Raw genomic sequence first — 57,412 nt, 5'->3', positions numbered from 1 at the left:
CGCCGGAACGGCTGGAGGCCGCGCTGCGCAGCGCCCCCCGGCTGGATGCGCTTCTCGCCGCGCCCGCTGCTGTGCAAGGCGGCAGCGAGGAATCCATCGTCGAATTACCGCTGGCCGATGGCGAGACGCGGCTGCTGCGCGTCTCGGCCAGCCGGGTGCCCGGAAGCCTGGCAGCGGAGGGCTCGGCACGGGGCGAAGGCACGGGGCGCACGCTGCTGTCGATCGAGGATCTGACGGAGCAGACGCGCCTGGCCGGGCGGCTGGAACTGGCCAAGGCCGTGGCCGAGCGGGCGGATCGCGAGAAGTCCCGCTTCCTGGCCGCCGCCAGCCACGACCTGCGCCAGCCGCTGCAGAGCATGAGCATGCTGCATGGGCTGCTGGCGGCGAAGGCGACCGATGCCGGCATGCTGCGCCTGATCGGCCGGCTGGACGAGACCATCGACGCCATGTCGGGCATCCTGGATGCGCTGCTCGACATCAACCGCATGGAAGTCGGCCGCGTGCATGCGGAAATCGCGCCGGTGCCGATCGGCGCGCTGCTTGCAAGCCTCGAGCGTGAATTCGGCGACAGTGCCCGTGCCGCGGGCCTCGCCTGGCGCATGGTGCCGAGCGATGCGGTGGTGCTCAGCGATGCGCGGCTGCTGCGCCAGGTGCTGCGGAACCTGCTGTCCAATGCGCTGAAATATACCCGACAGGGCCGCATCCTGCTGGGCTGCCGCCGCGCCGGCGGCCGCCTTCGGGTGGAGGTCTGGGACACCGGCATCGGCATCCCGCAGGCGCAGATGCAGGCGGTCTTCGAGGAATTCCACCAGATCGGCAAGACGGCGCGGGCGCGCAGCCAGGGGCTCGGCCTGGGCCTGGCCATCGCGCGGCGACTGGCCAAGCTGCTGGGCCACCCGATCGGCGTGCGGTCGCGGGAGAATGTGGGGTCCTGCTTCCATCTCGACCTGCCGCTGGCGCATGGCGGCATCGAGGCGGAGGAGCCGGCGCAGGCCACGCCGCCGGCGGCGGCGTCCATCCTGGTGATCGAGGATGACCCGACGGTGGGCGATGCGGTCCGCATGCTGCTGCAACAGGCCGGCTATGCGGCGATGCTGGCGCTTGACGGGTCGAAGGCCATCGCCATGGCGGCGGATGAGCCGCCCGCGCTGATCATCACCGATTACAACCTGCCCGGCCCCTTCAACGGCGTGGAACTGACGCTGCAGCTGCGCCAGGTGCTGGTGCCGCCGCCGGCCGCCATCATCCTGACCGGCGATACATCCGAGCGCACGCGGCAGGAGATCGGCCTGCTGGATGTGGAGCATGCGCCGAAGCCGATCCGCGCGGATGAGCTTCTGGCGCGGGTGCGGCGGCTGCTGCCGGTGCCGGCGCGCCCGCCGGCCCCGCCGCCCGCCCCCGCGCTGCAGCCATCCCGCACCGCGGCGACGCAGGCCGAGGCCGCATCGGTGCAGGCGCATGCACAGGAGGATGCGGCGCAGGCCGCCAAGGCGCAGACGGGCGGCAATGTCTTCATCGTGGACGACGATGCCATGCTGCGTCGCGACGTCGGCGAATGGCTCGTCAGCAATGGCTGGTCGGTGCAGAGCTTCCCCAGCGCGGAGGCCTTCCTGCAGGCGGATGAGCCGGGCCGGCAGGGTTGCGTGCTGGTTGATGCGGTGATGCCGGGCATGGATGGGCTGGCGCTGCTGGCGGCGCTGCGGCCGCATGCCCAGCGGATGCCCGCCATCATGGTGACCGGGCATGGCGATGTGCGCATGGCGGTGCGGGCGATGACGGCGGGCGCCATCGACTTCATCGAGAAGCCGATCGGGCGCGCCGACCTGCTGCGCAGCATCGCCGCCGCGAATGCGCGGATCGCGAATGCGATGAGCGAGGCGACCGAGCGGGCGGAGATGGCGGGGCGCCTGAGGCGGCTGACGCCGAGGCAGCGCGAGATCCTGGACCGCGTGGTGGCCGGATCCCCCAGCAAGATCATCGCGGCGGAGCTGCTGCTGAACCAGCGCACCGTGGAAAACCACCGCGCCGCCATCATGGCCAAGCTCGGTGTGCGGTCGCTGCCGGAGCTGATCCGCAAGGTGGTCTCGGCCTCCGGCCCTGGCGGCTGAGCCGAGCGCCGGCGCCTGCGGCGGGCGCCGGCGCCGGGCAGCGGGCGGCTATTCGCTGCCGCTGCCCGGGGATTGCAGCGGCTGGCCGCGGGCCACGGCGCGAGCGAAAGCCATCAGCGCGCTGCGGCGTCGCGGATCGTTGATGGTGGAAAAGACCTGCACGAGCTCGATCAGCTCGTCCGTTGCGCCGTCGGTGAACTCGGCCAGCGGCTCGGCGCGCGGCGCGGCGGTGCCGACCAGCGCCTCGGGCCGTACGCCCAGCGCATTGGCGATGCCGAGCAGCCGGCTGGTGGCAATCCGCGTCGCACCCGTCTCATAGCGGTGGAATTGCGCGCCGGTGACCCCGACGATATCGGCGGCCTCCTTCTGCGTGCGTCCGGCCGCGCGGCGCAGTTCCTTGATCCGGCCGCCGACATTCGCATCCGCCAGGGTGGGGGAGCGGTTGCCGCTGGGCGCGGCCGCGGCGGGTTCGGCACCGCTCGTATCTTCGTCGAGGAAGCCGGGCGTCCGGGCCTCGATGGGGGCACCGCGGTGATCCGCGGGCATATTCTTTGCCGTGACGTGCATTCTTTGGGTCCTTGGACGGGGCGGCAACGCGCCGCATCTTCGCAAGCCGGAGGATGTCTCGCCGGCGGTTGGACACGCGAGGATCCAGCTTCCGCTGGTCGATGCGTGCCATCAGCTCCGCGCTTGCACCGGACTACAGGCATTTGCGCCTGCGTGGCAGGACCGGAAAATACTCACGTAAAGAACAGCGGCAGGTAACGCACGAAACCGATTGTGTGCGCTACCGCCGCCATCTCGTCTGGGTTGTGTCAGAACTGCAGAAACACGTCCCCGTTCATCAGCAGCGTGGCGCCTTGATGCAGTGTCTCGCCGTTCATCGAGAGATACTCGATGTGAAGGTTGCGGTCCGTCGTGCTGGTGCCGCCCCAGGCATCGTTAATGAAACGAACGCCCAGCACGTGATCGCCCGCATCAAAGTCGCCACGCAGGGCGTAAATCTCCTGCTCCCCCTCGACATGGGATGCGTTGACACTGCGCGGCCCGCCAAGCTGGACCCCATCGAGGAAGAGCAGGAATTGCGCATCCTCCCCCCACACATCCTGCGACAGCGCCAGGCGCACCACATCGGGCCCGCTGCCGATGGTCTCGATCACGCCGGGCGCCGGCGGGCTGACGTCGAACGTGATGGAGCCGTTCCGATGCAGGGATGCGGACTGGTCCAGATCGACGCCGTTCAGCGAGATTCCCTCGATATGAAGGTTGCGGTCCTTGCCCTCCGTGCCGCCGAAGGCATCGTTCAGGAAGGTAATCGCCACCTTGTGCGGCGAGTCGGCGAAATCGCCGGACAGGGTGATGACCTCCGACTCCCCCTTGGACCTTTCGGCGCCGACCGTGCGGATGCCGCCATGCTGCACGTCGTCCACCGCGATCGTGTAGCGCGCTTGGCCTTTCCAGGCATCGCCGGAAAGGCGGATGGAGAGCAGGTCCTGCATATCCTCTGCGCTGACCAGCTCTTCCGCCGTCAATGTGAAGGTCGCTTCGCGCGTGCGCTCCAGCCTCTCGAAACGGCCGGTGGAGACGCCATCCACCAGGATGGACTTCACATAGAGGTTGCGGTCCGCATCCGCGCTTCCGCCCCAGGCATCGTTCAGGAAGGCGACCTTGACGACGTGCTGGCGCCCGGCCTCCACCTCCCCCAGCTCGTAGCGCTGGCCGCCGGCACTGTTCAGGGCGGAGACGGCGCCGCGGAACATTTCGACCCCATCCACCTTGACCACGGCGATGGGATTGCCGCGCCAGTTATCCGCGCCCAGAACGATGGCAATCGGCACCATCTCCGGCTCGGCGGGCTGCACCACGGGCGGCGGCACAACAGGTGGCGGCGCCTCGGGCTGCTGCACGACCGGCGGCGGCGGCGCGGGTGGCGTGGCCGGGCCGTGGTCGGCACCCGGCGCCTCGATCGCATAGGTCGGGTTGCGGGCGAAGTCGGCATCGGTCGCGAAGGGGGCCTTTTCCGCGATCAGCGCCTCATAGGCCGCCTTGGCGGCGGCGGATCCGGTGATCTCGTAGATGCCGGCCAGCGTCGCCAGCGCAAGCTGGGCATAGTCGCCCTCGCTGTGCTTCCAGCTGTTGTCGCCATTGCTCCAGCCCCGCGCCTCGGTCTGCGCGCCGATCTCCTCCCAGGTGTTGTAGATGCGGCCAGTCCCGGCATCGCCGATGGCGATCAGATAGGCCGCGCCGTCGCGCATCTCGAAGCCCTCATCCTCCGCCGTGAAGCGGCCGACGAGGAAGTTGGACTGCCATTCCAGGAAGGTCTTCGCATCCGCATTGCCGTTGCGCGCGGCGGCAATGACGGTGGAGGCGAAGTAGTCCTGCTGCCAGGGCGGCAGCGCGCCCGCCGTGCCATAGGCGCCGGGCACCCAGCCATGCGCCTCACCCTGCTTCGCGGTCCATTCCGGGATCATCGAGACCAGCCAGGCGTAGTTGGCGTCCGAGGCTTCCTGGAAGAAGGCCTTCTCGACGCTGCCATCCGGGCTCGCCACGGCGGCCTTGTCGATCTGGCGCAGCGACCAGGCGGCGCCGCGCACCTGGTTGCTGTCCACCACATTGTCCTCGGCGCCGCCGCGCACGGCGGGCCACTGGCCCAGGATGTTCCAGGCCGCCTGCGCCTGCAGGTTGTCCAGCATCCAGCGCGCGCCGGTCATCAGATAAGGCACGTAGGACAGGTCGGGCTGGTGCGCCGCGTCGGTGCTCCAGCCCGAAAGCGAATCGATCTGCTGGGTCAGGCCGCCGGAGCTTGCATCGCCAGGCCGGCCGACGCCGCCGCGGCCATCCAGCCAAAGATTGGGATAGGCGTTGGTGTCCAGCCAGCGGTCATTGGCGGAGTCCCAGAAGTGCCAGGGGATGACGCTGGCGGTTTCCGCCTGGCCCAGCGCATAGGCGGCGGCCCGGGCATCCTGCGTCATCAGCCAGACGGTATTCGGCATGGTGGTGAAGCCGATATCGGCGCGCCCGCCGGTGCCGGGCATGTAGGTGGCGACGCCACGGGTGCCCAGCGGGTCATCCCAGCCAGGGGCCTGCATGGCCTGGGCATAGCCGGCCAGAAGCTTGGGATCGACCGCGATGCCAAGGTCGTAATTCGCCACCGCCCCGGTTTCCTGCAGATGGGCGATGTCGTGCTGGATGTTCAGCCAGCCGGACTGCGGGGACCCGATGCCCTGGCCGCCATCCTTCGCATTGCTGGCGAAGCTTTCGTGCCAATTCTGGTACTGGCTCTGCGTCACCGTTTCCTGCAGCGCGATCTTGCCGTCCATCCGCACCGTGATGTTGGCGGTGGCGCGACCGCCCGAGGCCTGCATCGCCTGGTCGTTGTTGAACTGCGCCTCCACCGCGAAGCCGCCGCCCTTGAAGACGGTGACGTCGAAGACCATCCGATGGGAGCCGGGCAGGTCGATGCCCACCCGCGCCTGGGTGGAGAGCGGGCCCTGCTGCCAGAAGCTGGCGCTGCCGTCCTGCAGCGCGGTGCGCAGCGCCGCCAGCACATCCACTGTCTGCCGGGCGCCGCCATCTATGGCGACATCCACCGTGAAGGAATGGCCTGCCAGGCCCTGGGCCATGTCGAGCGCGGCGGGCGCCGGACCGGCCGCGGCGGTGCCGAGCACGAGGCTCAGGCTCTCACCCGCTGCCAGCGCCGGGCGGGCGACGGAGAGCACCGCCATCTTCACCGACCCGTCCTCATAGCGGGTCTTCACGTCCATCTGGACGGCGAGGCTGGTGGCGCCATCGCGGGCGGTGACGGTCGCGCCGGCCGGCACTTCGCCGCGCTGGAAGACCTGTCCGAAGGTGGCGATACCGTCCCCGAGGCGGCCCGCCCCGGCATTCTGGAACACAAGGTCGTGGGCGGTGTCAGGCATTCGAAGCTCCTCCGGCGCCGAAGTGGGCGGCGCCACTGCCACCGGAGGTTGCATCATTTTTCCGCGAAATTTGGTTAAAAACACTTAAGGTTAAACTTTCTTCCTTGGAGTGCAAAGAAACCACGCCCTGCGCGAGGGCAATCGCCCGGAAGTCTGGCGTGGCGGTAGGTAATCGTCACAGTTACATCAGCAGGTTGTATTCGGGATCCTGCTTGGGTCCCGCCTGTTGTAACACACGCTATTACATGGAGGGGATTTCGCCGCATTTTGACCGGGTTTATGGCGATGTCATGGCCGCCCGTCGGAAGCGCCCCGCGCCTCCTCTCCGCCTGCCCCGAAGGAGTCCGCAATGCCGGATACCCACAGCACGATCCGCATGCCGATCTGGCGCGACAGCCGCCGGCGCAGGCTTCTGGCCCGGCTGGGGCGGCCGGTGGTCTGGCTGCTGAACCGCCCCGCCGCCGCCGGCTTCGGCCGCGCGCTCTATGACCTGGCGCTGCGCTGCAACGGCATCGGCATCAACTTCGCCGGCCGGCACGGGCTGACGGCGGCCGAGGAAGCCTTCCTGGCCCGCCATGCGGCGCGGCTGCAGGGCGGCGTGCTGCTCGATGTCGGCGCCAATGCCGGGCACTACGCCGCCCATCTGCGACGGCTGGCGCCCGAGGCCCGCATCCTGGCCTTCGAGCCGCATCCGCGCACCTACCAGGCGCTCTGCGCTGCGCTGCAGGGCAGCGGGATCGAGACGCTGCAGCTGGCGCTGAACGAGGATGGCGGCAGCCTGGAGCTGCACGACTTCGCCGCCGGCGACGGATCCACCCAGGCGAGCCTGAGCCGCGAGGCGGTGGGCTTCTACAGCGCCGCAACGGTGTCCCACCACGTCGACTGCGCCCGGCTCGACGATGTCCTGGACCAGCAGGGCATCCAGCGCGTGGCGCTGCTGAAGGTGGATACCGAAGGCTTCGACCTGTCCGTGCTGCGCGGCGCGGCGCGCGCCATCGCGGACCGGCGTATCGACATCATTCAGTTCGAATTCATCCCTGCCAATATCGCCACGCGCGTCACCATGCGCGATCTCTACGCCGCGCTGCCGGGCTATGCGATCCATCGCCTGTGTCTGAACGGCGATCTGCTGCCGCTCGGCGACTACGACGTGAAGTGGTGCGAGATCTACGTCACGCAGAACCTGGTCGCGCTGCCGGCCTGAAGCCGCGGTCCCATGCGTGGCGCCTAAAGCACTATCCGATGACACTAACTCAGTGTTTTCGGATTTCGTGCCTTGGAAACACTGACTTCCAGAGCGCGATCCGTCCGAGACGACGGATCGTGCCCTGGGCGCCGCGGATCAGCCCTCGATCAGCGCGGCGTACGACTGGAACATCGCCTCCTCGCTGAAATCCAGCACGGCGCGGGACCGGTTGGCGGCGCCGATGGAGCGTCGCCGCTCCGGCTCTTCCAGCAGCGTCGCCAGGGCGATGGCGAAGTCGGCATCGTCCTTCGGCGTCACGAAGGGCAGGTTCGGCGCGGCGAGCATGGCGGAGACATCGCCCACATCGGTGGAGGCCACCGCCAGGCCCGTGCCCATCGCCTCCAGCACCGAGAAGGGCATCTGCTCGGTATCGGAGGACAGCGCGAAGACGTCGAAGGACCGATAGGCGGCGGCAGGGTCGGGCACATGGCCGGCGAAGGTCACCAGGCCTTCGATGCCGAGTTCCGCCGCCAGCGCCTGCAGACGCGCCCGGTCCGGCCCATCGCCCAGGATCGCCAGCCGGAAGGGGGTGCGGCGGCGCGCCAGCAGCGCGCAGGCGCGCAGCAGCCGGTCCAGCGCCTTCTCCGGTCGCAGCGCCGCCACCGTGCCGATCAGCGGGACCTCGGCCGGGCCGGGGGCCGGGCTGGCCACCGGCCCGTCCGGGCGGAAGCGATTCAGGTCCAGGCCGTTCGGCACGTAGCGCAGCCGGCCCCGCGGCAGCCGCCATTCTTCCTGCGCCAGGCGCAGCAGCGTGACGGATGGCAGCACCACGGTGCTGCGCCGCAGCGCCCAGCGCCGTGCCAGCACGCGGCGGCGGAACTGCTGCGCGGCTTCCTCCGGCCCGAAGCCGTCCTCGATATGCAGGTGGCGCAGGCCGGGGATGGCGTGCTGGGCGATCGCCCAATCCATGCTGCCCCAATTGCCGGTCACCAGCACATCCGGGCGCAGCCGGCGCAGCAGCGACTGGATCTGCCAGATCCGCCCCGCCGTGCCGCGCGCGCGCGGCGGATCCAGCAGGGTGAAGGGCACCTGCGGGCCGATGCGCGCCGCGCAGGCGCCATTGCCATCCAGCGGCACCACCACATGCCGCCAGCGCGCGCGGAAGCGGTTGGCCAGCGCGGCATAGCGCACCTGCGCGCCGCCCACGGCGAAGCTGGGGAAGACATGCATCACCAGCCGGGGTTGCGCCGGCCTGCCGGCCTGTTCCGCGCCCTGCATCCGCCCCGGCCGCGGCACGCGTTCGGCATCGGCCAGCCGTGCCGCCATGCCGGCCTCCGGCATCATCGGCGGGCTCATGCCAGCGACCGCCGCGGCAGCTTCGCTGGCGCGCCATCCGGCCGCAGCGCCGCGCGCTCTGCCTCCGCGATCGCCACGACGCGGCGGGCATTGCCGGCCCAGGTCAGGTCGCGCGACACCACCTCCGCCCGTGCCGCGGTGCCGAGCCGCGCGCGCAGCCCGTCATCCTGCGCCAGCCGCGCGACCGCGCCCCAGAAGCCGCCGGCTTCCGACGGATCGAACAGCAGCGCGGTTTCGCCGTCGCGCAGCACCTCCCGCAGATTGGCCTGGTCGGGGGCGACGATCGCGCGGGCAGCAGCCATGTATTCGAAGACTTTCAAGGGAGAGGCATAGGGAACTGCGGCGGGCTGCAGCGCGATGTCGAAGCCGGCGACCAGCGCCGGGATTTCTTCCCGCGCGGCCAGGCCGGTGAAGTGGACGCGATCGGCGATGCCGAGGTCGCGTGCCAGCCGCTCCAGCCCCGGCCGCGCCGGGCCATCGCCGACGACGACCAGCGACAGCGCCCGCTCGCCGCGCCAGGCGGCGATGCCGTGCAGCGCCTTGTCCAGCCCGTGCCAGTCCCGCACGAAGCCGACGAAACCCAGCACCAGCGTGTCCCGAACTGGGGTCGCCACGGCTTCGGGGAATTCCGCCAGGTCGATGCCGTTCGGCACCACGGTGATGCGCGCGGCCGGCACGCCCGCGGCGGCGACACGCCCGGCCAGCACCTCCGTCACCGGCAGCACGCGCTGCGCGCCGCGCCATGCGAAGCGCTCGATCCAGGCGGAAAGGCGCGGCAGGCCGAGGCCGCCGAACTTCGCGCGTTCCTCCGCCAGCGGCGCATTCACCTCCAGCAGCAGCGGCACGCCGTGCGTGCGCGCCACGATGCGGCCCGCCACGTGGTACAGATTGGCGCGCTCGTAGATCACATCGGGCCGGAAGGCGGCGGCGGCGCGGTGCAGACGCCAGGTGGCGGGCACCGCATAGCCGATCTCCGCCAGCGCCTGCGCCCAGGCCGGCAGCAGGCGCCGCAGCCGCGCCAGGCCGCGGCTTTCGCCGCCCAGCGCCGCCTTGTCGTAGCCCGCGGGGCCGGTCACGCGCACCTCATGCCCGGCCGCCCGCAGCGCGGCCACCATGGCGTCCAGATGCACGCCTTGCCCATCGCGGGACCGGATGCGGTGGCTGTAGAGAATCCTCATCGGCCGAGCCATCCCGCCGCCCGCCGCCGCAGCAGCGCAAGCAGCCCGAGCGGATGGCCCGCATGCGCCAGAACCAGCCCGATGCGCTGCCGCCGCGCGGCCACCCACAGGCCTTTGTAGGCATCGTCGCCGCGACCGAAATCCAGGTGTTGCACGGCTTCCTCCTCGATCAGGTGGCGGATCATCATCGCCGTCAGCGCGGTGCCCGGTGAGGCCGCGCGGCTCGCCTGCAGATGCGCGAGCTTCAGCAGCCAGGCGCGCCCGGCGGAGACCAGCCAGTATTGCGCCGCCACCGCCTGGCCCGCCGCATCGCGCAGCAGGCCAAGCCGCAGCACGCCCAGCGCCGCGGCGGCGCGCATCAGCGCGGGGTCGAAGCCCGGGGCGGGCTCGGCCGGCTTCCAGCTGCCCGCATGCACCTCCAGATAGCCGGCGATGGCGCGGTCCAGCGCCGGACCGGGGGCGGTCTGCATCTCGAAGCGGAAGTCGCGGCCGGCGCGCTCCATCTTGCGGCGCACGGTGCTGCGCAGCGCCGGCGGGCGGGCCGCCAGGTAGCCGGACCAGCCGGCGCCAGGCACCAGCGCCTCGTGCCAATTGCCGAAGTGGCGATAGCGCTGGACGGCAAGGCCGGCGGAGCCGATCCCGGCCAGCCAATCCTCCAGCCCCGGCGTATCCTCGGCCAGGGCTTCCAGCCGCACCGGTGCGCGAAAGCGCAGCGCCGCGCCGAAGCTGGCGCCCGCCGCATGCATCGCACAGGGGCCGGAGACCAGCGAGGGCAGTGGCCGCCAGGTGAGCGAATAGGGGGTGGTGAGGCTGAGCAGCGCGCCGCGTCGCCCGCGCAGCAGCGGCAGCAGGGCGCTCTCGGCCTCGCATAGCCCGAGCAGCGGCACCGCCCCCGCGGGAAGGGCATGCGCCAGCGTCGTGTCGTACCAGAGCCGCGTGGCGAAGATATCGCCTGCGCCGACCGGCTGCAGGAAGCGGTCGCACCAGTCGGGCAGGCGGCGCTGCGGCAGCGGCAGCAGGCGCAGCTTTCCGCCGGCGCGCGATGCGCCGGCGGGGCAGGTTGGGGCCGTGCCGGAGGCCGGCACGGCGAAGGTCTCGGCCTGGGGCAAGCTCAGGCGGCCGGGTGGCGACGCGCGCGGCGCCGCAGCGCGGTCAGACCCGCGAGGCCCAGGCCGAACAGCGCGATGGAGGCGGGCTCCGGCACCGGCGTCGGTTCGATCACCTGGCCGCGCTGGCCGAAGCGCAGGTTGTCGATGGCGAAGCCGGCCGGTTCCTCGCCCACCAGGGAGAACAGCAGCCCGGCGATCTCCGCCTGGCCGTTATCCGTCACCAGGCCGAGAAATTCGATGCCCAGGCCGGTGTTCGACACGCTGCCGATGACATTGCCGGCCGCGTCGAAGGCGGTGATGGCGGTGCCGCCGACCGCATTGAAGAAGCCGCCGCTGAGACCCACGCCGAATTGCGCGCTGGAAAACAGGATGGCGATGGAGCCGTTAAACCTCGGTGTGCCGGACAGCACCGGCGAGGTCGGATTGGCACCGTCCGTCGTGATGAAGGTGTTCGGGGAGGCGGAGTCGAGGCTCAGCGGGCCGGTCGGGTTGCCGAGAACGCAGCCGGAGACGGCCGCACCGGCCGGGCAGGCGGCCGGATTGCCGGCGCCCGGACTCTGACCGGTGAAGTAGCCGTCGAAGGTGACGTCGGGCGACCCGCCGCCGCCGCCATAGGCGGCGGGGGTATAGACGGGGTTGACGGTGCCGAGGGCAAACTCGCTGAAGGTGATCAGGCCGGCGCCGGCCTGGAAGGCGGCCTCGTCGACACGAATGACACCCGCGGAGGCGGTTCCGGTCGCCGCCATGGTGATGGCGACGACAAGCTGTTTCAGGGATGGAAGACGCATGGCACATACGCTCCGTTGCTGCCGCCCCTGTGGGACCCCCTGGGGGACCCCCTGCGGGACGGCCTGGTCGAGGCCCCCGGTGCGGACCATCCGCCCCAGCCTTGCCGCCATCGTCATAAGCAAGCTGCCTGCCACAATTTTTCTCGTTCTAGAACAAAAGCTTGTCGGGCATTCCCGCCGAATTGGGGCAGGCTTGTAAATCGTGTCGACAAGCCGGCCCGCCTTGGCACGCATCCTGGGGGTGGTCATCATGGGCGTGCCACCCTGCCGTCGCGCAGCGCATAGAAGGCGCGCCCGGCCCATTCGTGGATGGCGAACCAGCTTTCCAGCAGGTGATCTGCGCGCGGGGCCAGCGCGGACCATCCGAGCCGCGGCGCGCGCGCGATGCGCACCGGCGCCGGCTGCACCGGAAAGTCCTGCCGCGCGAAGGCGTCGAGCGCGCGTGGCATGTGCCAGCCCTGCGTCACCAGCAGCGCCGCGGGCACGCCGGCCTCGCGCAGCAGCGCGGCGGAGAAGGCCGCATTCTCCCGCGTATCGGCCGCGCGCGGTTCCACCCAGCGCGCCGTCACGCCGAAATCGGCCTGCAGGCTGCGCGCCATCAGGGAAGCCAGTGGCGGCCGCCCGGCGGAAAGCACGCCGCCGGTCACCAGGATCGGCAGGCCGTTGGCGCGGTGCAGCGCGGCGCCGGCGCGCAGCCGTTCCAGCGTCAGCTGCCCGATATCGGCGCCCTGCTGCCCCTCGGTCATGTCGCCGCCGAGGATGATGATCGCCGCCGGCGGCAAGCCGGCCGGCGGCATCTCGGGCTGCAGCGAATGCACCAGCAGCCCGGCGGCCAGCGGCGTGGCCAGCAGCAGCACGCCGCAGCCCGATATCGCCGCCAGCAGCCCCGGCCAGGCGCGCCCGGCGCGCCGCGCCGCCACCAGGCCGGCGAGGATCCCCAGCAGCACCAGCCCGAGCGGCGGCAGCAGCAGCGGCGCCAGGATGTTCTGCAGCAGGGTCACGCGGCGACCGTCGCGGTGGCGCGCCCGGCCGGCGCGACGCCGCGCAGGTCCCGCCAGCTGCCGAAGCGGCCGCCGACCTCCTCCCGGAAGAAGGCGTAGTAGTCGTCCAGCCAGCCGAGGAAGCGCGCCAGCTGCGCCGCATCCCGCACATAAGGTGTATTGCCCGGTGCCAGCGACGGCGAGTGATAGGTCAGCACGAAGCTGCGATGGCCTTGCGCCAGCATATGACGCGTCAGCCGCTTCGCCTCCTCCAGCGTCATGCCCTCGGGGCTCAGCCGGATCCGCTCCAGCAGGCCGAAGCGCGCCAGTGCGCCGCCGAGCCGCAGGCGTTCCCCGCCTCGGCCGAAAATCTGCGGCGCCAGGCCTTCCGCGCGCGTGCCGGCCAGATGGCCGACCAGCGCGGCGGAGACCGGGATCTCCAGCAACGTGCGGTCGCGATCGGTCCAATAGGGCTTGGCGGAAAAGGCCCAGTTGCCGGCAGGGCCGCCGGTGACGCCCCCGGCCGGCCAATGCGGCGTCACGCTGCTATCGGCCAGGTAGCCAAGCGACTTCAGGATATCGGCCGTGCGCGGCCCGGCGCCGAAGCGGCCGGTGCGATAGATCCGCGGCGCCTCGCCGAAGGCCTCGGCCAGCGCATCGGTCAGGCAGCGTGCCTTGGCGAGCTCGAGGTCCACCGGCAGGTTGCCGGCATAGCTGTTGCGCTCGTTCACCTCCTCGGTGAAGGGCGGGGTCACCCAGGGGTGCATCTGCGCGCCGATCTCGCAGGCGCCATCGGCCAGCAGCTCGCGCAGCGGCGCGCGCCCGGCCTCCTGCGTCGCCACCGGATAGTCCACCAGGTACAGCGGCACCACACCGTGCTTCTCGAAGATCCGATGCGCCCTTTCCTGCGCGGACATGGAGGCGACATCCGGCGCATCGCGGCGGAAGGGGCCGGACCAGTCGAAGGCCTCCTCCGCATCCACCATGGTGATCAGCAGCGGCGGAGAATCAGCCGGTGGCGCAAGCGGCGCGTGGAAGCGGCGGTCGAGCACGGAGGCGGTGGCGCCGAGGCGCGTCTCCTCCGGCGCCACCGGATCCAGCTTCGTGCCATAGACGGCCAGGTAGCGTTCCGCGACGCCGCGCATGCCGAAGCGGCCGCGCGCCAGCTTGCGCCCTTCCGCGCCCAGCCGCGCGCGCAGCGTGGCATCCGCGGCGAGGCTGGTGACGGCGGCGACGTAGCCCTCCTCGTCATCGAACAGGTAGCCGGTTTCGTCCTGGAGTACGAAACTGTCGTTCACGCCGGGCAGGTGGCGCACCACCACGGGCAGGCCATGCGCCATCGCCTCCGGCACCACGGTGCCGAAGCCTTCGAGGTGGGAGGCGAAGACCAGGATATCGGCGGCGAGGAAATAAGGGTGCGGGTCGCGCTGCTCGCCGGCCAGGATGACGCGGTCGCCGAGGTTCCGGGCCGCGATGACGCCGCGGATCGCCTCCAGATGCGCCTCCTCCAGCACCGGGCCGACCAGGATCAGCCGCGTATCCGGCCGCGCCGCCAGGATGCGCGGCAGGGCACGCACCAGGAACAGCGGATCCTTGCGCGCGCCCAGCCCGCCGACGAAGAGCAGCACCAGCTCCTCCGCCCCGATGCCGAGGTTCTGGCGCATCCGGGCGCGGCCATCCGGCGGGGCCAGGGGGATGCTGACGCCGCAGGGGATCAGGTGGCAGCGCGCGGCGGGGGCGATGCCGCGGGTTTCCGCATCCAGCTTGGGGCTGATGCTGACATAGCCGTCGAACAGCCTGAAGCCGCGCGCCGCCAGCCGGCGCAGGCTGGGGCGGTACTGGTTGATCAGCACCGGCAGGCTGTCATCCAGCGTGGCGGAAAGGATCAGCCGCCGCCGCGCCAGCCGGGCCAGCAGATAGGTGACGAAGTACCAGTCGGCATGGGTGCGGACATGCACCACGCGATAGCGATGCAGGTTCGCCAGGAACCAGGCCGCCATGCGCAGCTGCCGCCGCAGCGTGCCGAGCGGATGATCCGAGAGGTAGATGACGTGGCCGATCGTGGTGCAGGCCGCCGGGTCCTGCGGCGGGCGCGGCGTATGCGTCACCAGCAGGTCGTGCCCCAGCTCCGGCGCAAGCTCCTGCATCACGGCGCTGCTGCGTTCGAGAAACACGCCTTCGCCGGTGAAGGCGGGGCGGTAGTATTTCAGCACATGCAGCACCCGGCCGGGCCTGCGCACATCCGCGCGGGTCATGCCCGCCCCCCTTGCGCGGCGGCCGGGCTTCGCGCTGCATGGCGGCAATGAAGATCGACCTCATTCGCCGCCCCGACCTGATCGAGCTCGGCGAGGAATGGCGCGCCCTGGAGGCGCGGGTCGAAAGCCTGTCCTTCTTCCGCAGCTGGAGCTGGGTGGGCTGCCTGGCGGAGGAGCGCTTCGACGATGCGCTGCTGCTGCGCGCCGAAAGCCGCGGCCAGGTGGTGGCTCTCGCGCTGTGCAACCGGCGCGGCGGCCGGCTCTGCCTTGGCGAGAGCGGCGATCCGGCGCGGGATGCGCCCTTCGTCGAGCATAACGGCCCCCTGATGCTGGAAGAACCCGGCCTTTGCGCCGCGCTGCTGCGCGCTGCCGCGGCCGCGCCAGATGTTCGGCGGCTGCTGCTGGGCGGCGTGCCGCCGGCGGTGCTGGCCGCAGCACCGGGCGTGGCGCTGCGCTGCCAGGAACGCCAGGCGCCCTTCGTCGACCTGGATGCGATCCGCGCGGCCGGCGGCGACCATCTGGCCTCGCTGAGCGCCAATGCCCGCCAGCAGATCCGCCGGACCCTGCGGCACTTTTCCGGAATGGGCCCGCTGGCGCTGCATCGCGCGGCGGATGAGGCCGAGGCGCAGGCAATGCTGGGCCGGATGATCGCGCTGCACGAGGCGAGCTGGCAGGCCCGCGGCAAGCCCGGCGCCTTCGCCACCCCCTGGCTGCGGCGCTTCCACGCCGCGCTGGTGGCGCGCAGCTTTCCGCGCGACGAGATCGATCTGCTGGAACTGCGCGCCGGCCCCGCGACGCTCGGCATCCTGTACAACTTCCGGCTGCGCGGCCGCGTCTCCGCCTATCAGAGCGGCTTCGCGCCCTTCACGGATCCGCAGGCCCGGCCGGGCCTCGCCTGCCATGCGATGGCCATCGCCGAAAGCCTTTCGCGCGGCGATGGCGTGTATGACTTCCTCGGCGGCGACGACCGCTACAAGCGCAGCCTGGCGCCGCACAGCGCGCCGCTGTTCTGGGTGGAGCTGGTGCCGCGCTGGTCGCCCACGGGCATGGCGCTGCGCGCCTGGCAGGTGCTGCGTCCTCATGCTGCCTCGTTCCGCAGCACCAGGCGCGGCCGCAGCTGATCCGGCGCCGGCGGCGCGGCGTGACGCAGCCGCGCGAGGGCCAGCCAGGCGAAGGGGTCGCGCCACAGCTTCGGGCGGCGCGCCCGCGGATCGGCGGCGATCCAGTCGCGCAGCATGGCATCGGCATCCTTCGGCAGGCCCGCGAAGCCATCGGTGTAGATCGCCTGGCGCAGCGCCGCCGATTCCAGCCGCCCGCGGCCCTGCCGCACCAGCCGGTGCAGATGGCGGCGCAGATCCTGCCAGCGCCAGGGCTGCCAGCGCGGCGTGGTCCAGCTGGCCGCCGGCTCCACCGCGATGCGCCATCCCTCCCAGCCGCCCTTCGCGGCGTCGAGGTCGTGCAGCAGGAAGGAGCCGAGCAACCCGTCGCCACGATAGAGCCCGATGGGCAGCCGCAGCCCGGCGCTCGCCAGCCGTTCCACGAAGGTGGCGCGCAGCGCGAAGAGCGAGCCGTGCAGGCCGGAATGGCGCAACATGCCCTGGCGCAGCGCGTCCGCGCTGCGGCCGCTGCTCGGCACCGCGGCGGCGGCCAGCGCCTCCGGCTGCCGTTCCAGGCGGCGGGCCAGGTGGCGGAGCGAATCCGGCCAGATTTCGGCATAGGCGTCGATGCAGAAATACAGCGTGGCCGGCGGCCGCAGCTCATGCAGGAACAGGTTCAGCGCATGCGACTTGTCCGCATGCGGCACCTGGTGCACTTCGCCGGCCAGCCCCGCTTCGCGCAGCGCCGCGGCGGCCAGCGCCGGCGAATCGTCGGTGGTGCCGTTCAGCAGCACGGTGACATGCGGCACCGCCTCCGCCCGCACCTCCGCCGCCGCGCGCGCGATGGCGCGCAGGCAGGCGCCGATGCGCGCTGCCTCGTTGCGGCCGAAGACGCCGACGGACCAGCGCGCGGGCCCGGCCGCAGGGTCCGGCATCGCGTTCATGCGCGGGACAGCACGCGAAGCTGGCCGAGCCGGCCCAGCATGCGCCGCACCAGCGCCAGCAGATCCGCCTCGGCACCCGTCGGCCGGCCCGACAGCAGCCAGAGCGTGACGAGCAACGCCAGGTAGCTCACGCTGCCCAGCGCCACGCCTTCCAGCAGCCGCAGCGCCGCGCGCCCGGGGGCATCCGGCGCCCCGGCCCAGCCGAGGCCCGAGGTCCAGAGCAGCGCCGCCATGGCGGCGGTGGCCAGCGCCGGCCGCCAGAGCTGCCGCAGCAGCCGTGCGAAGCTGAGCCGCAGCAGCGAAAGGGCGCGTTGCACCAGCACCATGTGCTCCGCCAGCACCGCGATTCCCACCGCGAGCGCGGCGCCGAACAGCCCGTGGCCCGGTGTCAGCAGCAGCAGCAGCCCGAGCCGCGTCGCCCCCGCGCCGAGCGCGATGGCGATCAGCGTCGACAGCCGCGTATGCGCCACCAGCATCGCGCTGCTGACATTGCCGAAGGGCGTCAGCACGCTGGCGATGCCGAGAATCACCACCACCGGCACCGCCTCCAGCCAGGCCTGGCCGAAGCCGAGCGCGATGACGGGCCCCGCCACCGCCGAAAGCCCGATGCCGGCCGGCAGGGTCAGCAGCGCCAGCAGGGCGCAGATGCGCAGGTAATTGGCCTGGCCGGCATCGGCCTCGCTGCGATGGCTGGCGGCGAAGCCGGGCATGCAGGCGCGGCAGACCGGATCCACCAGCTCGGAGGATGGCAGGATCGCGACTTCCAGCCCCACGGCGTAATGGCCGACCGAGGTCGGGCCCAGCACACGGCCGATCACCAGGCTTTCGGAGCGGTCCTTCACCATGTTGGTGACGCTGAGCGCCCAGGTCCAGGCGGAGACGCCGGCCAGGCCGCGCCAGGCCACCAGCGTCAGCCGCGGGCGATAGGGGTGCAGGATGTAGCTCATCAGCACCAGGCCGCAGCGGTTGACGAAGATGCCGGCCACCAGCGCCCAGTGGCTGCGCACCAGGAAGGCCAGCCCGATCGTCACGACGATGCCGAGCAGGCGCGGATAGAGGTTCAGCGCGAATTCACGCTCGAAGCGCAGATTCCGCCGGAACTCCACCGCGCCGATATTGGTCAGCCCGCTGAGCGCCGCCGACAGCGCCAGTGCCAGCAGCACCGGTTCCAGCCGCGCATCGCCGAAGAAGCCGGCGGCCGGCCCGGCGGCCAGCCAGACCAGCGTGCCCACCAGCAGCCCGCGCAGCAGGTTCAGCGTGAAGCCGGTGTCGTACATCGCCCGGTCGGGGGCCTTGGCGCGGACGATCTGGTCCTCCACGCCCAGCACCAGGCAGACCTCCAGCGCCACGGCGAAGGAGGAGGCGAGGGCGATCAGGCCGAAATCCTCCGGCGCCAGCAGCCGCACCAGGATCAGCGTGCTGACCAGGCCCATCAGCCGCGTCGCCATCCGCCAGGCCACCACCCAGGCGGCGCCGAAGGCGGTGCGGGCCAGGATGCTGCCCTGCGCCTCCTGCTGCGTCTCGCGCGCCATCGATCAGGCCTGCGCCATCTCGGCTTCGGCCGGCTGGGCGGTGCCGCGCAGGAAGCCTTCCATCACCAGCAGCTGCCAGATCGGCTGCGCATGGTCGGCGGCGCCGCTGGCATGTTCATCCACCAGCCGGGTCAGCGCCGAGGCGTCGAACAGGCCGCTGTCCAGCATCGCCTCTCCGGTCAGGCGCGCCCGCACCGTTTCCGCCCGCGCCCGGAACTGTTCGGCGATGCCCTGGGCGAAGCCGCACTTCGGGCCGTGCAGCACCGCATCGGGCAGCAGCGGCGCCATGGCCTGGCGCAGCACCTGCTTGCCGGTGCCGCCGCGCAGCTTCAGATGGGCCGGCAGCGCCATGCCCCATTCCACCAGCCCATGCGCCAGCAGCGGCGGCCGCACCTCCAGCGACACGGCCATGCTGGTGCGGTCCAGCTTGGTCAGGATATCGCCGGGCAGGTAGGTATGCAGATCGGCATATTGCGCCTGCAGCAGCGCATCCTCCGGATCGCATTCGGCCATCAGCGCCACGAAGCGGGCGGAGGGATCGTGCCCGTCCAGCGCGCCGCGCATGGCCGGCGAGAGCAGCGCACGGCGCCGCGCATCCTGCAGCTTGCAGACGGTGCGGTAATAGCCCAGCGCGCTGTCCAGGCTGAGCTCCGTCAGCGTATTGCGCGCGCGCAGCCAGCGCGGCGCGCCGGCCAGCACGGGATAGGCCGCGGCCAGCCGGCCGATGACCTGGCGCCGCACCCCGGCGGGCAGCAGCCGCCGCACGCCTTCCGACAGGCGGTGGAAGCGGTAGCGGCGATAGCCCGCAAAGACCTCGTCGCCGCCATCGCCGGACAGGGCCACGGTGACGTGCCGCCGCGCCAGGGTGCAGACGGCCAGCGTGGGCACCGAGGAATGGTCGCCGAAGGGCTCGCCGAACAGCGCCGCCTGGCCGCGCGCGGCGGCCAGGTAGTCGGCGGTCGCCGCCTGCGCATGGTGGCGCGTGCCGTAGCGCGCGGCGACGGCGGCGGCGGTGGCGCTTTCATCCTCCGGCCCCTCGAAGCCGATGGTGAAGCTGTCGATGCCGGCATGGGCGCGGGCGGCGAGCGCGGTGACGGCGCCGGAATCGAGCCCGCCGGAGAGGAAGGCGCCGAGCGGCACATCGGCCATCAGCCGCGCCCGCACCGCGTCATCCAGCCGCTGCGCCAGTTCGGCCGGCGCATCGTCCGGCGCCGCGGCGGCGCGCGTCGGCGGCTGCCAGTAGCGATACAGCGCCGCGGGTTCCGGCCGGCCGCGCTGCAGCAGCAGCGCATGCGCCGGCGGCAGGCGCTGGATGCCGGCATGGATGCTGTGCGGATCGGGGACGTAGCCGAGCGCCAGGAAGTCCTCGACCGCCGCCGGGTTCAATGCGCGCGCCAGGCCCGGCAGCGCCAGCAGCGGCTGCAATTCGGAGGCGAAGGCCCAGCCGCCGCCCGGCAGCCGCGCATAATGCAGCGGCTTCTCGCCCAGCCGGTCGCGCGCCAGCAGCAATTCGCCCCGGTCGCGGTCCCACAGCGCGAAGGCGAACATGCCGTCCAGCCGGTCCAGCACCGCAAGGCCCCAGGCCTTCCAGCCGAGCAGGATGGCCTCGGTATCCGACCGCGTGCGGAAGACGTGGCCCAGCCCCTGCAGTGTGCTGCGCAGGGCGGCATGGTTGTAGATCTCCCCGTTGAAGGAGATCACCACGCGGCCATCCTCCGTCGCCATCGGCTGGTGGCCACCGGCGAGGTCGACGATGGCCAGCCGGCGATGGCCGAGGCCCAGATGCGCCTCCAGATGCTGGCCCTCGCCATCGGGGCCGCGATGGCGCAGCAGGTCCGACATGCGGCGCAACGCCGCCCCGTCCGGGATGGCGGGATCCAGCGGGTGGAACAGACCGACAAGGCCACACATGCACGGACTCTCCTGGCGCGCGGTTCGGGGTAAGGCGCCGCGCGCGGTTGGCCGGAAGGCGCTTGCGGGCGGATCAAGCCGCGTTCATCCTGAACCGGCAGGTGCGGGAGGACGGGCTTGGTGCGTCAGCGAGGCTTGGATTGCGCCGGCGCAGCGCCCGGTTCCGAGGTTTCCTAGGTGCCCGGCCGCTGGTCCTGGCGTGCGTCCATCGCCGTCATCCTCTGCCTTTCCGTCGCCTCCTGGTTCCTCCTGGCGCTGCTCCTCGGCTGGCTTTTCGGCTGAGGCCGGCGCGGCGGTCGCGGCGCGGCGCCGCGCGGGACCTCCGCCAGCATCGGGCTGCCGGCGCGCAGCCAGCCGATCACCGCGGCCAGCCCCTCCTCCAGCGGCACCGGCGGCTTCAGGCCGAGCGCTTGGCGGGCGCGCAGCACGGAGCCGACGGAATGGCGGATATCGCCCAGCCGCGCAGGCTGGTGTTCCAGCCGCGGCTCCTGCCCGCAGGCCCGGCCGATGGCGGCGGAAAGATCGAGCAGCGAGCTGGGCTGGCCGGTGCAGACATTAAAGACCGGCGCGCCGGTCTCTGCCATCGGCAGCGCGGCGAGCAGCGCGGCCACCACATCGGCGACGAAGACGAAGTCCCGCGTCTGCCGGCCATCGCCATGGATCGCCAGCGGCAGGCCACGGTTCAGCCTTTCGCAGAAGATGGAGATGACGCCCGAATAGGGCGAGCGCGGATCCTGCCGCGGACCATAGACGTTGAAGAAGCGCAGCCCGATCGTCGGCACGCCATGCACCTGGCCGGCGACGCGCGCATGCAGCTCGCAGCCCAGCTTGTCCGCGCCATAGGCCGATAGCGGCCGCGCCGGCGCGTCCTCATCCAGCGGGCAGAACTCCGGCATGCCGTAGATGGCGGCGGAGGAGGCATAGGCCACGGGAATGGCGGCGCGGCCGAAGGCGGCGCGGGCTGCATCCAGCACGGCGATGGTGGCGGAGAGATTGACGCGGTGCGTCTCCAGCCAGGCTTCCGTGCAGCGTGCGACGGAGGCGATGGCAGCCAGGTGGAAGCAGCCATCCACGCCTTCCATCGCCGCGCGCACCGTCTCCGGATCCTCCACCTTGCCCACCACCAGCGTGGCTCCGGGTGCCAGATTGGCGCGCGATCCGGTCGAGAGATCGTCGAGCACCCGCACCCGGTCGCCGCGCGCCAGCAGGGCGGCGGTGAGGTGGGAGCCGATGAAGCCGCAGCCGCCTGTCACGAGAAGTAATGCCACCGGACTACCGTGCTGTTTCCATGCCCCATGCTTAGCGCGATCCTACACAAAAGAGACTGTTCGAATTAATGGTTCGCATGTTCTTGATAGTATGCATTTTAGTCCGCTAAATTACGCTAAGCGTGAGTTGCGCGTGTAATATTCTAATGGGGTAGATTTGATCATTTTTATGCTGCCTTAGGCGGGAAATTGGAGGATGGTCCCGGCGCATCATCTGCCAGGAGGGAGGAAGGGTGCGGATCAGCCTCATCTGCCCGGTCTACGACACCCCCCCGACGCTGCTGCGCGCCGCGACCGCCTCAGTGCTCGGCGCGGCGCCGGCCCCGGCGGAAGGGGGCGCGGCCGCTGGCATCGTGCAGCTCGTGCTCGTGGACGATGCCTCGCGCTCGGAGGCGACGCGGGAGGTGCTGCAGCAGCTGGCGGCGGAGGATCGGCGCGTGCTGGTTCTGCGCAGCCCGCGCAACCGCGGCCCGGCCAGCGCCCGCAACCTGGGTCTGCAGGCTGCGATCGGCGACTGGGTCGGCTTCCTCGATGCCGATGACCTCTGGCTGCCGGGGCATCTGCAAAGGCTGGGCGCGGTCGCCGCGGCGAATCCCGATGCGGCCTGGATCGGCGCCGGCCATTGCCTGCTGCAACCGGACGGCGAGTGCACGCCTGCGCAGGGCCTGCCCGCCGTCTGGGGCACGCCGCTGGCGCCCGGTCTGCGCCGCCATGCGGGGCCGGCGCTGACGCGCCTGCTGCTGGCCAATTTCTGGATGCACTTGGGCGCCATGGTGGTGCGACGCAGCGTGCTGCAGCAGGCCGGCGGCTTCGCCGAAGGGCTGAGCTATGGCGAGGACATCCACCTGATGGCGCGGCTCTCCGTCCTCGCGCCGCTGCATTACCTGGAGGAGCAGGGCTATGCCTGGCGTCGCGGCCGGCCGAGCCTCACCTCCAGCGCCGCGCGGCTACGCTTCGATTCGCTGCGCGTGCACCGCGTCGCGGCGCAGGACCCGCTGCTGCGCGGCTTCGCCCGCGAACATCGCTGGGCCCGCTACAAGGCCACCAAGGGCCTGGCGCTGAACAACCTGCTGGCCGAGCGCCGCGGCGCTGCCCTGCATGCGGCGCTGCGCGCCTGGCTCGTGGATCCGCGGGAGCTCGGCGACCTCTCGCATTTCCTGCGCCTCTGGTTCGGCGGGACCGAGGGCCGCGACCTGCAGCGCTACAGCCAGGCCGAACAATTCACCGTGCGGAGCGCCTCGTGAACGCCATCCCTTTCGCCGGGTCGCAGGGCCCGGATGCGCCACATGCCACAACCGCGGGCAGCGACACGCGCCGCGCGCGGCTGAAGACGGCGGCGTTGCGCGCCGTCTGCGCCGCCACGCGACACTATCTGCAGCGCATGCCAGGCCGCTTCGGCAAGGCCTGGCTGTGGCGCCACCTGGTGGAGCGGCGCCTGCTCTGGCGGCGGCTGGAGATCGAGGCACAGTCGCGCTTCGGCGCCCGCTTCGCCGGCAGCTTTCCCGACAGCGTGCACAGCACAATGTACTTCTTCGGCGTCTGGGAACCGACCATCACCGCGCTCTACCGCGCCGCGCTGCGGCCGGGCGATGTGGTGGTGGATATCGGCGCGAATGTCGGAACCCATGCGCTGCTGGCCGCGCATCTGGTGGGGCCCAGGGGGCGGGTCCATGCGATCGAGGCCTCGCCCTGGATCCATGCCCGGCTGCGGCAGAACCTGGCGACCAACGGCGTGACCAATGTGCAGACCTACAACCTGGCCGCCACCGAGGCGCCGGGCACCGTCTCCGTCTTCCTGCATGACGAACGCAACCTGGGCGGCACCACCATCGTGCCGACGGAAGCCGCGCGCCTCGGCAGCGCGCGGGAGGCGCTGGTGGACGGCCTGCCGCTCGGCCAGATCGTGCCGCTGGAGGAGCTTCGCGCGGCGCGGCTGATCAAGATGGATGTGGAAGGCGCGGAGTGGCTGGTGGCGCAGGGCATGCGTGACGTGCTGCCGCTGCTGCGGGACGATGCGGAAATCCTCGTCGAAGTGAATCCCGCCGCGCTTGTGCAACTGGGCGGATCGCTGGAGGCCTTCCTGGCGCTGTTCGCCGCCGCCGGCTTCCAGCCCTTCGAAGTGGCGAACCGCTATGCTGGCGACTTCTACATCGACCCGCCGCCGCCCGAGTTGGTGCCGCTGACGCGGCGCGACTTCGAATTGGCGGACCTGGTCTTCCGCAAGGCCCGCTGAGCATGCGCCGCGTCTCCGTCGTCATCCCCACCTACAACCGCGCCGCGCTGCTGGCGGCGACGCTGCAGGCCGTGCTGGCGCAGAGCAACCCGGCGGCGGAGGTCATCGTGGTGGATGACGGCGGCAGCGACGAGACCCCGGAGGTGGTGGCGCGCCACGCACCGCGCGTCTTCTACCACCGCATCGCCAATGGCGGCGACCTGGCGGCGCGCAATGCCGGCCTGGCGCTGGCGCGCGGCGAGCTGGTGGCCTTCTGCGACAGCGACGACCTGTGGCAGCCGGAGATGCTGGCCACCATGCAGGCGCTGTGGCGGGCGGAGCCGGGGCTGCGCGCCGCCTTCGCCAATTTCCGCATCCTGCGCGAGGGCCAGCTGCAGCCGGGCGACAAATTCGCCGATGCGCCGCCGGGCTGGTGGGACGGGCTGCGCGCCCTGGATGCCGAGCTGGCGGTCTTCGATGCGCCGATCGTGGCGCGGCTGGTGCACTTCCAGCCCTGTTTTCCCTCGGCCCTGGTGGCGGAGGCCGGCTTCCTGCGCGGCATCGGCGGCTGGGACGAGAGCGTCGGACGCCCGGTCAGCGGCGACCTGGCCACCATCCTGCGCATCGGCGAGCACGCGCCGATCGGCGTGGCGCGGCGGCCGCTGGTCGCCATCCGCAAGCATGGGGCGAATTTCTCGGGCGATGTGCAGAAGATGAATCTGGGCGATGCGCAGGTGCTGGAACATGTGCTGGCGCAGCGGCCGTCCCTGGCGCCGCTGCGCGCGGAGATCACCGCCAGCATCGCCGCGCGCCGCGCCGCCGCGCTGGACACCGCCTTCGCGCGGCAGGACTTCGCCTCCGTGCGCGCTATCTATGCGCTGCTGCCGCCGGCGCGGCGCGGCGGGCTGCGCCGGGTGAAGCATGGCGTGGCGGCGCTGCCGCAGCCGCTGGGCCGGCTGGCCGGAGCCGCGCTGCTGCGGCTGGGTTCGCTGCGCGCGCGCTGACTACCGGCAGCGCGGCATCGCGCCCGGCACCCGCGGCTGACCGCGCGGCACGATGTTCAGCAGCGGGTCGCGCCGGTAATCCGCGACGCCCGTGAAGGGGGCGCCAGCGCGGGATAGCCAGTCATAGGCGGCGCGCGCCGCGCCCGACTCCGTCACATCGATCAGCGCGGCGAGCGACTGCAGCGCGAGCTGTGCATAATCGCCTTCCGTCTTGCTCCAGCCATCGCCATTGGACAGCGAGGCTGCGCGCGTCGCATCGCCGATCTGCCGCCAGCTGCTCAGCGGGTTGCGCGCATCGGCATCCGCCTGCATCGCCAGCAGATAAGCGGCACCGTCATGGGGTGCAAAACCCTGCGGCCCCATCAGGAATCGCCCGGCAAGGAAATTGGTCATCCAGTCCAGCACGGCGCGCGCATCCGCGCTGCCGCGCCGTGCGGCGGCGGCGGCGATGGCGGCGAAATAGTCCTGCTGCCAGGGCGGCAGCAGGCCCGGGGTGCCGTATTCGCCGGGGATCCAGCCATGCGCCTCGCCCTGCGCGCGGGTCCAGCGCGGCAGCTGCTGGCGGATCCAGCCCCAATTCGCCGCCGCAACCTCCCGCAGCCAATCGGCATTGGGCTCGGACTCCGGCGTGGCCCAGGCGGCGTTGTCGAGCTGGCGGAGCGACCAGGCGGCGCCGCGCACCTGGTTGCTGCGCACCACGTTCACGCCCTCCGCCAGCCCCGGCCCGCCGGGCCTGCCGCGGGCGCGCGGCCATTGGCCCAGCACGCACCAGCAGGCCTGGGCCTGCAGCTCGTCGAGGAATGCCCGGCGGCCGGTCAGCAGCCAGGGCAGCGTCGCCAGGTCCGGCTGGTGGGAGGACGCCAGGTTCCAGCCGGTATCCTGCGCGATCGGCTGCGCCAGCCCGCCGGGCGGGGCGCCGCCGCGGCCATCGGTCCAGAGCTGCGGCCAGCGCCGCGTATCCATCCAGCGGTCGGCGGCGCTGTCCCAGAAATGCCAGGGGATGCTGCCCGCGGCTTCCGCCTGGCCGATGGCGAAGGCGGCGGCGCGCGGATCGCCGGTCTGCAGCCAGGCGGCCTGCGGCATGGTCATCGGCCCGATATCGGCGCGCCCGCCGGTGCGGCCCATCTGCTGCGTCACGAAGCGCGGGCCGAGCGCCGGCGCCCACTCGGCCTCCCGCACCCGGCGGCCCATGGCTTCCAGCAGCGTGGCGGCGACGCCGGTGGACAGGTCGTAGCGCGGCGCCGCGCCGGCCTCCGCCAGGTAGGTCGCATCGGGCCGCACGAAGGCGGGGGGCGGGCCGCTGCGCAGCAGGCGGCCCCAGCCGGTATAGTGGTGGTGGCGCGGCAGCTCGGCCACCAGCGCCTCCCGCCCATCCAGCAGCAGGCGCGCGGTATAGGCCAGGGCGCCGCCGCCCGGGCGCATGGCGCCGTCGTTGCGCAGCCACAGGTCGATGGCCATCCCCCCATCCGCCGTCAGCGTGATGTCCGCCACCACGCGCAGCGAGGTGACGCGGCCGATCTCCATCGGCTGCATCACGCGCGCCTGCAGCGCCTGCGGCCCGGCCTGCCACAGCTCGGTCGGCCGTTGCAGCGCCTGGCGCAGCCCGGCCATCAGATCCACCCGCTGATCCGCGACGTGCAGGATGGCGCTGCGCCGGGCGAGGTCCGGCGTGAAGGGCGCGCCGGCGACGGCCGGGCCGCGATGCAGCACCACGCCGGCCTGCGCGCCGGCGGCCAAGGCGGGCGCGGCCAGCGCCAGCAGCGCGAAGCGGGCGGAGCCATCGGCGTGCCGCAGCTTCACATCCGCCTGCAACGGCACCGCGCCGCCATCCGCCAGTCGCGCGGCAAGGCCAGCGCCACGTGGCAGGTCGCCTGGTGCGAAAACCTGGCCGAAGGTCACCACACGCCGGGCCGGGGCGCCACTGCCCTCCAGCACCAGGGCGACGATATCGCCGGACTGCGCCAGGCAGGGCATCGGCACGCTGCGCACCACGCCGGCCTGCGCCAGGGCGGCGGGCGGCGCCAGGCCAGCCAGGCCCAGCCCGGCCAGGCTCCTCCGGGTCAGCCGCATGCCAGCACCTTTCGAAAGACGGAAAGCTGGCCCGCCGTGGTTTCCTCCCAGCCGAAGCCCTCGGCATAGGCGCGCGTCGCCGCGCGATCGATGCGCAGGCCCAGCAGCCGGCGCGTGGTGGCGGCGATCGCCTCCGGCGTCGCCTCCGGCATCACCAGGCCGGCGGCCGGGCTGCGCACCGCCTCGCGGCTGCCCCAGGCGGGGCTGGCCACCACCGGCGTGCCGCAGGCCATGGATTCCAGCAGCACATTGGCCCAGCCTTCCCGCGCCGAGGCCAGCACCAGCGCATCGGCGGCGCTGTAGTAGCGCGGCAGTTCCGCATGCGGCTGCGCGCCCAGCAGGTGCACGCGATCCGCCACGCCCAGCTGCTGCGCCAGCGCCAGCAGCGCGCCGCGTTCCGGCCCCTCGCCCAGCACCATCAGCGCATGGCCGGGCAGCTGCGGCAGAGCGCGGATGACCAGGTCGTGCCCCTTGCGCGGGATCAGGTGGCCCACCGAGATCAGCAGCGGTCCCTCGCCCAGGCCGAGCCCGGCGCGCAGCGCCATGCGATCCTCCGCCGCCGGGCGGAAGGCCTCCAGGTCCACGCCGTTGCGCAGCACGGTCACCTTGTCCGCCGGTGCGCCCAGCTTCACCAGCCCGTCCTTCAGCCCGACGCTGACGGCAATCAGCGCCGCGGCGCGCTGGATGGCCTGCTGGATCATCCGCCGCGGCAGGCGATGGTCCGGCAGCTGCGAGATGTCGGAGCCACGCGCCGTGATCACCACCGGCAGGCCGAATTCACGGCCGAGCCGGATCGCGGCGACACCATCGGGATAGGCGTAGTGCGCATCGATCGCATCGAAGCGATGGCCGGCCGCGATCAGCTGCGCCAGCGCGCCACGCGCCGCGGCATGCAGCGCCGCCGGGCCGGTCAGCATGCCGATGCCGGGCAGGGCCGCGAAGCGCGGGTGGTGCACCGTGATGCCGTGCCGCGACTCGCGCGCCGCGATGCCGGCGTAGCGCGTCCAGCCCTGCAGCCGCGCGCCGCCGAAGGGCAGCCGGCCGAAGGGAAACCAGGGCACCGGCGCCAGCACGGTGCTGGTCGCCTCACCGCTGGCGACCAGGTGGCGCAGGCGGTTTTCCACGAAGACGCCATGATTGGGCTGCGCCGCGTTGGGGTAGAGGGTGCTGAAGGTCAGCAGCCGCAGCGCGCCAGCCGGCCGCGTCGCGGTCTGGTTCTGGCGCGGCGCCACGGCGCGCGACGCGGGGCTCTCCAGCAGCGTCTGGTCCGATTGCATCAGGCTGCGCCTCCTCGCGCATGTCGAAGGGCCACCAGCCGCCGCCGGGCGCCGGCTTCTGCCGCGCCGACCAGATGCAGAGCCAGGCGACGCCGATCAGGGTGAACAGGAAATACAGGCCATCCATGGCAGGGCTCCTCGCCGCGCGTCTTCATGCGGTCCGCCATCCCCTGGGTCGCCAGCCGCGTGACGCGATGGCGGGCCGCGTACCCTCCGTGATGGTGGCCGGCTGCGGCGCCTCCGCCAAAGCGCGGCGCACCAGGACATGCGCGGCGCCGATCACCACCAGCAGAGTCCAGAGGAAGTCCCAGTAGCTCAGCGACAGGAAGGTGCCGGCCACCAGATAGGCGACAAGCGAGACCTGCGACATGCGCCCCAGGTCATGCGCCCAGCGCAACTCCGCCCGGCCGCGCGCCATCCGCACCATGCGCTGCGCATAGAAGGCGCCGGTGACGATCAGCGCCAGCCAGATGAAGGCCGCCGGGAAGCCCTGCTCGCCCAACAGCTCGAACCAGATGCTGTGCACCGCGCGCGCCGGCCCGTCCGGCTGCACGGTATCCACCACGGATTGCGTATAGGGTCCGGTGAAGCCGGTGCCGGTCAGCGGATTGCGCAGCGCCAATTGCCAGGAGATCTTCCACAGCTCGATGCGGCCCATGGCGGAGCCGTCCTCCTGGTAGGTGCCGATGGTCTCCATCCGGTCCATCCATTGCGGCGGCATGAAGGTGATGCCGCCGGCCAGCGCCATGGCGAGCACCACGGCCGAGACCACCTTGCGCTGGCTGCGCCACCACAGCGTCAGCGTCACCGCTGCGAGGCCCAGCAGCGCGCCGCGCGAATAGCTGGCGATCACGGCCAGCAGCGTCAGCGCCATGGCCGCGGCCAGGCCGTAGCGGATCAGGGCGTGGCGCGATTGCAGCCGCAGGTAGTTCATCAGCGGCGTGGCGACGAGCATGGCGGCCGCCAGGTGATTGTTGTCGTGGATCATGGTCTGCGGCGGACCCCAGACGCGGTAATTGCCGCCCGTCACCAGCGAGAAGATGCCGCCGCGCACGCCGAAATGGCCGATCGAGATCACCATCACCCAGATCAGCGCGTGGATGCGCCAGCGATCGGTCAGCAGCGCGCCGGTCAGCAGCAGGCCGAGCAGCACCTTGCTGACGGCGCTGTACTTCTGCCAGACCTGCGCCGGATCCCCCGCCGCCACCGCCGTGGTCAGCGTGATGCAGACCAGGAAGGCCACCAGCAGCGCGGTGATGGCATTCAGCGGCGGCCGCTTCGGTTCCTGCGCCAGAACGCAGCCCAGAAGAGTGGCGGCGAAGACGGCCGCCGCCCAGGGCTGTTCCATGGCGAAGCCATAGACCAGCCGGTGCGGATTCATGAAGGAGATCCAGCACCACAGCAGCACGCCGACGAAGGGCCGGAAGACCGCGATCGGCAGCAGGCCGACCATGGTCAGCAGGAAGACGGCATCACGCATCGTGCGGCATCAATTCGCCAGCATGGCGTGCAGGCGTTCGGCCGCCGCGCGTTCCGGGAAGGCTGTGGCGGAGGCCAGCACCGGCGCCAGCACGCGGCGTGCGCCTTCCGCATCGCCCGCCTGGTGCAGCGCATGGGCCAGGTGGTAGCCGGCGGCCAGCTGCCCGCCCGCCGCCACCGCCTGGCGCAGCAGAGTCACCGCCAGCCGCGGCTCCCCGCTGCGGGCCAGGATCCAGCCGAGCGTATCGGCGGATTCGGCATTGGCCGAAAGGTAGTAGGCGCGCTCGGCGAAGCCGCGCGCCTCCGCCAGCCTTGCCTCGCCCTGCTCGCCCAGCACCCAGGCCAGGTTGTTCAGCGCCAGCGCATTCTCCGGCTGCGCCGCGACCACGCGCCGCAGCCGCGCCTCGGCCGCCGCATGGCGGCCGGCCATCAGGTCCAGCTGCGCCAACGCGGATTGCGCGGCCAGGTCATCGGGATGCTCCGCGACCCAGGCTTCCAGCACGCGGCTGGCCTCCGCCATCCGGTCGGCGGCCCGCAGGGCGGCGGCCTGGCGCAGCGCCAGCGTGCTGCTGGGGGCGGCGGCCTGCGCCGCCGCATAGGCTTCCGCCGCCGCCGCGTGGCGCTGCAGGCCCATCAGCACGTCGCCGGGCAGGGCGCGGGCATCGGGGCCGGCATTCGCCTGGCGCGCCATGCGGGCGGCCTCGGCCTGTGCCGCCTCCGCCCCGCTGGTCTGCCGCACCATGCCGAGCAGCGCCTGCTGCAGCACCGCATCACCGGGGCTGGCGCGCAGCCCCTCCCGCAGCAGGGCCTCCGCGCCGCGCGCATCGCCGGCGCGGAGCAGCAGCGCGGCGCGTTGGCGGCGCGCCGGGACCGAGGCCGGATCCTCTGCCAGCGCCTCCTGCGCCGCGGTCTCCGCCGCGGCGAACGCGCCGGCGGCGGCGTGCAGTTCGGACCGTGCCAGCGGCAGCGCCACGCCGCGCTGGTTGCGCAGCGCGGGCGTGTCCAGCAGCGCCAGGGCGCCGGCGATATCGCGCCGCTGCAGCAGCATATTGGCCCGCGCCAGGGCCAGCGGCGCGGCGGCGGGATGGGCCGCCTGGGCGGCGGCCAGCGCGGCCTGCGCCGCTTCCGCCACCGGGCCCTGGCGCTGCGCCAGCGCGGCCAGGCGCGTCATGGCCTCGACATTGCCGGGGGCCGCGCGCAGCACGGCGCCGAGCAGCGGCACCGCCTCCGCCGCCGAATCCTGCAGCACTAGGACCCGCGCCAGGCCGAGCCGCGCCGGTGCGCTATCCGCCTTCCGCGCCAGCACGCCTTCGAAGGCGGCGCGCGCCCCGGCCAGGTCCAGGCGCAGCAGGCGCAGCGTGCCTTCCAGCACCCCGGCCATCTCGCCCTGCCGTGCCGCCGCGTCCAGCTGCTCCAGCTCCGCCGCCGCGGCCTCGAGGTCGCCGCGCGCCAAGGCGGCGGCGGCCAGCATCTCCCGCGCGCCCGGCTGCGCCGGGCCGAGGTCCAGCGAACGTTCCACCGCGCCCTGCGCGCCCTCCGCATCGCCTGCCGCCATGCGTGCTATGGCCAGCCGGGTCAGCAGGGCCGCATCCTCCGGCGCGATCCGCGCCGCCTCCTCCAGCGCCTGCACGGCCTGGCGTCGGGCGCCGATGGCGGTCTGCGCGCGGGCCAGCAGGTCGTAGAGCTGCGCATCGCGCGGGCGGTTCTGCGTCGCGCGGGTCAGCACCGCCACCGCCTCCCGGTTGCGGCCATCGGCCATCACCATGCCGGCCAGCAGCTTGGCGCCGCGCGGATCATCCGGCCAGCGCGCGACATGGCGCCGCGCCGCGTCTTCCGCCTGCGCCCGCTGGCCCAGCCCGGTCTTGGTCAGCGCCAGCAGCAGGAAGCCGTCCGGGAAGTTGGACAGCTGCGCGGAGATGCGCTGCAGCGCCGCATCGGCCGCCTGCCAGCTGCGCTGGCTGACGAGTTGCATCGCGCGCAGATAGGCGGCGGTGACGTTGTTCGGCGCGATGGCCAGCACCGCATCGATATCCTCCGCCGCCGCGGCCGGTTCGTTCATGCGCAGCCGCGCATCCGCCCGGCGCAGGCGGGCCGGCACATCGCCCGGGGCGCGTGCGATCACCCGGCCGAAGCTGGCGACGGCGCCGGCGCGGTCGCCGCGGTCCATCTGCAGCGATCCCTTGCGCAGCCAGGCCTCGTCGGAATCGGGATACGCCTGCAGCAGCCGGTCCACGCGCGCTTCCGCCGCCGCGCGATCGCCTTCGGCCACCGCCAGCGCCACGGCGGCGAGGCCGGGCTCCAGCGCCCCGGGGTCCAGCCGCTCCGCCAATGCCACGGAGCTGCGCGCGGCGGCGACGTCGCGCAGGCTGAGCTGCGCCAGGGCGCGCGCGGCGGCCACCTGGGCCGCCACGTCCGGCGGCGCCTGCACCTCCGGGAAATCGGCCAGCAGGTCGCGCATGCGGCCCTGGATCAGGTAGCTGCGCAGCAGCAGCGCGGTGGCGGCTGCGGGATCGTGGCCGCGTTCCAGCGCGGCACGCGCCTCGCGCTGCGCCGTCTCGGCATCGCCGAGCTGCAGGCTGGCCTCCGCCAGGCCCATGCGCACCGCGCCGCTGTCGGGCTGTTCGCGCACCGCATTGCGCCATTCGATCTGGGCCGCGCGCAATTCGCCACGCGCCGCGGCGGCGCGGGCGCGATCCTGCGCATCGGCGAAGGCCGGCACACTGGCGGCCATCAGTGCGGCCAGGGTCAGCGCGGGCAGGCTATGGTATCGGGCCATGATCGTCGCCTTCACGAAGGGGGCTGGCAGGATGGGGCAGCTTCCGCGCGACGCGGCGAAAGCCCATGCGTCTCAAGCAGGTCGTAGAGCGTGGGGCGGCTGATCCCGAGCAGCCGTGCGGCGGCCGAGAGGCTGCCATTGCCGCGCGACAGGGCGCGGCCGATCATCTCCCGCTCCGCCCTGCCGCGCGCGGCGCGCAGGTCGAGATCCTCCGCCGTCGGTGCCTCATCCGGCAGGCCGGGGGCGAGCTCGAGATCGGCGGCGGAGATCAGCGGACCTTCCGACATCAGCGCGGCGCGCTGTATGCGGTTGCCCAGCTCGCGCACATTGCCGGGCCAGGGATGCGCCGCGATGGCGGCCAGGGCGCCATCGTCGAAACCGCGCAGGCGGCGCTGCGCTTCCTGCCCATGGCGGGCCAGGAACCACCGCGCCAGCAGCAGCGCATCGCCGCCGCGTTCGCGCAGCGGCGGCACGCGCAGCGTCAGCGCATTCAGCCGGTAAAGCAGGTCCTGCCGGAAGCCGCCCGTCTCCGCCAGCTCCTCCAGCGGCTGGTTGGTGGCGGAGACGACGCGCACATCGACGCGGATCTTGGTGCGTCCGCCGATCCGTTCGATCATCTGGTCCTGCAGGAAGCGCAGCAGCTTCGCCTGCAGCGACATCGGCAGGTCGCCGATCTCGTCCAGGAACAGCGTGCCGCCATTGGCCGCCTCGATCTGCCCGGTCACCTGCCGCACCGCGCCGGTGAAGGCGCCGCGCTCATGGCCGAAGAGCTCGCTTTCCAGCAGCGCCTCCGGGATCGCCGCGCAGTTCAGCGCGATGAAGGGCTTTGGTGCACGCGGGCCCTGGGTGTGCAGGGCGCGGGCCAGGGCTTCCTTGCCGGTACCGCTCTCGCCCAGCAGCAGGACGGGGACGGAGACGGTGGCCAGGCGCTCGATGCTGCGGCACAGCTTCAGCATGGCCTCGTCGGCGGTAATGATATCGGCGATCGGGCTCGGGCGCGGTGAGGCCGCAAGGCGCTGGTTCTCCTCCTCCAGCGCGCGCACATGCAGGGCGCGGTCGAGGATGGTGCGCAGCACGTCGAGATCGACCGGCTTCTCGCAGAAGTCGTAGGCGCCGAGGCCCACGGCGCGCAGCATCGTCTCCCGCTGCCCCTGGCCGCTGGCCACGATCACCGGCAGGCCCGGCGCCAGGGCGCGCAACGCGGCGAGGGTGGCGAAGCCTTCGGCGACGCCCTCGGCATCGGGTGGCAGGCCGAGGTCCAGCAGCACGGCGGCGGGCTGTTCGCGCCTGGCCATCGCCTCCGCCTGGCGGCGGTCATTGGCGATGACGACGCGCCAGGCGGGGAAGGCCCAGCGGTATTGCGCGCAGAGGCCGGGATCATCCTCCACGATCAGCAGCTTCGGCTTGATCATGCCGCGATCTCCTGCAAGCGGGGGGCGTGGCTATCGGTCTGGCAGGGCAGGGTGAGGCGCATGGTGGTGCCGGCGCCCGGTGTGCTCAGCGCCAGCAGGTCGCCGCCCGCATCGCGCAGCAGGTCGCGTGCCTGCCAGGCGCCGATGCCATGTCCATCGGCACGGCCGGAGACCAGCGGGCGGAACAGCCGGTCGCGGATGAATTCGGCGGTCATGCCGGGGCCGCGATCGGTGATGTCCAGCACCATGCGCCCATCCTGCCGGCGCAGCGCGAGGCGCACCGGCACACCGGGCGGCGAGGCCTCGATCGCATTGTCCAGCAGGTGGCGCAGCGCAGCGGCGAAATTGTGGGGCGGGATGGCGATGCGCAAGGTCTCGGACGGATCACTGACGAGTTCCACGGGGTGCGCCACCTCGTGCAGGATGGTCTGCAGCGTCTCGATCGGCGCCAGCAGTGTCGGCGGCTGGGCGGCCTCCGGCTCCCGCAGCCTGGCGATCAGCGCGCTGATGCGTTGCGCCGAGGCGCCGAGGGTCAGCAGCATGTCGCGCTGGAATTCGGGATCGGAAATGTTCTGCTCGGCATTGGCCAGCACCATGGTGAGCTGGCTGGCCACGTTCTTCACGTCATGCGCCACGAAGGCGAAGCGCCGCGCATGTTCGGCCAGCGCGCGCTGGTCGTGCAGCCGTTCTGCGGCGCGGCGCTCGGCCAGGAACATCGCAACCTCCCGCCCCACGGCGCGCAGCAGGTCGAAGGCTTCGGCATCCAGGCGGAAGCGCGCGCGGGGCGGTGCCAGCAGCACCAGGCCCAGCAGCCCGTCGCGGTGGTGGCGCAGCGGCACGGCGAGCCAGAGCGGGCCCAGCTCGTAGCCCAGATCGGGCGGCACTTGCGTGACGATCTGCCGGCCCTCATCCAGCGCCGCGACGAGAGGGTGCGCCGGCGGCAGTTCCAGCGGCGCGGCGGGCAGGTTCCAGGATCCCGCCCAGCGCAGCGGCCCGCCCGGCGCATCGGACAGCAGCAGCAGGCCGGCGGGGCTGTCCACCGGATCCGCCACCGCGATGATGGCGCGCTGCTCGGCTTCCGCATGCTGCGCGGAGAGCGTGGCGACGCAGCGCAGCCATTCGGCGCGATAGTCGAAGCGCGCGGCGAAGAAATGGTCCACCACATGGCGCCGGAGGTGGGAGCGCATGGAGGCGGAGGAGGCGGCGACCGCAAGGGCCAGCACCGCGCCGGCCAGCAGGCTGACCTGCGCCGCGCCGCCCCAATCCGCGCCGAAATGCCGCAGCCCTTCGCCCACGGCGCCGACGCCGGTGAGGAAGGTGCCGGCGATCACCAGCGTCGCGCCATGGAAGACCACCTGGCGGGATACCGCCGGTGCGCGGCGCCAGCGGCGGTCCCGCAGCGCGGCCAGCACCAGCAGCGGCATGGCCAGGGCGGTGAGCACCGCGCGCGCATCCAGCAGCGCCGGCGCATAGAATCGGTGCAGCGCTGCATCGGCATGCAGCACCACATCCAGTGCCGAGAGCCCGCCCAGCGTGAGGCAGGGCAGGATCACATGCCAGCGCAGGGCCCGATCGGCGTTGCGGTACAGGTTCTCCGCCACCAGCAGCACCAGCAGCGCCAGGCCGAGGCGGGCCATCAGCCCGGGCGAGCCCAGCGTCGGCAGGCGCGGCGCCTCCGGCAACAAAGCCGCCAGCGCCAGCAGGGTGACGGCGGCGCCGAGGACGGCGAAGCGCAGCGCCAGCGGCGCGGCCTTCGTGCCGCCATAGCGACGCGACAGCAGCAGCAGCAGCCCCAGCCAGGTGGCGCTGCGCAGGATCTCCAGCGCGCCGGCCAGGCCATCCAGCGGCAGGCCTGGCTGCAGGGCGACCGCGGCCGCCCAGCCCGCGGCGACCAGGCAGGCCAGCGCGAGTGGGAATCCGTGCGGGATCCCCCCACGGCCGCGGCCGCAGAGCAGGATCAGCCCGGCCCAGCCGCAGCACAGCACGGCAGCCGCCGCATGCAGCCAGGGCGACGCCATGTCAGCGCGCGCCTTCCTGGAACAGCACGACGCGCACCGTCGCCAGCAGGATCAGCAGGTCCAGCAGCAGGCTGCGGCGGCGCACATAATACAGGTCGTAGGACAGCTTCATGCGCGCATCCTCGACCGAGGCGCCGTAGGGGTAGTTCACCTGCGCCCAGCCGGTGATGCCCGGTTTGACGATGGCGCGGTCGTGGTAGTGCGGGATGATCTCGCCCAGCTGCGCCACGAAGGTCGGGCGCTCCGGCCGCGGGCCGACCACGGACATGTCGCCGCGCAGCACGTTGATGGCCTGCGGGATCTCGTCGATGCGCGTCAGCCGCAGGAAGCGGCCGATGCGGGTCACGCGCGGGTCGCCGCGGATCGCCCAGCGCGCGACGCCGCCGGCTTCCGCATCCGTCACCATGCTGCGGAACTTGAACAGCATGAAGGGCCGGTTGTTCAGGCCGATGCGTTCCTGCCGGTAGAAGATCGGCCCGCGGCTGTCGATCTTGATGGCCAGCATGGTCAGCAGCAGCAGCGGCAGCGTCAGCAGCAGCAGCGCGCCGGCCACCGCGATGTCGAAGCCGCGGCGCGCCGCGGCCTCGATCCGCGTCGTATGCGCCGCCTTGGCGCTGCCCAGCCAGCCGGCGGGTAGGCTTTCCAGCTCCAGGCGCTTCAGCCCCTGCTCGCTGAATTCCGCATCGGTGAAGACCTGCAGGCCCGCGGCGGCGCAGCTGTCCCGCATGGCGGGGGGCAGCGGCGTGGAGCCCGGCGCGATCACCGCCCAGATGCGCCAGGCGCGCAGCCGGCCGCTGGCCAGCGCCTGGGACAGCGCCTCCTCCACCGGCAAGGCGAGCGTGACCTCGAAGGGCTGGTAGCTTCCAGGCTTGCCCTGGCCCACCAGCACGACCCGGCGCAGCGGCGGGCGCAGCAGGGCGAAGCCGAGGCGCGTCAGCAGGATGGCCAGCGCGGTGCCGAGCATCACCGAGACCAGCGCATGGCGCTGCACAGCGGAAATGCCCTCGCCCTGCGTGAACTGCAGCGCCAGCACGGCCAGCAGCAGCAGGATCGTGGTGCCGGCGAGGCCGGCCAGCAGCGTGGAGCGCAGGCCGTGGACCGTGTTCGGCTGATAGAGCCCGACCGCCCCCGCCACCAGCAGGGCGACGCAGGCGGTCAGCGCGGCCAGCAGCATGGCCGGACCGATGCCTTCAGCCGTGCCGAAGGGCCCCGCGCCGACCAGCAGCGCCAGCACGCAGAGGAAAATGGCGCCGGCCTCGCCGAGGCAGAGCGCCAGCAGTTCGGAGCGCACCCCGTGGCCAAATAAGTTCGTCATGTTCTTGCCCTCGTCACCGCTCATCATGCGGCAGCGCGAGCATTTAGCGATCCGAATAATAATCACAAAATATTGTAAATGAGATGATCCAACCAAAATAGACCAAAACTTGCGTTCGGTGCAAGCCAGCGCACCTTTTTTTTGGAATTTTTTCCAGCCCGGTTCAGGATTGGCGCCTGATTTACGTCAAAGGTAAATACGGGAATTTAAATTTTAGATGGCATTGGTCGGCGCAGTTTTGTATCGCTCCCGCCGTCCAGCGGCGCAGCCCGACCGGGTCCCCCCGGCACATGTGCCCGATCTTCTCCAGCCAGCCAGGGGCCATCGGCATGAACAGTTTCCGCCTTGCAGGACTCACGGCCTGTTCCGCGCTCGCCCTCGGGCTCGCCGGCTGCGCCAACCCCGCCAACGTGGCGCCCGCACCGGCCGCGCAGGCCGTGCAGGCCGAGGCCGGCGACTATCTGATCGGGCCCGGCGATACGCTGAACGTCTTCGTCTATCGCGCGCCGGAACTCAGCGCACAGGCGCTGCCGGTGCGGCCGGATGGCCGCATCTCGCTGCCGCTGGTGCCGGATATCGAGGCGGCGGGCCGCTCCCCCACCGAACTCGCCCGGGCGCTGGAGGCGGCGCTGAAGGCCTATGTGCGGGAGCCGAATGTCACCGTCATGGTGCAGTCCTTCATCGGCCAGCCCAACCGCCAGATCCGCGTGATCGGCGAAGCGACGCAGCCGATGGCCATCCCCTACCGCGAGGGGCTGAGCCTGCTGGACGTGATGATCGGCGCCCGCGGCCTGACCCGCTATGCCGCGGGCAACCGCGCCGAGATCATCCGCCGCCCGCCCAATGGCGCGGGGCCGGAGGTGATCCCGGTGCGGCTGGATGACCTGCTGCGGTCCGGCGACATCTCCCAGGACGTGGCGATGCAGCCGGGCGATACGCTGGTCATCCCGCAGGGCTGGTTCTGACCGTGAACCTGCACGGGCTGCTCCGCCGCACCCTGGCGGCCGGCGCGCGGCACCGCTGGCGCGCCCTGGCGCTGGCCTGGGTGGTCTGCCTCGGCGGCTGGGCAGGGGTCGCGCTGATCCCCAACCAATATGCCTCCACCACCCGGGTCTATGCCGATGCGGATGCGATCCTCGGCCTGCTGCTGCGCGGCATCGCCATCGACAGCTCCCCGGCCAGCCAGGTGGAGACGCTGCAACGAACTCTGCTGTCGCGCCCCAACCTGGAGAAGATCATCGCCCGCACGCGGCTCGAGGCGCAGGTGCAGGACGAGGCGAGCCGGGAGCAGGTGCTGAACCGCCTGGCGCGCGACATCCGCATCCGCACCCAGACGCGCAACCTGTTCACCATCGAGTTCCAGGACCGCGATCCGCGGCTGGCGCATGACGTGGTGGCGACGGCGCTGAACCTGTTCATGGAGGCGGCGACCATCACGGATCGCCAGCAGATGGACAATGCGCGCGACTTCGTCTCGCAGCAGATCGCCTCCTACGAGGTGCAGCTGCGCCAGGCGGAACGGCGGCGCGCGGAATTCCGCAGCCGCTTTATCGATATCCTGCCCTCCGAGGCGCTCGGCGGGTCCTCCCGCCTCGAATCCGCGCGGGCCAGGCTGACGCAGGTGCAGGGCGAGCTGGAGGATACGCGGCGGCGCCGCGACCTGACGCGCCAGCAGCTGGAAGCGGCCCGTGAGACGCCGGCGCCCGTGGCCACGGGCGGGGGCGGCAATCCCCGCCTGGCCGAGGCGCAGCGTGCCCTGGCCGAGCTGCGGCTGCGCTACACCGACCAGCATCCGGATGTGCGCGCCGCAATGGGCGTGGTGGCCGCCGCGCGCAGCGCGGGTGGCGGTGGTGGCGGTGGCGCCCCCGCGGCCGCAGCACGCGAAAACCCGGCGCTGGAGCTGATGCGCGTGCGGCTGGTGGATGCGGAATCGCAGATCGCCTCGCTGGAGCGGCAGGAGCGCGAAGGCCTGGCGGAGGTCGAGCGGCTGGACGAGATCGCGCGCAGCGCGCCCCAGGTGCAGGCCCAATTCCAGAACCTGGACCGCGACTACACCGTGCTGCGCCGGAACTACGAGGAGCTGCTGGCGCGGCGTGAATCGCTGCAGCTGGCCGGCGCCGCGCGGGACAGTTCGGACCGCGTGCAGCTCGAGGTGGTGGACCCGCCGACGCGGCCGACGCAGCCCGTCTCGCCCAATCGCCTGCTGCTTTCGGCAGGCGTGCTGGTGCTCGGGCTCGGCGCCGGGGTCGGGCTGGTGCTGCTGCTGATGCAGTTCGATCGCAGCTTCTACACGCTGGCCGATCTGCGCCGCATCGGGCTGCCGGTGCTGGGCGCCGTCTCCGCCCCGCCGCGCCGCGGCGCCGTGCTGTCCGGCATCGGCTTCGCCGGCGGCGTCGCGCTGCTGTTCCTCGCCTTCGGCGCCGTGCTCGCGGATGCGCCCCGCATCATTGCAAGGATGCTGCTGGCATGACCGGGATGACCGCACCGCGCAGCCACCTGGCGGAACGCGCCGTGGCCGCCATGGGGCCGCTGCGCGCCACGGAGACGCTGGCAGCCGAGGCGCTGGCCCCGCAGGAGCCCGTGCTGCGCGAGGTGCTGCGCAATGCCGAGAGCTTCACCGCACCCCCCGCGGCGCCGCCGCCCGCCATCGGGCTGGAGGCGCTGCGCGAGGCGGGCCTGGCCTTCGAGCCGCAGGCCGAGATCCGCCCGCGCCTGGTGGAGGAACTGACGCTGATCCAGCACCAGGTGCTGCGCGCCATCCCGCCGATCGATCCCATGCGTCCCGCACTCGGCGCGCGGCAGGCGGTGATGGTGACCAGCGCGCGGCCGGAGGAGGGGAAGAGCTTCATCGCCCTGAACCTGGCCGCCAGCCTGGCCGCGGCCGGTGAGCGGCCGGTGCTGCTGGTGGATGTGGATGGCACCAGCGGGGCGCTGACGGAACGGCTGGGCCTGGCGCAGGCGCCGGGCCTGCGGGCCCTGGCGCAGGATCCGTCGCAGCCGGTCTCGCTGCTGCTGCGCACCGCGGCCATCGCCGGGCTTTCGGTCCTGCCGTATGGCGCGCGCCTGCCGGGCCAGGCAGCGCCCAGCGGCGCCGCCCTGGCCACCGCGGTGCGGACGCTGGCGGCGGCGCTGCCGCGGCATGTGCTGGTGCTGGACACGCCCGCGGCGCTGGCGTCCAGCGATGCCCCGGCGCTGGCCGCCATGGTCGGCCAGGTGCTGCTGGTGGTGCAGGCCGAGGCGACGCCGCGCGATGCGGTGGAAGCCGCGCTGGATGTGCTGGAGGCCTGCCCGGTGCTGCAGCTGATGCTGAACCGCAGCCGGGTCGCCAGCGACGACAGCTTCGGCGATCCCGCGGCCACCGCCGATGGCTGAGCAAGCCCTGCGCGCGCGCCCGCTGGCGCTGCTGCTGGCGTTGGGCGCGACCCCGGCGCTGGGCGCCAGCCCGCCGCTGCCCGATGCGACCGGCCCCGGATCCCTGCCTTCCGTCCGCGCCGCGGCGGAAGCGCGTGCCACCGCGGAACGCGGCGGCCTGGCGGATACCTCCGTCGCGCCGCCGATCCGGCTCGGCCAGTTCGGCTACCCCATCACCGGCGTGCCGTCCGCGCCCGCGGAGCCGAGCCGCGCCTGGGAGATCCGGCCCAGCCTGTCCGTGCAGGCGGTGGCGACGGACAACCTGCGCCAGAGCAGCAACCGCAAGAGCGGCGATGTCTTCACCACCATCGAGCCCGGCGTCGCCATCTCGGCGGATACGGCGCGGCTGCAGGGCGTGCTGAGCTATGCGCCCAGCGCGCGCTTCCATGCGGAGAACCGCAACGAGGACCGGCTCGACCACAATTTCAACGGCCAGGCGCTGGCCAGCCTGGTGCCGGGCCGGGTCTATCTCGACGTGCGCGGCGCATCCTCCGTGCAGAGCGTCACGGGCGGCTTCGCGCCCGAATCCAATGCGGTGGCGGAAGAGGGCGACCGCCTGCAGACCACCAGCTTCCAGGTCTCGCCCTATATCGTGCAGCGCTTCGGCGACACTGCGACGGCGCAGATCGGCTATGCCTTCCAGTCGGTCGACCAGTCCGGCGGCGATGGCGCGCTGGCGCTGCAGCCGGGTCTCGCCGGGCAGGGCCTGCGGCGCGGCGATGTGACGCAGTCCTTCACCGCGCATCAGGGCTATGCCGTGGTGCGCACCGGCCCGGATTTCGGCCGGCTGGCGATGGAAGGGCGGCTGGAAGCCACCTCCTATATCGGCGACGGCGTGCTGGACGGCGCCTATCGCCGCATCGGCACGGTGGAGGCACGCTACGCCATCCTGCGCGGCGTCGCCCTGCTGGTGGAAGGCGGCTACGAGCAGCAGCGCTTCGCCGGCACGCCGGGAATCGACATCAGCGAACCGGTCTGGGCCGTCGGCGCGCGGTTCGACTTTTCCGAATCCAGCAGGATGACGGTGCGCTACGGCCGGCGCGACGGGTTCAATTCGCTTTCGGTGGATGCGAGCATCGCCGTTGGCGGGCGTACCCGCGTCTCGGCGCGTTATGGCGAAAAGCTGAGCAGTTCCGCGCTGGATGCGGCGGACCTGCTGTCCACCACCTCGCTCGACCAGTTCGGCAATCCGATCGACCTCTCGACCGGCCTGCCGGTGGTGCGACCCTTCAGCGGGTCCTTCCTCGGCACGCAGAACAGCCTTTCACGCGTGCGCAGCGCCTCCGCTGCCATCGTGCAGACCTGGCCGCGCGACATCTTCGCCCTGACCGTGACGCAGGAGGAGCGGACGCCGGTTTCCGTGGCGCAGGGCGGCACCGCCTTCGCACAGCGCGGCACCTCCGGCAGCTTCACCTGGTCGCATGCGCTGACGCCGGCGACTGATGCCATCGCCTTCCTGCAATACGGCCGCAGCAGCAGCGACCTGGGCGGCGATGGCACGACGATGAGCGCCAGCCTGACCTTCGTGCACCAGCTGCGGGAGCGCACGGCGCTGACCCTGCAGCTGGCCAGCAGCCGGCGCGAGACCGCCGGCAGCAACCAGACCGCCACGCAGAACTACATCCTCATCGGTCTTCGGCAAACCTTCTAGGAGCCCGCGATGCTAGGCGAGATCTACGGCTTCCGGGCGCATCCATTCCAGATGACGCCGGATGCCAGGCTGTTCTACGAAAGCTCCGTGCATGCGCGCGCCTATGCGCATCTGCTCTACGGCATCGCGCAGCGGGAAGGCTTCGTCGTGGTCACCGGCGAGGTCGGTGCCGGCAAGACGACGCTGGTGGAGCGGCTGTGCGGCCAGCTCGACCCCACCGGCTTCGCCGTGGCGCGCGTCAGCACCACCCAGGTGCAGGGCGACGACCTGCTGCGGCTGGTGGCCGATGCCTTCGGCGCGGAGCCGGAGGGCAACAAGGCCGCCGTGCTGCGCGGGATCACCGCGGCGCTGCGCAGCGGGGAACGGCGCTTCCTGCTGATCGTCGACGAGGCGCAGGGCCTGGCGCCGCCGGCGCTGGAGGAACTGCGCATGCTCTCCAATGTGACGGAGGGCGGCCAGGCGCCGATGCAGACCATCCTGCTCGGCCAGCCGCAGCTGCGCCGCACGCTGGCGAGCCCGGATCTGGACCAGCTGCGCCAGCGCGTGCTGGCCTGCTACCACCTGGGCGCGCTGTCCCGCGAGGAGACCCATGCCTATGTCGAACACCGCATGCGCGCGGTGGGCTGGCTGGATCATCCGCGCTGGGAAGGCGCGGCGCTGGACCTGGTGCACCAGCACAGCGAGGGCATTCCCCGCCGCATCAACCGCCTATGTTCCCGCGTGCTGCTCGGCGCCGCGCTGGAACGCGCGACGGTGCTGACCACGCAGCTGGTCGAGGCGACGGCGATCGAGCTGGAGGAGGATCTGGGCGGAGGCATGGCGGCGCAGGTCTTCGGCATGCCGGCGCCCGAGGCCGGCGCGGTGCTGCGGGAGATCGAAGGCCGCGTCGAGGCGCTGGAGAGCCTGACGGCGCGGCGGGAGCGGGTGTTCCAGCAGATGGCCGAGCTGTTCGGCGGCGGGCGGAGGGCGCATCGATGAACGCATCGCTGAACACGGCATCGCGCAGCATCCGGTTCCGAGAGAACGGGCTGCGCAACGCGATGAGCGTCGACGTGGAGGACTGGTTCCAGGTGCAGGCCTTCGCGGAAGCGATTCCGCGCGCCGAATGGGACTATCTGTCCTGCCGGGTGGAGGCGAATACGGAACAGGTGCTGGAACGCTTCGCCGAGGCTGGCGTGCGCGGCACCTTCTTCACCCTGGGCTGGGTGGCGCAGCGCTACCCGCAGCTGGTGCGCCGCATCGTCGATGCGGGCCACGAGCTCGCCAGCCACGGCCATGGGCATGAGCGGGTGGACCTGATCGGCGCCGAGGCCTTCCGGGCCGATATACGCCGCGCGCGCCTGCTGCTGGAGGATGCCGGTGGCGTCGCCGTGCGCGGCTATCGCGCGCCGACCTTCTCGATCGGCCCGCACACCCCCTGGGCGCATGCGGTGCTGGCGGAGGAGGGCTATGGCTATTCCTCCTCCATCTTCCCGGTGAAGCACGACCTGTACGGCGCGCCGGACGCACCGCGCGGCCCGCACCGGCCGCATCCGGACGGCGTGCTGGAACTGCCGATGACCACGGTGCGCGCCTTCGGCCGTTCGCTGCCTTGTTCAGGCGGCGGCTGGTTCCGCCTGGCGCCCTACCGGCTGTTCCAGGCCGGGCTGCTGCGGGTGAACCGGGTGGAGGCAAGGCGCGGCATCTTCTACTTCCATCCCTGGGAGCTGGATCCGGAACAGCCGCGCGTCTGGCAGGCGAAGCCGCTGTCGCGCTTCCGCCACTATACCGGGTTGCAGAGCATGGGCGCGCGGCTGGATCGCCTGCTGCGCGACTTCGCCTGGGGCAGCATGTCCGATGTCTTCGCGGCGGAGCTCGCCGAGCCCGCGATGCCCGCGAAGCTGCGCGCGATGGCGGGGTGAGCATGGTGCGGATCATCGAGCTTCAGGACGGCGCCAGCGCCGCCTGGGACGATTTTGTCCATCGCATGCCGGAAGCGACCTTCTTCCACCTGGCGCCCTGGCGCCAGGTGATCGAGCGCGCCTTCGGCCACGCCACGCATTACGCCTATGCCGAGCAGGATGGCGCCATCACCGGCGTGCTGCCGCTGGCGCGGATGAAGACGCTGCTCTTCGGCGATGCGCTGATCTCGACGCCCTTCTGCGTCTATGGCGGCCCGGTGGCGGCGACGCCGGAAGCCGCCGCGGCGCTCGAATCCCACGCCATGGACCTGATGCGCCGCACCGGCGTGCCCAGCCTGGAATTCCGCCGCCGCGACGCGGCCGATGCCGGCTGGGACGAGCGCCCCGCGCTGCATCACACCTTTCGGCGCGCCATCACCGGTGATGCCGAGGCGGACATGAAGGCGATTCCGCGCAAGCAGCGCGCCATGGTGCGCAAGGGAATCTCCAACGGCCTGCGCAGCATCTCCAACACCGACACGCGCACGCTGCACCATGTCTATGCGCGCATGGTCCATGCGCTTGGCACGCCCGTCTTCTCCGAAAAGTATTTTCGCATCCTGGGCGAGGCCTTTCCGGATGCGCATGATGTCACCACGGTGCTGCACGAGGATCGTCCTGTTGCCGCCGTGCTGAACTTCCACTTCCGCGACGAGGTGCTGCCCTATTACGGTGGCGGCACGCCGGCGGCGCGCGGCCTCGCGGGCAACGATTTTCTCTACTGGGAAGTGATGCGCCGCGCGGGCGCGGAACGTGGCGCGCGGATCTTCGACTTCGGCCGAAGCAAGGCCGGCAGTGGCGCCTTCGACTTCAAGCGCAACTGGGGTTTTGAGGCGCAGCCGCTGCACTACTGCTACCAGCTGCGGCAGGGCGCGCGGCTGGCGGAAAACAATCCGGCCAACCCGAAGTTCAAGCTGATGATCGCGGCCTGGCGGCGGCTGCCGCTGCAGGTGGCGAATCTGATCGGGCCGCAGATCGTGCGGGGTCTCGGCTGATGCGCCCGCGCCTGCTGTTCCTGTGCCACCGCATCCCCTATCCGCCCGACAAGGGCGACAAGATTCGCGCCTGGCACATGCTGGACCGGCTGGCGGAGAGCTGGGACATCGACCTCGGCTGCCTGGTCGACGACCCGGCCGACCTGCGCCACCTGCCGGTGCTGCAGGCGCGCTGCGCCAGCGTGGAAGTGCGCGAGACCGGCAGCCGCCGCCAGGCCGCTGTGCGCGCGCTGCTGCGCTGCCGGCCGGGCCTGCCGCTCAGCCTCGGCTGGTTCCATGAACAGGGGCTGTGGGACTGGACCCAGGCGCAGCTCGCCACGCGGCAGCACCAGGCGATCTTCGTCTATTCCTCCGCCATGGCGCCCTACGTCATGGGCACGGAGGCGCAGCGCGAAGGCACGGTCCGCGTGCTCGACATGGTCGATGTCGATTCCGAAAAATGGCGCGCCTATGCAGCAGACGCAAAACCGCCGATGCGCCAGGTCTGGGCGCGGGAGGCGCGGACGCTGCGCGCCTTCGAACGCCGCGCCGCCGCGGCCTTCGATCGCACGCTCCTCGTCTCCGCCGCCGAGGCCGCGCAGTTCCGCGGCATGGCGCCGGAGGTGGCGGCGCGGGTGGACCATGTGGACAACGGCGTCGACCTCTCCGCCTTCGATCCGTCGCAGCCGACCCAAAGCCCCTATGCCGCCGGCAGCCGTCCCATCGTCTTCACCGGCACCATGGACTACCGCCCGAATATCGAGGCGGTCAGCTGGTTCGCCACCCAGGTGATGCCGCTGCTGGCCGACCTGCCGGGCGTGGAATTCCATATCGTCGGTGCCAATCCGGCACCGGCGGTGCGCGCGCTGGCCGCGCTGCCTGGCGTGCATGTGGCCGGCGCCGTGCCGCGCATCCAGCCCTGGATCGCGCATGCCGCCTGCGCGGTCGCGCCGCTGCGCATCGCCCGCGGCATCCAGAACAAGGTGCTGGAGGCGATGGCCATGGCCCGCCCCGTCGTCGCCAGCCCCGAGGCCTTCGAGGGCGTGCGCGCCCTGCCGGGCCGCGACATCCTGGTGGCGGAAGATGCCGAAGCGATGGCGGAGGCGCTGCGCGGCGTGCTCGCCGGCCGCCATCCCGGCCTCGGCGCGCGTGCGCGCAGCGCGGTGACGGAAGCGCATGACTGGCGCGCCACGCTGCGGCGGCTGGATGCGGTGCTGCCAGTGCCACGGGTGCGGGTGGCGGCATGAACGTCACCCTGCCGGCCCGCCCCGCCACCCTCCAGGCCGGTGGCTGGGCGCTGCCGCTGGCAGGGCTCGGCCTCGGCCTGCTGGCGCTGGGCCTGCTGTTCCGGGCGGAGGTCGAGGCCGCGGTCGCGACCTGGGACCGCTCCGCCGCCTATGGCCATTGCTGGCTGGTGCTGCCGATCGCGGCCTGGCTGGCCTGGCAGCGCCGCGCCCGGCTGGTGCAGCTGCGGCCGGCGCCTTCCCTGGTGCTGGCGCTGCCCGCGCTGGGCGCCGCGCTGGCCTGGCTGGTGGCGGAACGGCTGGGCATCATGGAGGGGCGCCAATTCGCGCTGGTTGGCCTGGCCTGGGTGCTGGTGCTGGCGGTGCTCGGCTGGCGCATCGCCTTGGCCATGGCGGCGCCGCTGGCCTATCTGATCTTCCTGGTGCCCTTCGGCGAGTTCGCCACGCCCTTCCTGCAGGATGTGACGCTGCGGATGATCCTGGCCGGGCTGCGGCTGCTGGGCATTCCCTTCTACGCCGATGGCCTGGTCATCGAGATCCCGGCCGGCACCTTCCTGGTGGCCGAGGCCTGCGCCGGGCTGCGCTTCCTGATCGCGACCATCGCTTTCGGCGCGCTCTATGCGCTGGTCATGTTCCGCAGCCCGGGGCGGCGGCTGCTGGTGCTGCTGCTGGCGGTTGTGGTGCCCATCCTGGCCAATGGCATCCGCGCGCTGGGCATCGTGCTGCTGGGCCATCACCTGGGAAGTGCGGAGGCGGCGGCGGCGGACCACCTGATCTATGGCTGGGTGTTCTTTTCCGTCGTGCTGCTGCTGCTGGTGCTGGCCGGCCTGCCCTTCCGGCAGGATGCCAGCGTGCCGGTGGCCTCAGCGCCGCCGCGCCAGGCCCCGGCGCGCCCGGCCCTCGCACTGGGCGCGGCCGCGCTGGCGGTCGGGCTGGGCGCGGCGGGACCGCTGGCGGCGGGGCGGCTGGATGCCGGCGTGCCGGCGCCGCAGGCGGAGGCGGTGGCGCTGGCCGCGCCGGAGGGCTGCGAGGCGGAGGGGCTGGTGCTGCGCTGCGCCGGCGCGACGGCCTCCGCCCGGCTGTTGGCCTTCGCGCCGGCGGCCAATTGGTCCGCCGTGGCTGCGGCGCGGCGGCTGGCCGCCGGCATCGCGGACGACGAGGCGCTGACCTTCGCCCTGCGGGAGCCGGGCGTGGACTGGCAGGTGCGGCAGGAGGCCGGGCGGCCGATGGTCGCGGTTGCTGCCTGGCGCGACGGCGCGCCCGCCGGCGATGGCCTGCGCGCCCGCCTGGCGCAGGCCCTGTCCGCGCTGCGCGGCGGCACCGCGCGGCCGGTTCTGCTGGTGGTGGAACTCGCGCCGGATGCGGCGGCGCGGCCGGATCCGGTGCGGCTGCGCGGCCTGATGCGCGCTTTGCTGACGGCGCAGCGCGAAGGCTTGGTGCCGCGGGCGGCGACCATTTCCGCCGGCGCCTGAGGAGCCCTGTCGGCCGGCCTTACGACGGCCGGTTGAAACTCTGGAAGTGCCATTTAAAACATTGATATGATTGATGAAAATGGGTGGCACGGGGGTTGCTTGGTAGGCGGCAGGGCGCACCACTTCCGCCCCTCGCGCATGCCAAGGAGACACCATGAACAAGATCCTCGCCGCCGGCTTCGGCCTCATCGGCCTCGCCGCCCTCAATACCGCCCAGGCCGCCCCGTCGCTCGCCGTCCAGGTCTTCGAGGACAATGTCCTCGTCGGCGGGCTGTCCCAGAGCACGACCAGCGGCTCCCTCTCCACCAGTGGCTCGACGCCGAACTTCAATGTCAGCGCGACCGCCACCGGCGCCCCGCTGCTGGCCGAGCCCTCGCTGCTGGCGCAGACAACCACCGTCTCTGCGCAGGACTTCGCGGGCACGCATACCATCCGCATCGAGTTCACCCAGACGGGCCTGACCTCGGAACTGGCCGGCGGTCTCTTCGCCAGCCTGGCCTCCACCTTCACCTCCAACTTCCTGGTGAATGGCCAGCTGATCGAGGACATCACGCTGACCAACTATGTCAGCGCGGACAATGTGGCCTTCGGCCGTGACGAGCAGATCGCCACGCAGACCTGGTCCGATGGCCCGACCAATGCCTCCCCGGCCATCGTCGCGAATGTGGAACTGCCGAACGAGCTGTTCTCGGAGACGGTCGTGATCACCGCGACCTTCACCGGCGGCCAGGCTGGCCTGCAGGCCAGCTCGCAGATCGTGAAGGTGCCGGAGCCGGCGTCCCTGGCGCTGTTCGGCACGGCGCTGCTGGGCATGGGCCTGGTGCGTCGCGCGCGCCGCAAGGCCTGACGCATCGGCGGGGCCCACCGGGTTCCGCTGGCAAGGTGAGGGCGCGTCCGGCCGATGGCCGGGCGCGCCTTTCGCTTTTTCTGGCGCTACGCCTCCCGCGCCCAGGCGACGCGGTCGAGATAGGTCTGCAGGAAGCTGCGCACGCGCGGTTCGGCGCGCGGGCTGAACAGCTCCGCCGGCGGTGCCGCCTGCACCACCACCCCGTGGTCGAGGAAGACCACCCGCGTCGACAGCCGCGCGACAAAGCCCATCTCGTGGCTCACCACCAGCATGGTGGTGCCGGCGGCGGCCAGGTCGCGGATCACGTCCAGCACCTCCGTCGTCAGCTCCGGATCCAGCGCCGCGGTGGGCTCGTCGAACAGCAGCACGCGGGGCTCCATCGCCAGCGTGCGCGCGATGGCGACGCGCTGCTGCTGTCCGCCCGAAAGCGCGGCCGGCTTGCGCCCGCCCAGCGCGCCGAGGCCCACGCGCGCCAGCGCCGCATCCGCCTTCGCCGCCGCATCGGCGGCCGGCATCCGGCGCACCAGCTTCAGCGCCAGTGCGACATTCTCCCGCGCCGTCAGATGCGGCCAGAGGTTGAACTGCTGGAAGACCATGCCGACCGCGCCATCGCCGGGCCTTGTTTGCCGCCCCTCCACCATCACCGCGCCGCCCGAGACCTCGTCCAGCCCGGCGATGCAGCGGAGCAGGGAGGATTTGCCGGAGCCGCTCGGCCCGATGACGCCGATCGCCTCGCCCGGCATCACGTCGAGGTCGATGCGGCGCAGGATTTCCGTATTGCCCACGCGCCGCTCCAGCGCGCGGACCGAAAGGATGGGCGTGCTCATGCCGCCAGCGCCCGGGCGATGCGGCGTTCGGCGAAGCGCGACGCGACCGCGGTTGCCTCCACCAGCGCCCAATAGACGATCGCCAGCACCAGCGTGGTCTCGGCGAAGGCGAAGGTGGCGGAGCCGACGCCCTGCACCCGGAAGGTCAGCTCCGGCACCGTGATGATGGACAGGATGGCGGTCTCCTTGATCAGGATGACGGCGAGATTGGCCAGCGAGGGCAGCACGGCCAGCGCCATCATCGGCAGCATGATCCGCAGCACCGCCTGGTTTCTCGGGATTCCCAGCATGCGCGCCGCCTCCAGATGCCCGGGCGGCACCGCCATGAAGCCGGCGCGGAACACCTCGGAGAAATAGGCCGCGCCATAGACGGACAGCGCCACCCACCCCGCCACGATCGGCGTCAGGTCGATGCCGATGAAGGGCCCGCCGAAATACAGAAGGAAGCACTGCACCAGGAAGGGCACGCCACGCACCGCCTCCACCGCCGCGGCCAGCGGCCAGGACAAGGCGGCGGGGGCGAAGAAGCGCAGCGCCGCCACGACGAAGCCCAATGCCAGGCCCGTGGCGACGCCCGCGCCCCAGATCGCGAGCGTCAGCGGCAGGCCGCGCGCGGCGGCGGCGAAGCTGTCCAGCAGCGCCTGCATCATACGGCCCGGCCCTCCACGCGGCCGCGCGCCAGCAGCGTCAGCGCCAGGTTGATCACCAGGTAGATGGCGCCGCAGAGCGCATAGGCGGGCAGCGGTTCGAAGGTGCTGGACGCCAGCGCCTGGGCGCTGCGCGTCAGTTCCAGGATGCCGACGACGGAAATCAGGGAGGAGGCCTTCACGATCAGGATCGCCTCGCTGATCAGGGCCGGGCGCATGGCCTGGGCCGAGATCGGAAGGCGGATGCGCAGCAGCGTCTGGCGGGGCGTGAGCCCCAGCAGCCGCGCCGCCTCCAGCCCGCCCTTCGGCACCAGGGCGAAGCCGCCGCGGATGATCTCCGCCATATAGGCGGCGCAGCACAGGCCCAGCGTGCCGATGGCGGCGACCAGCGGCGGCAGGTCGATGCCGATGAAGGGCAGGGCGTAATAGGCCAGCAGCAGCTGGATCAGCAGCGGCACGCCGCGGAAGAAGCTGACATAGGCCAGCGCCGCGCGGCGGCCCCAGCCCGGCGCGCCATCGCAGGCCACCGCCAGCGGCACACCGACGACGAAGCCGATGGCGACCGCCACTGCGGAGATCCAGATGGTTGCCAGCGTGGCCTGGGTCATCGAGGGCAGGGCCTCGACCAGGAAGTCCCAGGTCACGCGCGACTACGGGCCGCTTTCAGGCCGGACTCAGGCATTGGCTTCGACCACGCGGGCCGGCACCTCGAAAGCCTGGCCGAACCATTTGGTTTGCAGCGCGGCCAGGCGGCCATCGCCGCGCATCGCGTCGATCACGCCATCGATCGCATCCAGCAGCGGCGCCGTCTCGGCATCCTTGCGGCCGAGATAGCCGAAATAGACCTTGGCGCCGAAGGGCGGGTTCACCACGGAGAAGACACGGCGCTGCTGCGCGACATAGGCGATGTTCGGCAGCGAATTGGCCACGGCCACGATCCGGCCCGCCGCGAGGTCCGCATAGGTCTCGCTGAAGGACTGGTATTCGCGGATCTGCACGTTCAGCCCCTTGTCGCGGACGAAGTTCTGCAGCTGGGTGAGCTGCGCGGTGGCCTGGGCACAGCCCACCGTCTTGCCGTTGATATCCTCGGGCTTGGTAATGCTGGCATCGCTGGCGCGCTTCAGCAGGGCCACGGTGGCATCGGCGATGGGGGCGCAGAAGCGGTAGCGCTCCATCCGGGCGCGGGTGATGGTGGCGGGGCCGGCGACCAGGTCGAAGCGGCCGGCCTCGAGCCCGGGCAGCACGCCGGGCCAGGGCAGGTCCTGGAAGCGGATGCGCAGGTTCAGCGCCTTGCCGACCTCGGCGAACAGCTCGCTGTTCATGCCCACCTGGCGGCCGCCCTCGGTGAAGTCGAAGGGGGCGAAGTGCAACTCCGTTGCGACCAGCAGTTCACCGGCGGCGCGGGCCTTCTCCAGGTTGTTGGCGCGGGCGCCGCGCGTCGCCAGGGCCGGGGCGGCGAGCGCCGCGGCGGCCAGCACCGCGCGCCGCGAGATCAGCAGCTTCGTCATCATCCTCTCCTGGCCTTGGCGGCCTGCGTGTTGTCCCAGGCCGTACTGGCGCATCCCTGTCCTGCATGCCCCGCTTGAAGCTAGTTGACATGACAGGTCATGACCGTAGGCTTGGCCTGCCCAGGCAATCAAGCCCGGATCGATCGGATCATTTCATCATGCCCGACGGCGCCGTCCAACAAGGACTTCCGGTGATCGACATCGCGGATTGCGCCGAGGGCGGAGATCTGCACAGGGTTGCGGCAGCCATCCGCGCCGCCTGCACAGGTCCTGGCTTCTTCTATATCCGCAATCACGGGGTGCCGGCGGAGGTCATCGCCGCGGCGGTCGAGGCCTCCCGCCGCTTCTTCCACCTGCCCGAGGCAGTGAAGGCCGCTACGCGCGCCAACCTGGTGCATCGCGGCTGGCACCGGGCCGGCGGTGCGGTGATGGAGGGCGCGACCAAGCCCGACCTCAAGGAATTCTTCTCGATCGGCCTCGACCTGCCGGGGGACCATCCGGTGGTGCTGGCGGGCGAAAAACTGCGCGGGCCGAACCAGTGGCCGGCGGCCGTCCCGGACTTGCAGCCGGCCATGGAGGCCTATTTCGCCGCGGTCGGCGCCTGCGGCGCGCGACTGCTGCTCGCCGTCGCCGTCAGCCTGGACCTGCCGGCCGACTTCTTCGCCCAGCACTACACCCTGCCCTTGCAGCGCACCCAGGCCATCTTCTACCCGCCGCAGCCGCCCGACGACACGGAAGGCTTCGGCGTCGCCCCGCACACCGACTTCGGCTGCATCACCCTGCTCTGGCAGGATGACAGCGGCGGGCTGGAGGTGCGGGAGCGGCAGTCCGGCGCCTGGATTCCCGCCCCACCGATCCCCGGCACGCTGGTGGTGAATGTGGGCGACCTGCTGGGCCGCTGGTCCAACGACCGCTTCGCCAGCACGCCGCATCGCGTGCTCAACCGATCCGGCCATGAACGCATGTCCATCGCCACCTTCTACGATCCCAATTTCTCCGCGATGATCGATCCGCGGGCGCTGGGTGCAAACCAGCCGATCTATGAGCCGATCACCTGCGGCGCGCATATTTTGGGCCGCTTCGCCCAGGCCTTCGCCTATCGCAAGACCGCCTGATGCCGGAGGCCGCGCCCCAGCCGCTCTACGCCGTGGTGAAGGCGCATGTGCTGGCGCATATCCGCGACGGCAGCTGGCCGCCGGGGACGCGCATCCCCTCCGAGAATGCGCTGGGGCCGGAACTCGGCGTCTCCCGCATCACCATCAACCGCGCCTTCGCTGAGCTCGCGCGAGATGGCGTGCTGCACAAGGTGGCGGGCGTGGGCACATTCGTCGCCCGCCGCAAGCCGCGCTTCGGCCTGGTGACCATCGAGGATATTGCGGAGGAAATCACCGCCCGCGGCATGGAATGGTCCAGCCGGGTGCTGAAGCTGGCCGAGGCTCCGCTGCCGGCGGAAGCCGCTGCGGCGCTCGGCCTGCCAGCCGGCCAGGCGGTGCCGCATAGCAGCATCCTGCACCGCGGCGACGGGGCGCCGATCCAGCTGGAGGCGCGCTGGCTGCGGCCTGGCTATGCGGCCGGCTACCTCGACCAGGATTTTGCGAAGGCCACCACCTTCGCCCATCTGGTCCGCACCGGCCACGCCACGGAAATGGAACAGGCGATCAGCGCCATACTGCCGGATGCGTCACTGGCCCGGCTGCTGGACGTGCCGCGCACCCAGCCCTGCCTGGTCATCCGCCGCACCACGTTTACGGAAGGCGTGGCGATGACCTTTTCCCGCCTGGTGCAGCCGGCGGATCGTTTCGAGATCGCGGGTCGGGCGGCGCTCGCGCCCCTCTGACTTGATGCGGATGGCCAGGGGCCCACATGCCGGCGCATGAACCCCGTCCCCCAAGCCGGCTGATTCCTGGTGCGCGCCTTTCGCTGGCTGGTGGCGCTCGGCCTGCTCGCCGGGCTGGGATGGCTCGGGCTGCGGCACCTGCCGCCGGAATGGGACCCGCGCCAGCCGCTGGACCTGACCGCCGCGCCCAATCTGATGACCGGGGTCAAGCTGCGCCGCCTGGCGGTGCAGCCGGAGGCCTGCTTCGCGGCGCTGGAAACCCTTGGCCGCCCGATCTCCCGCATCCCGGACCGGGACTCCACCATCGGCTGCGAGATCCGCCATGCCGTGCGGGTGCCGGCCGCGACGCGCATGACGCCCTCGACACCCTTCGCCACCTGCCGCGTCGCCGCCGCCTGGCTGCTGTTCGAGACGCAGGTGATGCAGCCGGCAGCGCGCCGGCACCTGGGCAGCGAGGTGGCCAGCACGCGCCACTTGGGCACCCAGGCCTGCCGCAACGTGAACCACGCAAGCAGCGGCCGCCGCAGCCAGCACGCCACCGCCAATGCCATCGACATCGCCGGCTTCACCCTGCGCGACGGGCGAGAGGTGACGCTGCTGCGGCACTGGGATTCGGGCGGCGCGGAGGCCGCCTTCCTGCGCGCCCTGCGCGATGGCGCCTGCGACTGGTTCCGCGCCGTGCTGGGTCCGGACTACAACGCCGCGCATCGCGACCATTTTCATTTCGACATGGGGCCCTGGCGGGCCTGCCGGTGATCAGTCCGGCCGTGTCCCTCGCCGGCTCCAGGGCCAGCGGCCCTCGATCTCCACCTCCAGCGACAGGCTCAGCACGGTGCGGATCAGCACGATCAGCCCCAGCGTCGCCACCGTCTCCAGCGTCAGCGGCGCGGCCACGGTATGCACGATATCGGCGGCCACCAGCAGCTCCAGCCCCAGCAGGATCGCCCGGCCGAGCTGCGCACGATAGGGCGTGAAGGCCTCCGCCCAGCCGCGTGAGCGCCCACCCAGCCCGTCGCGCAGGAACAGGAAGGTGGTGGACAGCACGCCGAGCAGCAGCACGACGACGCCGAACAGCTCCAGCCCCGCCGCCACCCAATCCGCGACGGCGCCCACCAGGGCGCCAGGTTCGAAGTCCGACATCCGGGGATAAAGCGGCGAGGCCGGCGATGGTTGCGGAACCACTTCGCGCGCAAATCGTCTTGGCGGTGATGGATGCCAGCCTCCGGCGCGCTTTGCCCGCCCTGCACCGACTGCTGGAGACGCCGGAGGCGGCCGAGCTGCTGCAACAGCATCCGCGCGCGGCCGTGGTGGCCGCCTTGCGCGCGGAGCTCGCAGGCCTGCGCGCTCAGGCGCTGCCCTTCGAGACCGCCCGCAGCTTCGCCGCGGCGCGGGCAGCGCTGGCGGCGGCCGCCCGGCCCGGGCTGCGCCAGGTGATCAACGCCACCGGCGTGGTGCTGCACACCAATCTCGGCCGCGCGCCCCTGCCCCAGGCGGCGCGGGACGCCGTGGCGGCGGAGGCCGCGGGCTATTGCAACCTGGAGCTGGACCTCGAGACCGGCCGCCGCGGCCATCGCCACGCCGCCTGCGCCGCCCTGCTGGCGGAGCTGACCGGGGCGGAGGCCGCGCTGGTGGTGAACAACGGCGCCGCGGCGATGCTGCTGGCGCTGTCCGCCCTGGCCGCGGGCGGGGAGGCCGTGGTCTCCCGCGGCGAGCTGGTGGAGATCGGCGGCGGCTTTCGCATTCCCGACGTGATCCGCCAGGGCGGCGCCCGGCTGGTGGAGGTCGGCGCCACCAACCGCACGCGCCTGGCCGATTATGCAAATGCCATCGGCCCCGAGACCCGCCTGCTGCTGCGCGTCCACCAGAGCAATTTCTTGCAGATGGGCTTCACCGCCATGGTGGAGCCTGCCGCCCTCGTCACGCTGGCGCGGGAAGGCGGGCTGCTGTCGGTGGTCGATCTCGGCAGCGGCGCGCTGGTGGATCTCTCCGCCCATGGGCTGCCGGCGGAACCCACCATGGGCCAGGCGGTGGGGCAGGGCTTCGACCTGGTGGTGGCCAGCGGCGACAAGCTGCTGGGCGGGCCGCAGGCCGGGCTGCTGCTGGGACGCGCGGCGGTGGTGGAACGGCTTGCCACCCATCCGCTGATGCGGGCGCTGCGCTGCGACAAGCTGACGCTCGCGGCGCTGGAGGCGACGCTGCGGCTGTATCGCGACCCCGCCGGGCTGCGCGAGGCCGTGCCGGCCCTTGCCATGCTCTCTGCCACGGCGGAGGAGGTGGGCGCCCGCGCCGCCCGCCTGCTGGCGCTGCTGCCGGAAGGGCTGGCGGAAATGGCCGAGGGCACCTCCCTCGTCGGCGGCGGATCCCTGCCGGCGGCGGCGCGATACGCGCCTGCAGCGCCTGCCAGCCCGCCAGGAAACGATCGAAGGGCCGCAGGATCAGCGCATGCTCCGCGGCGCCCGGCACCAGGGCGGGCACGGCGCCGCTATTGACAGAAAGCAGGTCGAAGCGCAGCGGACGGGCGGTCCCCTCGCAACACACCTGGCCGCGGGCGAGATCGAGGCCGCGTGCCTCCGCCCGCAGGAAGCGCGCCCCCGCGGCGCGCGCCATGCGGGGCAGGTCGATCATGCATTCCCCCGGCGTGAAGCGGCCGGCGATGAGGCCGGGGAGCATGCCGGAGTAAAGCGCCTCCGCCTCCCGCGCCACCAGCGTCACGCGGGTGCCGGCGGGCAGCGGCTGGCGCGCCAGGCGCCGCAGCACACCGAGATGCGCATGGCCGGCGCCGAGCAGAAGCAGTTCACGTTCGACCGGCGCATCGCTCCGCATGGTGGCTCCCGCTTGTACCCGGCTTCGTTGCAGGGTGCGGGGCCAACGCGGCTGGCGGCGGGGCGTTTCAGATTGGGGCGTTCAACCGGGAATCTGCGCCGCCACCGCCTGCACCACGTCGCGCGTGCCGACGCCGCCGAATTCGGCGGTGCGCAGCCCCTGCGCGAAGGCGGCATCCACCGCCGCCTCCAGCTCCGTCGCCGCATCGGACCAGGCCTGGCCGGCGCCGCGCGTGCCGAGCCAGTCCAGCATCAGCGCGGCCGAGAGCAGCATGGCGGTGGGGTTCGCCACGCCCTTGCCGGCGATATCCGGCCCGGTGCCGTGGCTCGGCTGGAACACCGCATGGTTGTCGCCGATATCAGCCGAAGGCGCATAGCCCATGCCGCCGATCAGCCCCGCGCCGAGGTCGGAGATGATGTCGCCGAACATGTTCTCCATTGGCAGCACGTCGAAATCCCAGGGCCGTCGCACCAGGTCCAGCGCCATGGCGTCGATGTAGTGGTTGGCGTGCGGCACGCCGGGAAATTCCGCCGCGACCTCCGCAAAAACGCGGCGCATGAAGGCCATGCTGAGGAAGACGTTGGCCTTGTCCACCAGCGTGACCTTCTGCGGCCGGCGCAGCCTTTCGGCGCGGCGCTCAGCCAGGCGGAAGGAAAAGCGCGCCAGGCGCTCGGTGGTGGCGCGGGTGATCACCATGGTGTCACGCGCCTCGCGGTCCTCGATCATCTCCCCGCGGCCGCGCGCCCAGAACAGGCCCTCCGTGCTTTCGCGCAGGATCACCATGTCGATCTTTGCGGCCCGCGGGTCGCTGAGTGCCAGCGGCACGCCGGGGATGGCGCGGATCGGGCGCACGCCGGCATAGAGGCCGAGGCGGAAGCGCAGATCGAGCTGCGGCGCGATCTCCGTGCCGTCCGGGTAGCGGATGCCGGGCCAGCCCATGGCGCCGAGCAGGATGGCATCCGCGGCCTCGGCGCGCCGGAAAGTCTCCTCGGTCATCGCGGTGCCGGTTTCCTGGTAGAGGAAGGCGCCGGCCTGC

Annotated in this window: 45 protein-coding genes (2 of these 45 running past the window's edge); 20 read left to right on the top strand and 25 right to left on the bottom strand. The window is 72.0% G+C overall.

Annotated features, from left to right (window positions below; translation table 11 throughout):
• Positions 1 to 2,108: the 3' portion of a response regulator gene (locus tag J3S20_RS02785; RefSeq protein WP_216834405.1), read on the top strand. 646 nt of this gene lie to the left of the window's left edge; 2,108 of the gene's 2,754 nt are visible here — the last part of the coding sequence; its start codon lies off the left edge, out of view; it ends in the stop codon at positions 2,106 to 2,108.
• A 48-nt stretch (positions 2,109 to 2,156) separates the two neighbouring features.
• On the opposite strand, the gene J3S20_RS02780 is transcribed toward J3S20_RS02785, so the two are convergent.
• A complete protein-coding gene (locus tag J3S20_RS02780) occupies positions 2,157 to 2,654 on the bottom strand; it encodes a helix-turn-helix domain-containing protein (RefSeq protein WP_216834403.1) in 498 nt (165 codons plus the stop codon).
• A gap of 269 nt (positions 2,655 to 2,923) precedes the next feature.
• Positions 2,924 to 6,028, bottom strand: a complete 3,105-nt coding sequence (locus tag J3S20_RS02775; protein WP_216834400.1) for a carbohydrate-binding domain-containing protein — start codon at positions 6,026 to 6,028, stop codon at positions 2,924 to 2,926.
• Positions 6,029 to 6,377: 349 nt separating this feature from the next.
• On the opposite strand from J3S20_RS02775, the gene J3S20_RS02770 reads away from it, so the two are divergent.
• On the top strand, positions 6,378 to 7,232 hold the full coding sequence (locus J3S20_RS02770) for an FkbM family methyltransferase (RefSeq protein ID WP_216834398.1): 855 nt from the start codon (positions 6,378 to 6,380) through the stop codon (positions 7,230 to 7,232).
• Between the two features lie 138 nt (positions 7,233 to 7,370).
• Here J3S20_RS02770 and J3S20_RS02765 read toward each other — a convergent pair whose 3' ends face one another.
• From J3S20_RS02765 to J3S20_RS02740, 6 genes are all read right to left on the bottom strand, one after another.
• The gene (locus tag J3S20_RS02765; RefSeq protein ID WP_216834396.1) at positions 7,371 to 8,570 is read right to left on the bottom strand and encodes a glycosyltransferase family 4 protein; all 1,200 of its coding nucleotides are present in this window, start codon (positions 8,568 to 8,570) and stop codon (positions 7,371 to 7,373) included.
• Entirely contained in the window at positions 8,567 to 9,748 is a 1,182-nt protein-coding gene (locus J3S20_RS02760) for a glycosyltransferase family 4 protein (RefSeq protein WP_216834394.1), read from the bottom strand. Before J3S20_RS02760 ends, J3S20_RS02765 begins: the two co-directional genes overlap by 4 nt.
• Entirely contained in the window at positions 9,745 to 10,857 is a 1,113-nt protein-coding gene (locus J3S20_RS02755) for a GNAT family N-acetyltransferase (protein ID WP_216834392.1), read from the bottom strand. Before J3S20_RS02755 ends, J3S20_RS02760 begins: the two co-directional genes overlap by 4 nt.
• Positions 10,858 to 10,859: 2 nt before the next feature.
• Complete coding sequence (locus J3S20_RS02750) at positions 10,860 to 11,645, bottom strand: PEP-CTERM sorting domain-containing protein (RefSeq protein ID WP_216834390.1); 786 nt, start codon at positions 11,643 to 11,645, stop codon at positions 10,860 to 10,862.
• Positions 11,646 to 11,893: 248 nt separating this feature from the next.
• Positions 11,894 to 12,646 (bottom strand): YdcF family protein, encoded by a 753-nt coding sequence (locus J3S20_RS02745; protein WP_216834388.1) that lies wholly within the window; start codon positions 12,644 to 12,646, stop codon positions 11,894 to 11,896.
• The gene (locus J3S20_RS02740) at positions 12,643 to 14,880 is read right to left on the bottom strand and encodes a glycosyltransferase (RefSeq protein WP_216834386.1); all 2,238 of its coding nucleotides are present in this window, start codon (positions 14,878 to 14,880) and stop codon (positions 12,643 to 12,645) included. The genes J3S20_RS02745 and J3S20_RS02740 overlap by 4 nt, the downstream gene beginning before the upstream one ends.
• Positions 14,881 to 14,927: 47 nt before the next feature.
• On the opposite strand from J3S20_RS02740, the gene J3S20_RS02735 reads away from it, so the two are divergent.
• A complete protein-coding gene (locus J3S20_RS02735) occupies positions 14,928 to 16,001 on the top strand; it encodes a GNAT family N-acetyltransferase (RefSeq protein WP_216834384.1) in 1,074 nt (357 codons plus the stop codon).
• Here J3S20_RS02735 and J3S20_RS02730 read toward each other — a convergent pair.
• The 4 genes from J3S20_RS02730 to J3S20_RS02715 form a co-directional block, all read right to left on the bottom strand.
• Positions 15,959 to 16,912: a DEAD/DEAH box helicase gene (locus J3S20_RS02730; protein WP_216834382.1), complete on the bottom strand. Its 954-nt coding sequence runs from the start codon at positions 16,910 to 16,912 to the stop codon at positions 15,959 to 15,961. The genes J3S20_RS02735 and J3S20_RS02730 overlap by 43 nt on opposite strands.
• Before the next feature lie 5 nt (positions 16,913 to 16,917).
• Positions 16,918 to 18,453 (bottom strand): oligosaccharide flippase family protein, encoded by a 1,536-nt coding sequence (locus J3S20_RS02725; RefSeq protein ID WP_216834380.1) that lies wholly within the window; start codon positions 18,451 to 18,453, stop codon positions 16,918 to 16,920.
• A gap of 3 nt (positions 18,454 to 18,456) precedes the next feature.
• Complete coding sequence (gene asnB / locus J3S20_RS02720; protein ID WP_216834378.1) at positions 18,457 to 20,364, bottom strand: asparagine synthase (glutamine-hydrolyzing); 1,908 nt, start codon at positions 20,362 to 20,364, stop codon at positions 18,457 to 18,459.
• Positions 20,365 to 20,537: 173 nt separating this feature from the next.
• Positions 20,538 to 21,632 (bottom strand): NAD-dependent epimerase/dehydratase family protein, encoded by a 1,095-nt coding sequence (locus J3S20_RS02715; protein ID WP_216834376.1) that lies wholly within the window; start codon positions 21,630 to 21,632, stop codon positions 20,538 to 20,540.
• 233 nt (positions 21,633 to 21,865) lie between these two features.
• Between J3S20_RS02715 and J3S20_RS02710 the strand changes: the two genes are divergently transcribed.
• Genes J3S20_RS02710 through J3S20_RS02700 form a run of 3 tightly spaced genes read left to right on the top strand, consistent with a single transcriptional unit; the run spans position 21,866 to position 24,848 of the window.
• Positions 21,866 to 22,876, top strand: coding sequence for a glycosyltransferase family 2 protein (locus J3S20_RS02710; RefSeq protein WP_216834374.1), 1,011 nt, complete (start codon positions 21,866 to 21,868; stop codon positions 22,874 to 22,876).
• Positions 22,873 to 23,865 (top strand): FkbM family methyltransferase, encoded by a 993-nt coding sequence (locus tag J3S20_RS02705; RefSeq protein ID WP_216834372.1) that lies wholly within the window; start codon positions 22,873 to 22,875, stop codon positions 23,863 to 23,865. The genes J3S20_RS02710 and J3S20_RS02705 overlap by 4 nt, the downstream gene beginning before the upstream one ends.
• Positions 23,866 to 23,867: 2 nt before the next feature.
• On the top strand, positions 23,868 to 24,848 hold the full coding sequence (locus J3S20_RS02700; RefSeq protein ID WP_216834370.1) for a glycosyltransferase family 2 protein: 981 nt from the start codon (positions 23,868 to 23,870) through the stop codon (positions 24,846 to 24,848).
• Here J3S20_RS02700 and J3S20_RS02695 read toward each other — a convergent pair whose 3' ends face one another.
• From J3S20_RS02695 to J3S20_RS30035, 7 genes are all read right to left on the bottom strand, one after another.
• Entirely contained in the window at positions 24,849 to 26,918 is a 2,070-nt protein-coding gene (locus J3S20_RS02695; protein ID WP_216834368.1) for a hypothetical protein, read from the bottom strand. It lies immediately after the preceding gene.
• Positions 26,909 to 28,195 carry a glycosyltransferase family 4 protein gene (locus J3S20_RS02690; RefSeq protein WP_216834366.1) on the bottom strand — a complete coding sequence of 429 codons (1,287 nt, stop codon included), beginning with the start codon at positions 28,193 to 28,195 and terminating at the stop codon, positions 26,909 to 26,911. Before J3S20_RS02690 ends, J3S20_RS02695 begins: the two co-directional genes overlap by 10 nt.
• A 151-nt stretch (positions 28,196 to 28,346) precedes the next feature.
• On the bottom strand, positions 28,347 to 29,675 hold the full coding sequence (locus tag J3S20_RS02685; protein ID WP_216834364.1) for a putative O-glycosylation ligase, exosortase A system-associated: 1,329 nt from the start codon (positions 29,673 to 29,675) through the stop codon (positions 28,347 to 28,349).
• A 9-nt stretch (positions 29,676 to 29,684) separates the two neighbouring features.
• Positions 29,685 to 32,450, bottom strand: coding sequence for an XrtA/PEP-CTERM system TPR-repeat protein PrsT (gene prsT, locus J3S20_RS02680; RefSeq protein ID WP_216834361.1), 2,766 nt, complete (start codon positions 32,448 to 32,450; stop codon positions 29,685 to 29,687).
• Between the two features lie 11 nt (positions 32,451 to 32,461).
• Positions 32,462 to 33,862 (bottom strand): PEP-CTERM-box response regulator transcription factor, encoded by a 1,401-nt coding sequence (prsR, locus tag J3S20_RS02675; RefSeq protein WP_216834359.1) that lies wholly within the window; start codon positions 33,860 to 33,862, stop codon positions 32,462 to 32,464.
• On the bottom strand, positions 33,859 to 35,880 hold the full coding sequence (prsK, locus tag J3S20_RS02670) for an XrtA/PEP-CTERM system histidine kinase PrsK (RefSeq protein ID WP_216834357.1): 2,022 nt from the start codon (positions 35,878 to 35,880) through the stop codon (positions 33,859 to 33,861). Before prsK ends, prsR begins: the two co-directional genes overlap by 4 nt.
• Before the next feature lies 1 nt (position 35,881).
• Positions 35,882 to 37,195, bottom strand: a complete 1,314-nt coding sequence (locus J3S20_RS30035) for an exopolysaccharide biosynthesis polyprenyl glycosylphosphotransferase (protein ID WP_246602239.1) — start codon at positions 37,193 to 37,195, stop codon at positions 35,882 to 35,884.
• A 329-nt stretch (positions 37,196 to 37,524) separates the two neighbouring features.
• Here J3S20_RS30035 and J3S20_RS02660 point away from each other — a divergent pair, with 329 nt between their 5' ends.
• From J3S20_RS02660 to J3S20_RS02615, 10 genes are all read left to right on the top strand, one after another.
• Entirely contained in the window at positions 37,525 to 38,160 is a 636-nt protein-coding gene (locus J3S20_RS02660) for an XrtA/PEP-CTERM system exopolysaccharide export protein (RefSeq protein ID WP_216834355.1), read from the top strand.
• A gap of 2 nt (positions 38,161 to 38,162) precedes the next feature.
• Positions 38,163 to 39,665, top strand: coding sequence for an XrtA system polysaccharide chain length determinant (locus tag J3S20_RS02655; RefSeq protein ID WP_216834353.1), 1,503 nt, complete (start codon positions 38,163 to 38,165; stop codon positions 39,663 to 39,665).
• Positions 39,662 to 40,567 (top strand): P-loop NTPase family protein, encoded by a 906-nt coding sequence (locus tag J3S20_RS02650; RefSeq protein WP_216834351.1) that lies wholly within the window; start codon positions 39,662 to 39,664, stop codon positions 40,565 to 40,567. Before J3S20_RS02655 ends, J3S20_RS02650 begins: the two co-directional genes overlap by 4 nt.
• Positions 40,560 to 42,257: a TIGR03016 family PEP-CTERM system-associated outer membrane protein gene (locus tag J3S20_RS02645; protein ID WP_216834349.1), complete on the top strand. Its 1,698-nt coding sequence runs from the start codon at positions 40,560 to 40,562 to the stop codon at positions 42,255 to 42,257. Before J3S20_RS02650 ends, J3S20_RS02645 begins: the two co-directional genes overlap by 8 nt.
• 9 nt (positions 42,258 to 42,266) lie before the next feature.
• Complete coding sequence (locus J3S20_RS02640) at positions 42,267 to 43,235, top strand: AAA family ATPase (protein WP_216834347.1); 969 nt, start codon at positions 42,267 to 42,269, stop codon at positions 43,233 to 43,235.
• A complete protein-coding gene (locus J3S20_RS02635; protein WP_216834345.1) occupies positions 43,232 to 44,158 on the top strand; it encodes an XrtA system polysaccharide deacetylase in 927 nt (308 codons plus the stop codon). The genes J3S20_RS02640 and J3S20_RS02635 overlap by 4 nt, the downstream gene beginning before the upstream one ends.
• Positions 44,159 to 44,160: 2 nt before the next feature.
• Entirely contained in the window at positions 44,161 to 45,192 is a 1,032-nt protein-coding gene (locus J3S20_RS02630; RefSeq protein ID WP_216834343.1) for a FemAB family XrtA/PEP-CTERM system-associated protein, read from the top strand.
• On the top strand, positions 45,192 to 46,418 hold the full coding sequence (locus tag J3S20_RS02625; RefSeq protein ID WP_216834341.1) for a TIGR03087 family PEP-CTERM/XrtA system glycosyltransferase: 1,227 nt from the start codon (positions 45,192 to 45,194) through the stop codon (positions 46,416 to 46,418). The genes J3S20_RS02630 and J3S20_RS02625 overlap by 1 nt, the downstream gene beginning before the upstream one ends.
• The gene (xrtA, locus tag J3S20_RS02620; RefSeq protein ID WP_216834339.1) at positions 46,415 to 47,887 is read left to right on the top strand and encodes an exosortase A; all 1,473 of its coding nucleotides are present in this window, start codon (positions 46,415 to 46,417) and stop codon (positions 47,885 to 47,887) included. The genes J3S20_RS02625 and xrtA overlap by 4 nt, the downstream gene beginning before the upstream one ends.
• Before the next feature lie 154 nt (positions 47,888 to 48,041).
• Positions 48,042 to 48,734, top strand: coding sequence for a PEP-CTERM sorting domain-containing protein (locus J3S20_RS02615; protein WP_216834336.1), 693 nt, complete (start codon positions 48,042 to 48,044; stop codon positions 48,732 to 48,734).
• 86 nt (positions 48,735 to 48,820) lie between these two features.
• Here J3S20_RS02615 and J3S20_RS02610 read toward each other — a convergent pair whose 3' ends face one another.
• From J3S20_RS02610 to J3S20_RS02595, 4 genes are read right to left on the bottom strand one after another with little or no spacing between them, the layout of a single operon-like run.
• Complete coding sequence (locus tag J3S20_RS02610) at positions 48,821 to 49,561, bottom strand: amino acid ABC transporter ATP-binding protein (RefSeq protein WP_216834334.1); 741 nt, start codon at positions 49,559 to 49,561, stop codon at positions 48,821 to 48,823.
• The gene (locus J3S20_RS02605; protein WP_246602238.1) at positions 49,558 to 50,211 is read right to left on the bottom strand and encodes an amino acid ABC transporter permease; all 654 of its coding nucleotides are present in this window, start codon (positions 50,209 to 50,211) and stop codon (positions 49,558 to 49,560) included. The genes J3S20_RS02610 and J3S20_RS02605 overlap by 4 nt, the downstream gene beginning before the upstream one ends.
• Entirely contained in the window at positions 50,208 to 50,852 is a 645-nt protein-coding gene (locus tag J3S20_RS02600) for an amino acid ABC transporter permease (protein WP_216834332.1), read from the bottom strand. The genes J3S20_RS02605 and J3S20_RS02600 overlap by 4 nt, the downstream gene beginning before the upstream one ends.
• A 30-nt stretch (positions 50,853 to 50,882) precedes the next feature.
• The gene (locus J3S20_RS02595; protein WP_216834330.1) at positions 50,883 to 51,719 is read right to left on the bottom strand and encodes a transporter substrate-binding domain-containing protein; all 837 of its coding nucleotides are present in this window, start codon (positions 51,717 to 51,719) and stop codon (positions 50,883 to 50,885) included.
• Between the two features lie 155 nt (positions 51,720 to 51,874).
• On the opposite strand from J3S20_RS02595, the gene J3S20_RS02590 reads away from it, so the two are divergent.
• From J3S20_RS02590 to J3S20_RS02580, 3 genes are all read left to right on the top strand, one after another.
• Entirely contained in the window at positions 51,875 to 52,831 is a 957-nt protein-coding gene (locus J3S20_RS02590) for an isopenicillin N synthase family dioxygenase (RefSeq protein WP_216834327.1), read from the top strand.
• Positions 52,831 to 53,553 carry a UTRA domain-containing protein gene (locus J3S20_RS02585; protein ID WP_216834326.1) on the top strand — a complete coding sequence of 241 codons (723 nt, stop codon included), beginning with the start codon at positions 52,831 to 52,833 and terminating at the stop codon, positions 53,551 to 53,553. Before J3S20_RS02590 ends, J3S20_RS02585 begins: the two co-directional genes overlap by 1 nt.
• A gap of 69 nt (positions 53,554 to 53,622) precedes the next feature.
• A complete protein-coding gene (locus J3S20_RS02580; protein ID WP_343215137.1) occupies positions 53,623 to 54,309 on the top strand; it encodes an extensin-like domain-containing protein in 687 nt (228 codons plus the stop codon).
• Here the strand turns inward: J3S20_RS02580 and J3S20_RS02575 are convergent, their stop codons facing one another.
• Entirely contained in the window at positions 54,310 to 54,693 is a 384-nt protein-coding gene (locus J3S20_RS02575; RefSeq protein ID WP_216834324.1) for a DUF1622 domain-containing protein, read from the bottom strand.
• A gap of 68 nt (positions 54,694 to 54,761) precedes the next feature.
• Between J3S20_RS02575 and selA the strand changes: the two genes are divergently transcribed.
• Positions 54,762 to 56,042 (top strand): L-seryl-tRNA(Sec) selenium transferase, encoded by a 1,281-nt coding sequence (gene selA / locus J3S20_RS02570; RefSeq protein ID WP_216834321.1) that lies wholly within the window; start codon positions 54,762 to 54,764, stop codon positions 56,040 to 56,042.
• A gap of 415 nt (positions 56,043 to 56,457) precedes the next feature.
• Here selA and J3S20_RS02565 read toward each other — a convergent pair whose 3' ends face one another.
• Positions 56,458 to 57,412, bottom strand: partial view of an isocitrate/isopropylmalate dehydrogenase family protein gene (locus J3S20_RS02565; protein WP_216834319.1) — the 3' portion only. It continues 137 nt past the right edge of the window; 955 of the gene's 1,092 nt are visible here — the last part of the coding sequence; the start codon falls outside the window, past its right edge; it ends in the stop codon at positions 56,458 to 56,460.

The organism is Falsiroseomonas tokyonensis, assembly GCF_019024325.1.
GTDB lineage: Bacteria > Pseudomonadota > Alphaproteobacteria > Acetobacterales > Acetobacteraceae > Falsiroseomonas > Falsiroseomonas tokyonensis.
This window is presented reverse-complemented; position numbering and strand designations above follow the sequence as displayed.

Bases quoted from the DNA above. Each gene is read 5' to 3' on its own strand.
- J3S20_RS02730 (WP_216834382.1), bottom strand. From the start codon at position 16,912: ATGCCGGACCCTGCGGCCGGGCCCGCGCGCTGGTCCGTCGGCGTCTTC.
- J3S20_RS02735 (WP_216834384.1), top strand. From the start codon at position 14,928: ATGAAGATCGACCTCATTCGCCGCCCCGACCTGATCGAGCTCGGCGAG.
- asnB (WP_216834378.1), bottom strand. From the start codon at position 20,364: ATGTGTGGCCTTGTCGGTCTGTTCCACCCGCTGGATCCCGCCATCCCG.
- J3S20_RS02585 (WP_216834326.1), top strand. From the start codon at position 52,831: ATGCCGGAGGCCGCGCCCCAGCCGCTCTACGCCGTGGTGAAGGCGCAT.
- J3S20_RS02650 (WP_216834351.1), top strand. From the start codon at position 39,662: ATGACCGGGATGACCGCACCGCGCAGCCACCTGGCGGAACGCGCCGTG.
- J3S20_RS02685 (WP_216834364.1), bottom strand. From the start codon at position 29,675: ATGCGTGATGCCGTCTTCCTGCTGACCATGGTCGGCCTGCTGCCGATC.
- prsK (WP_216834357.1), bottom strand. From the start codon at position 35,880: ATGGCGTCGCCCTGGCTGCATGCGGCGGCTGCCGTGCTGTGCTGCGGC.
- J3S20_RS02740 (WP_216834386.1), bottom strand. From the start codon at position 14,880: ATGACCCGCGCGGATGTGCGCAGGCCCGGCCGGGTGCTGCATGTGCTG.
- J3S20_RS30035 (WP_246602239.1), bottom strand. From the start codon at position 37,195: ATGACGAACTTATTTGGCCACGGGGTGCGCTCCGAACTGCTGGCGCTC.
- selA (WP_216834321.1), top strand. From the start codon at position 54,762: ATGGATGCCAGCCTCCGGCGCGCTTTGCCCGCCCTGCACCGACTGCTG.
- J3S20_RS02690 (WP_216834366.1), bottom strand. From the start codon at position 28,195: ATGCAATCGGACCAGACGCTGCTGGAGAGCCCCGCGTCGCGCGCCGTG.
- J3S20_RS02590 (WP_216834327.1), top strand. From the start codon at position 51,875: ATGCCCGACGGCGCCGTCCAACAAGGACTTCCGGTGATCGACATCGCG.
- J3S20_RS02625 (WP_216834341.1), top strand. From the start codon at position 45,192: ATGCGCCCGCGCCTGCTGTTCCTGTGCCACCGCATCCCCTATCCGCCC.
- prsR (WP_216834359.1), bottom strand. From the start codon at position 33,862: ATGATCAAGCCGAAGCTGCTGATCGTGGAGGATGATCCCGGCCTCTGC.
- J3S20_RS02645 (WP_216834349.1), top strand. From the start codon at position 40,560: ATGGCTGAGCAAGCCCTGCGCGCGCGCCCGCTGGCGCTGCTGCTGGCG.
- J3S20_RS02630 (WP_216834343.1), top strand. From the start codon at position 44,161: ATGGTGCGGATCATCGAGCTTCAGGACGGCGCCAGCGCCGCCTGGGAC.
- J3S20_RS02595 (WP_216834330.1), bottom strand. From the start codon at position 51,719: ATGATGACGAAGCTGCTGATCTCGCGGCGCGCGGTGCTGGCCGCCGCG.
- J3S20_RS02700 (WP_216834370.1), top strand. From the start codon at position 23,868: ATGCGCCGCGTCTCCGTCGTCATCCCCACCTACAACCGCGCCGCGCTG.
- J3S20_RS02775 (WP_216834400.1), bottom strand. From the start codon at position 6,028: ATGCCTGACACCGCCCACGACCTTGTGTTCCAGAATGCCGGGGCGGGC.
- xrtA (WP_216834339.1), top strand. From the start codon at position 46,415: ATGAACGTCACCCTGCCGGCCCGCCCCGCCACCCTCCAGGCCGGTGGC.
- J3S20_RS02610 (WP_216834334.1), bottom strand. From the start codon at position 49,561: ATGAGCACGCCCATCCTTTCGGTCCGCGCGCTGGAGCGGCGCGTGGGC.
- prsT (WP_216834361.1), bottom strand. From the start codon at position 32,450: ATGGCCCGATACCATAGCCTGCCCGCGCTGACCCTGGCCGCACTGATG.
- J3S20_RS02660 (WP_216834355.1), top strand. From the start codon at position 37,525: ATGAACAGTTTCCGCCTTGCAGGACTCACGGCCTGTTCCGCGCTCGCC.
- J3S20_RS02770 (WP_216834398.1), top strand. From the start codon at position 6,378: ATGCCGGATACCCACAGCACGATCCGCATGCCGATCTGGCGCGACAGC.
- J3S20_RS02635 (WP_216834345.1), top strand. From the start codon at position 43,232: ATGAACGCATCGCTGAACACGGCATCGCGCAGCATCCGGTTCCGAGAG.
- J3S20_RS02760 (WP_216834394.1), bottom strand. From the start codon at position 9,748: ATGAGGATTCTCTACAGCCACCGCATCCGGTCCCGCGATGGGCAAGGC.
- J3S20_RS02780 (WP_216834403.1), bottom strand. From the start codon at position 2,654: ATGCCCGCGGATCACCGCGGTGCCCCCATCGAGGCCCGGACGCCCGGC.
- J3S20_RS02615 (WP_216834336.1), top strand. From the start codon at position 48,042: ATGAACAAGATCCTCGCCGCCGGCTTCGGCCTCATCGGCCTCGCCGCC.
- J3S20_RS02750 (WP_216834390.1), bottom strand. From the start codon at position 11,645: ATGCGTCTTCCATCCCTGAAACAGCTTGTCGTCGCCATCACCATGGCG.
- J3S20_RS02725 (WP_216834380.1), bottom strand. From the start codon at position 18,453: ATGGCGCGCGAGACGCAGCAGGAGGCGCAGGGCAGCATCCTGGCCCGC.
- J3S20_RS02765 (WP_216834396.1), bottom strand. From the start codon at position 8,570: ATGAGCCCGCCGATGATGCCGGAGGCCGGCATGGCGGCACGGCTGGCC.
- J3S20_RS02605 (WP_246602238.1), bottom strand. From the start codon at position 50,211: ATGATGCAGGCGCTGCTGGACAGCTTCGCCGCCGCCGCGCGCGGCCTG.
- J3S20_RS02575 (WP_216834324.1), bottom strand. From the start codon at position 54,693: ATGTCGGACTTCGAACCTGGCGCCCTGGTGGGCGCCGTCGCGGATTGG.
- J3S20_RS02640 (WP_216834347.1), top strand. From the start codon at position 42,267: ATGCTAGGCGAGATCTACGGCTTCCGGGCGCATCCATTCCAGATGACG.
- J3S20_RS02695 (WP_216834368.1), bottom strand. From the start codon at position 26,918: ATGCGGCTGACCCGGAGGAGCCTGGCCGGGCTGGGCCTGGCTGGCCTG.